Source organism: Rhizobacter sp. P5_C2, from assembly GCF_054049715.1.
In genome coordinates this window covers 1-50667 of the sequence record NZ_JBFULV010000049.1, presented here as the reverse complement: position 1 = coordinate 50667, position 50667 = coordinate 1, and the positions used below count along the sequence as shown (strand labels likewise).

The following is a 50667-nucleotide window of genomic DNA, read 5'->3' as shown; positions in this document are numbered from 1 at the left end:
GGATCCACCCGCGCGGCCATCGGCTCCACGCTCTTGCGCGACAGCGGCAGCATCAGCCCCGTGCAATACCCCTTGAGCCCCGCATGGCGGTCCGAATGCCCCAGACCTTGCGCCAGGTGCTCCATGTACTCGTCAAACCGTTCGCTCGCACCCATCGTTCCTCGTCTGAAGAATGAAGAGTTGCGTATCGTGCCACGATTTTAATGACACAGTAAGACTAGGGAAGCGCTGATCAAAAGCTCGCGTCCCAGCACGCCGCCTACATGCCAGATGGCGTCGAACTCAGAGGCAATGCCGATGGCGCCGACGCGGCGGCGGAGTTCTTCTAAGGTGCCTCGACCCGGGGTCGCAATGTCACCACCGCTCCCGCCACGCACAGAAGAAGAATCAGCGTGTAGAGAGGAACGTTGCTGGCTCGCAGTTCGCCGAACAGGGGATCGCAGCTGAAGAAGACGCAACTGGCCACCAGCGTCACCAAGCCGGCGCCCCACATGACTAGCAGCAGGCGAGCRCCGAGCGCGCGACGGATGCGGCAGCTCCACGCATAGGCGAGGGTCGCCAGCAGGTCGATCGTCAGCGTGGATTCCAGCAGCAGGCGCAGCAGCAACCGGTTCGGGCAGGCGATGCGGCAGAGGTCGAATCCCGTGCTCCGGGAGGGCTCGAAGCTGGCTGCGAGCACGTCCTCCAAGGCCGTGCCCTGGCCCATTCCCTGCACCGGGGTGGGCCACATGCCGGCGCCGCCGAAGTTCCATTGGGCATAGGCGATGTCGTCCGAGGTCTGCTGCATCCGGTCCGGCGAAACAGGCAGAGGTTTGTCCGAACGAGCGCCGAACAACACCGGGATCACGCCCTGCAGGAAAGCCACCCGGCCATAGCCTCGCAGGTACGGCGTGTGGTCGACGCGTCGACGCAACTCGAACTTGCTTGAGGCCGTCGGCGCGCTGAGCATCACCAGGTAGTGCACCGAGATGTCGGTGCGGCCGCGGTAGCGCTGGCGGGTGGCCAGATCGGCGTTGTCATTGCTCGGCTTGGGCTGCGCGCTCTCCATGTAATCGGCCAGTTGCTGGAAGCCGTAGGCACTGTCTTCGTCCCCGAGCCTGGCGCCGGGCACGACGAGGTTGAGGTGGTACCTGCGCCCGACCGCCGCCATCTCTGCAATCAGCTGCAGCGTGAAATTCCGATGGAAGCGCTTGAACGCGCGCTGTCGCGACGGCCCGACCGAGGCATCGTCGAAGAACAGCGTGAGCCCGCCGTACACCTGCTCGCGCTCGCGCCAAGCCGGCATCAGCAAGGGTTCCAGCCAGTTCGAGCGCGCGTCCTCGAAACGAGCTTCGACCATCAGCACCGCATTGCGTGCCGCGGTGCGGACGAACTCCTCCAGCCGCGCCTGCGGCAGGTCCAGCAAGGCAGGCCAGTCGCGCCGGTAGATGACGAGGTCGAGGTCGGAGCCGTGCTGCCGGGCCGCGCGGGCGAATCCGCCGGACCGGCTGCTGTTCCAGCCGGTGGGGGCGCTCAGGCTGCCGTCGTCCTTGAGCATCGCCCCCATGAAGCCGATGCGGCTGAACAGCCCGAAGTCGATCAGTTGTGGTGCCTCGGTGGCCAGCCAGAACGGCATCAGGCCATAGACCGTTTCATAAGGGCGCGCCTCATTGCAGCCGCACGGGACGCTCTGCAGCAGCAGCGGCCTGGCGTCCTCGAGCGGGTGCCGTTTTTCAGCGAGCGTAACGAGCTGGGCCTGGATATCCGCCGGGAGCAGTGCGTCGTAGAACTGGGTCAGGCTTACATGTCCCGGCGGCACCGGGCCCGGCGACGGTGCGGGCGGGCAGCTCAGGTCATGGGCCAGGCCGCGCTTGTGTGACTGCTGCTCGACGTGGGCGCGGTAGTACTCGCAACGCCCGGCCAAGATCGCCTGTTCGAACAGCGGCCGGGTCGGAAACTCCACATCGGCAAGCGGCGCCAGTTGCGCCTTCAACTGCTCGACCGTGGGGCGCAGGGCGGCAGCCTGTGCGATGTCGACGAGGACGGGGGCACTGGCGCCGGCGTCGGCAGGTTCCGCCGCCACGGCCACGGCGGTGGCTTCCGGCGCGGATGTCGCGGGTGGCGCATCGTCCGGCGCCCCCAGCCATGTCTTGAGCTCGTCGCCGGTCAGCAAATAGCTGATGGGCGTTTCGCGGTGCAGGTCGGTGGTGGCTTCAGCCTCGTCGGACCCGAGGCTGCGCAGCACCGGCGAGGCCGCCGGCGCGGGCGCGGAAGCGGCGCGAGCTGCCGGGCGAGCCACCGACACGACCCGCAAGGCATAGGCCTGCTGAGCCAGCCGGCGTGACGCATCGTCGACCACTTCGATGCGGAAGTCGTACAGGCCGGTGCGTTCCGGCGCGCCGCGCAACAAGCCGTCTTCGCCGAGCGCCATGCCGGCGGGCAGCACGCCCTCGAGCCGGACCTGGTGCGGCGAGACGGAAGCGTCCACCAGCCGCAGCGGCTTGTAGGCCTCCCCGCGGCGCGCCGAACGCAAGGCGACGGTTCTCAGCAACAGCAGCGGTGCCGAGGCGGGCGTGGCCGCCGAAGCCGCCGTGTTCTGCGCCGGTGGCGGGTCCGACACGCGCGCCACCCCTTGCGCCTCACCACGCGCTGGATCGCCGTGCCCACCGGCCGCGGCCAGCAGCGCGGCAACCAGCAGCAGGCCGGCCAGCCGGCGCGCATGCCGGCAAGGTTCGCAGCCGGGGCGCCGGGTGCTCGAGGGTCGACGCTTGTCCATCACGGAATCCGTCCTTCCTTGCGAAGTTCCTTGGCGACGCCGCGGCGCAGGTCGTCGATCGACAGGGCGGAGCGCCCCGACTGCAGCGCGCTGAGGGCGCCGAACCTGACGGCGTTGGCGATCGCACCGCCGGCGAGTTCGTGCGCCTGCGCGAGTAGCGCGAGCTCGGCCTCGGCGATCTCGCGCCCGGCCGCGCCCAGCATCCCGGCCCACAGGCGCAGGCGCTGCGCCGCGTCGGGCATCGGAAAATGCACCATCGACTGGAAGCGCCGCGCAAACGCCTCGTCGATGTTGGCGCGCAGGTTGGTGGCGAGGATCACGGTGCCCGGGAAGTCCTCGACCCGCTGCAACAGGTATGACACCTCCTGGTTCGCGTGCCGGTCGTTCGAGCTGGACGTCGCGGTGCGCTTGCCGAAGAGCGCGTCGGCCTCGTCGAAGAACAGGATCCAGCGCCGGTTCTGCGCCAGGTCGAACACCTTCGCGAGGTTCTTCTCGGTCTCGCCGATGTACTTCGAGACGACCATCGACAGGTCGATGCGGTAGACGTCGGCCCCCACGGCCTGGCCGACCAGCGTCGCGGTCAGCGTCTTGCCGGTTCCCGGCGGGCCGTAGAACAGGCTGCGGTAGCCCGGCTTGAGGGCCCCGCCGAGGCCCCAGTCGTCGAGGATGCGCTGGCCGTGACGCATCCAGGCTTCGAGCGTCAGCACCTCGTCGAGCACGTCGTCGTCGAGCACCAGGTCGTCCCAGCCGAGCCGGGTGGTGATCAGCCGGGCGGGGAAGTCGCTGCTGAAGTCGGGTTTGTGGCGCGCGCCGGTGGTGACGCGGTCGAGCGTCTCGCTGCTCACACCCAGGCTCGCGGCGAGCGGCGGATCCCCGGGCATCGCCCGGTCGAGTTGCAGCACATCGCAGCGCCGGAACGGGTGGCTGTCGTCGAACATCGCGCGCAGCCGGAAGCGTTGGGCCAAGTCGGCGCCGGCGACGAGGAAGGCCGCCGTCTCCAGCGTCGGCAGGAAGCCGCCGTGCACACCGCCTTTTCGGCCACCGAACTCGCAGAAGCCGCGGTCGAGGTTCGGGTTGCGCGCCAGCAGCAGGTCGAGCGCCTCGGGCCGCAGCGCCGGCGCGAGCGCGAGCAGCAGCACGAGCCGCTCTTCCAGCCCCAGGCCGCATTCGCGCTGCAGGGCGGCGTAGGGCGAGGGGTCGCCGGAAAGATCCGGCGCCGCCAGCCCGGCGAGATCCAGCGGCTGCTGCACGTCCTCGAGGTGGTGTTCGAGGCGCGCGTTCAGCACGCGCTGGAACCAGTCCAGCTCGCGTTCGAGGGCGCGCGCATTCGCCTCGGCGGCCGCGCCCGGTTCATCTCCAGCTGACATGCAGCATCTCCTCCATCCAGGTGAGCTTCTGCAGGCTGTAGCCCCACGGCAGCGTGTCGAGCAGCATGTCGACCGGCCCCGGCTCGACGGCGAGAGACCAGCCGCCCTCGGCCCCGCGCTCCAGACGCCCGCCGCGTTGAAGGAAGGTCTCGCGCAGCCCGGCCACGCTGGTGCCGCCGAGCGCGCTCCAGTGGCTGAGGGCCGCGCCGAGCAGCTCTTGCACGACCGCACGTTCCTGCGCCGTGGCCGCGAAGCGCCGGTCGATTGCCATGCGGGGCGGGAGGCCGCAGAACAGCTTGTTGAGCACGAGGCGCGACTCCGCTGCCGGCTCGTCCAGCCCGTCGACGGCGAACTGCAGCAGGTGCACGGCCCTGGCGCGCGCCGCGTCGCCGGTGAAGTGGCCGTCGTCCTGCAGCAGGCCGAGGCGGGAGAACAGCGGCGGCATCCAGCGCCCGAGCAGCACCAGGCCGGCGTTGTCGACTTCGATGGAGGGGGCAGCGTCCTGCGCGGACTCTGGGAGCGGCGTCGACCACAGGCGCCCCAGGCGCTTGCCCATCGACGAGGCAAGCGACGCGACCGTGTCGGCGACCTTGCGCGCGAACGAACGCGCGGGTTGCGGTGCCACCTCTGCGTTGACGATGCGCTCGACCCAGGCCGCCTCGGCCGCGGGGGCCTGCATCTCGTCGCTCCAGCGGCGTGCGGCCTCGTCGGGCTCGATGCCGGCGTGCCGGGCTTCCTCGTGGACGAGGTCTTCGACGTAGGCGTCCGGGTCGAAGGCCGTGCCCGCCCGGCCCGAGCACGCCCGCTCCAGCGTGTGCACCCAGCGCCGCGCGCGGGTGGCGGCATCGTGCGTGGGGCTCGCGATGGCCGCGGCGAGCCAGGGGCGGGCGTCGGGCCATTGCAGGCCGGCCGCCTCCAGCAGCAGCGCATCCGGCCACTGCTGCACGATGCGGGCGGCATCGCCTTCGCGGACGGCGCGCCGCAGGGCCTCGCGCATCTCGTCGGGCCGCTGGCGCAGGCGGGCCCAGCGTTCGGCGTCGAGGTCTGCCACCGAAGGCCGCGTGCCGGCCAGCAACGCGTCGTCCCGCACATCCCCCGGCCCCTGCAGGCCCGCGCGTTCGCGCACCTCGCGTGCAAAGCGGTGCCCGTCGAAAGCCGCTTCGCCGCGGTCGGCCCACAGCTGGAGCAGGGTCGCTTCCCACAGCACCCGGTGAACGTCGTCGGCCGCTTGGGCCGGCCGGGCCGGTGCCTTGCCGGCCACCGCGGCGATCCAGCCGGCCAGCGCCTGCGAGCGACGGCCGTCGAGCCACAGACCCGCCACCTGCGCCAGCAGCCCGGTCGGCAGCAGGCGCACGAGGCGGCGCTGCAAGGCGGGCGCGCCACCATGCCGTTGCAGGATCGAACGCAGCCACGCACGGTCTTCGCGCAGCAGCCCGCGCCAGGCCGCCACGGTGCGGCTCAGCGATGCGTCGTCGAGCGCGGCACCGGCGTCCAGCGCGCGCTTCAGCTGCAGGCGCATCACGGCGCGCTCGGGCGGCACTGCCGCGCCGGACGCACGCGCGAAGACGCCTTCGAGTGCCGCCTCCCACAGCTCGGCGTCGGCGTCCACGCCCTCCGCCCGACCCGTCGGCGAGGCCTCGCGCAGCGCCCGCAGCACCCGCCACGCGGCCGCCGGCTCGTCGGGCAGCAGCGCCTGCACGAGGGCCTGCAACCAGTCGGCCTCGAACTGCGTGGCGAGCCGGCGCAGCAGCAACGCGCGGTCGGGCGAGGCGCGCAACGCGGCCGCGAGGCCGCGCGCATCCTGCTGAAGCAAGGCCTGCCCGAGCGCGCGCGGCTCCGCGGCGAACCGCCCACGTGCATACCAGGGCATGTGGCCGTGGCGCAGGAAGAACAGTAGCTGCTCCAGCTGCGCCCGCCGGTGCGCCACCGGCCGCGGGTGGCCCGCCTGCGCGCCGCCCTCCGGCGCCTCGCGCAGTTCGGCCAGGTGGCGGGCCAGGCTGCGCGCGAAGGCATCGGCCACGGCGGCAGACCAGTCGCGGCCTTCCTCCACGACGATGTCGCCGAGGTCGAGCTGCAGCGTGTCGAGCCGCCAGGTCTCGTCGGCCGGCACCGCGTCGTCGAAGGCGCTGTCGACGACGCGCGCCATCGGGCCGCACGCGAAATCGGCGAGCAACTGCTCGGCGGCGGCCTCGTCCGGCAGCGTCTGTGGAAAGCGCGCGAAGTCGACCTCGAGTTCCAGCGCGGCAAGGAAGTGGCGCTCAGCCATGGCGGTCTCCGGTGGGGGTGAGGTCGGCGGGCGGCGCAACGATGTGCGCCTCGACGCGGGCAGCGGCGGCGTCCAGCGCCGCCACGAGATCCGCCGGCACCGCGCCTTGCGCGTCCAGTGCCCGGCAGCTGCTTTGCTTGAGCTCGGCCCACTGCGCGAAGTCGTCTTCGAAGCGGCACATCTCGTCGAACGACAGCCAGCGGCATTCGGCGACGAGGTGGGCCGGGCAGGCGGCTTCCAGGGTCTCGCGGGCGAAGCTGCGGAAGGCCGCGTCGCGGGTGCGCGAGGTCCAGGCCGGGAACACGGCCGTCAGGCGCAGTGCGAGGTGGTGGGCGGGGCGCGCGGTCGCGCTGGCCGGTCGCAGCAGCAGGTGCTCGACCAGGTGCAGGCCGTCGCAGTCGTCTTCGACCCGCAGCAGGAAGCGGCGCAGGCTGTCCGCGGCGCGTGCCGCGCGGGCTGCGTCGGTGTAGTGGCCGAGCGTCCACCACCAGCCGTTCTCGTCGGGGCCGAGCAGCAGGCGCTGCGCCGATCCGCCCACCGAGACGAGCCCGTAGTGCTCGCGCCGCAGCCCGGCGCGCAGCAGCGCTGGCGGCAGCTGGCCGCCGTGCAGCGGCAGCATGCGGCGCATGTCGTGGCGCCACTCGTCCACGCTGGGGGCGCGGGCAGGGGGTGCGACCGGACGCGGGCTCACGGCCGGCGCCTTGGCGTCGGCGCCCGCGCTATCGACGATCACCAGGCGCCGCGGCAGCAGCGCGCGCGCCAGCGGTCGCGCCGCCGTGTTGCGGAAGCCCAGCAGCAGGCTCAGGCGGCGCAGCAGGTTCGGTGTGTTGTCCGCCTCAGCGTCGGCGCTGTTCGCCCACAGCGGCCGGCTGTAGTCGAAGCCGCCGGCGCGGTCGCGGCCGAGCGCCACCACATCGCGCAGCCAGGCCGCCAGGTTCTGCAGCAGCCAGGCGTCCTGCTCGTCGGCGTCCAGGTGCGGCGCGAACTGGCGCATGCCGTCCTGCGAGAGCGTCACGCCGTGCAGCGCCAGCAGGTGCGCAAGCGCCCGGCGCTTGCGGGCCGGTGGGTGCTCGAAGGGCTGGTGCACGTCGTCCAGCACGGCGGCGGTGGGTGCATCGAAGGGCGCTTCGCCGGCACCGCTCACGTCCTGGTGCCAGTAGCTGCGGTTCGAGCCCGTATCGATCGAGAACAGCGCGGCCAGGTGCCCGACCTGCGCCATGCCGTCGGCCAGGGCCTGGTCGAACAGCCGCAGGTAGGCCTTGAACTGCCGCACCCGCGCCCGCGTCTGCATCGAGGCCCCGGCGGGCAGGCCCTCGCGGCCCAGGCCGTAGACGACCGGGAAATCCAGCTGCACCGATCGGTAGCCCGAGGGCTTGCGATGCACGCCCTGCGGCAGCGGCGCCGCGATGCCGGTGCGCGGGCCGAGGCCGGCATCTCCGGCGCGCAGGTCGGCGTAGCGCAGGCGCAGTGCCTGGGGGTCGATGGCGACCGCGCTGCCGGCGCGTACCACGCTCAAGGCGGGGAAATCATGGCCGGCATCGCTGCCGTCAGGCACGCGCAGGGACTGCGCCCAGCCGGGCCCGCGCCACGGCACGCTGGTGGCGCCCACGGTGCCGGGTTGGCGCAAGGCATCCAGCCGAACGCGCGCCACGCCGTCGATCGCCTGCACCAGCGCCGACAGGTCCGACAGAAACAGCACGTCCGACCCCGCCGCGCCATCGTCGTGGATCAAGCGCCCGCGCTGCATGCGCGGCCCGCTGAAGAACTGCTCGAGCGCCATGCCGTCGCGCAGCGCCTGCTCCAGGCCGATGCCCTGCGGCGCGCAGGCGATGAAGCGTGCACAGCGGTCGTAGACCTCGGCCAGCACCTCCACCGCGTCGCGGGGGCCGGCCAGCTCGATCGCACCCAGCAGCTCCAGCGGCTGCTCTCGCACCTGGCTCACCGCGTCGTCGAGGTCTTCGCACAGGTTGCGCTCGCGTCGCCAGGCGGCCCGCGCCGCGGCGATGCGGCGCGCGGGTAGCTCGGCGTGGTCGGCGGTGAGCTTCAGCGTCAGCCGATGCACGCCGGCCAGCGTGCCCGCGGGCGTGAGCGTCGCCTCGTCGAGGCCGGGCACGGCATCGAGGAGCAGCCGGCGGTAATCGGGCGCCGTCGTCGCGCGGCAGGGGAACACCGCCTCGGGCCGGTGCAGCGAGAGCGCCTCGTGGTCGATGCGGCCATCGGGCCCGGTCAGGTGGTCGTGCACCGGAAAACCCGCCCGGTACTCCAGGTCGGCGAGCGCGAAGCACAGGTGTTCGAGCAGCGTGATGCCGGGGTCGTGCAGGTTGTGGTCGGTCCAGCGCTCGCCGGTGCTGCGCTGCAGGCGCTGCAGGCCCTCTGCGCGCAGGCGGGTGTAGGCCGAAGGCGGCGCATCGCGCCGGCGGCGCGGCAGGGTTTCTGGCAAGGGCAATGGCTTCATGTTCCGTTCGCCTTCGGCTCGTCGTCGAACCAGAGCCGCGTCAGGCTGGCCCGGATCGGCACGTCGCCGCCGTAGTCGCAACGCGTGCGCACCTGCAGCCGGTAGCTCGCCTGGCGCCCGCTGCTGCCGGTCCAGCGCAGCTGGATCTGGTCGCAGCGGCGGCCGTACCACATGTGCTGGGCGTGGATGCGCCGGCGCAGGCCGATCAGGTCGAGCCAGCCCGGCCGCGGGTTGTAGGCGTTCAGCGCGGTGGCGTGCATCAGCGCAAAGCGGCCGCCGCCCACGCGCCCCGCGCCGGCCACCACCTCGAAGGCCTGGCAGGCTTCGAGCGGGCCGGTGAGGTCATGCCACTCGCCATCGGCCACCGGCGGCGGCAGCGAAGGCGCGGCATAGCGGCCGATGCGGCCTTCGCTGGCGATCACGCCCGCCACCTCCAGCGCCTGCCGCGGCTCGGTGGTGCCGATGCCCACGCGGCCACGCGGGTCGAGCGAGAGCACCGGCGGCGCGGCGGCCTGGCCGCGCCGGCCGGTCACCGCGCCAGGGCGGAAAGCGAGCTGGTCCTGCTCGCCGCCATAGGCGATCGACCAGAGGGCGGTGCGCTGGTTCTGCTCGCGAAAGAAGCTCACCAGCGCGTCGTAGCCGGCGGGCGTCGACACCTCGACGCCGTTCTCTGCCGACTTGCGAAAGCCCTCGTCGCTCATGTTGAGCATCGAGTCGACGAGGTCGCCGAAATGGTCTTGCGTCGGCAGCATGCCGGCCCCGAAGAAGCTGCGCAGGGTGTCGCGGTTGCGGACGGTCATGGCGCGGTGCCTCCGACGATGAAGGTGCTGCCGATCGCCAGTTCGCGGATGCCGGCGGCCGGCGTGGCCGGAGCCTCGGGATCGCCGTGGACCGAAACGAGGTGCCGCGGCAGCGGCAGCGCGAGGCTCCAGGGTTGCGTGGCCCGCAGCACCGGGCTGTCGCCGTCGGCGCGGCGTGCGGTGTCGGCAAGGGCGTGGCGACGATCGTCGTCGCAGGCCACGCGCAGCAGCGACAGGCGCGACACCGCCGCCACGCCTTCCAGCGCGCGCAACTGCGCCAGCACGTCGTCGCAGCGCAGCAGCCAGTCGAAGCGCAGTTCGCAGCCGCCGTCCATCCACGGCGACAGGTGGTCGACGATCGCGCGCTCGACGCGCCGCAGCAGCACGCCCTCATGCACCCCGCGCAGCGGCTGCACGATGCAGCGCACCTGGATGCGCTCCCAGGCCGGGTTGCGCACGCGCAGCGTGGCCCACGGCGACATGCGTTGCGCCAGGAAGGCGCGGATCTCTTCCAGCTGGTCAGCATCGAGGCGTGGCGCCGCGGTGGCTTCGTCGTGCACGTTGCGCGTGCCGTGCGGTACCACGACGACGGTGGTGCGGCCGGGCTCGCCGCCGAGTTGCCGGGCGCTCAGGCACCGGGCCTTGGCAACCTGCGGAAAGCGGTCGAGCACCAGCCGCTCGAAGTCCCACGCGAGGCTGGCACGCCCCTTGTGGCGGAGGCGTTCCCCGGCGCTCGCTCGGAAGGCAGCAGTGCTTTGCGCGGGTCGGCCGCCGGTGACGGCGTCGCCCGGTGCGACGCCGGCCAGGCCAGGCACCGAGCGGCGCGGCTCGACCGCGGCCACCGACGTGACGGCCTCCATGGTTGCTTCGCTCTCGGCCTGCGGCAGCACGCGCACGGCCCGCAGCGCCTGCGCCTGCACTGACACCAGGCTCGCGAAATTCTCGAAGCCGCCGTCGGCAGACAGCCGCAGCCAGTGCAGGCCGGCGGGCATCACGCGGTGGTCGCGGGTCAGCCCGGCTGGCAGCTCCAGCGTGACGGTGCCGGTCTTCAGGAAGCCGCTGGTGGTGTCTTCCAGCACCCGGCCGGGCGCCAGCGGATGCCAGCTGTCGTGCATCAGGAACGACCAGTGCGTGCGCCGGGGTACCGAAGCGCCGACGGGATCCGCGGCATTCGCCGCATGCAGGTGGAACAGCAGCGTGAGCGGGCCGCGCAGTGAATCGGCGGCGATGCCGAGCAGCAGGCTGCCCTCGTGGTCCAGCTGCGGCAGCAGCCCGGGTGGCGTGCCGGCCGCGGCGGGGTGTAGCGCCTGCAGGCCGAAGGGACGCAGGTGGAACAGCTGCGCGCCGTGCTCGCCGTGGCCGGCCTGTGGCTGGGCCTGGTCCAGCCGCACGCTGTCGAAGGCCTCGTACGAGAGCGACAACTGCTCGAAGCTCGGCGTGTACGGCGGGTTCGGGCGCGGCACCGTCCGCCGCAGCCGGGCCTGCCGGGTCAGCGCATCGGCCAGCACGATCGGGTGGGCGGCGTGGCCGAACGCGCCCTCGGGCTCGCACAACTGCAGGCGGAACAGGCCGCCCTGCACGCGCGGACCGTCCAGCGGCTCGGGCGGGTGGGCGCGGGTGTGCTTGCGCACCGCCGCCGGGTCGAACGCGATCGTGTGGCCGGACAGCAGGCGCGGTGGCACGCCCGAGGCCACGAACAGCGGCACGGCAGCGTCCGCACCCGGCTGCCACTGGCCTTCACGCAGGATGGCCAGCCGCACCGCGGGCCGGCCCGGCACGTAGGCGGGCGCGTAGCCCTCGTACCAGGTGTCGAAGCCGCCGGCGACGGTCGGCAGGCCGTTCCATTCGACGTGCACCGTCAGCGCCCGCAGTTGCTTGCGCGCGAGTTCCGGCGAACCGAAGACCAGGCCCGAGGTCAGCGTGGGCAAGGGGCCGAAGGGCTGGAAGGCGCGCCGCGCGTCGAGCCGCCCGAGCTCGTTCTGCAGCAGCAGGTCGCGCACGCCGCTGGCCTTCACCTGCAGCGTGACCTCTTGCAGCGCCAGCCCGCCCAGCAGCGAGAAGCCGCACATGCGGCCGCGGGTGCCGAGCTCCAGGCGCAGCACCGGCAGCGGCAGCGTCCACTCCGCGCCGTGCACCGCCGGGTCGCAATCGACGATGGCCGGGTCGTCCTGGCGCAGCCGGATGGCGATCTGCAAGCCGCCCTCCGCCGTGGGGCTGATGTCGCAGGCGTCGGGCGTCCACCACCCATCGGCGGCGCTGAGGTGCAGCTCGAGGCCGCCGTTGACGAGCCGGCCGAACAGCAGCTCGCGCTCGGGCTGGCCTTCGCCGAACAGCAGGTGCAGCGGATGAGCGGGGCTCACCGCATCGCCACTGCGGGGGCCGAGCAGCCGCGCGGCGGCGGCGCGCAGCCGGGCCAACGCGTCGTCTGCCAGCGGCTCGCCGGAGATCAGCCAGCGCACGAACAGGCGGCCGAAGGCGGAGCGCAGGCCCTCGGCATCGGCGGCATTGGCGATGTCGTCGACCAGCTCGGCGAGCGGCCGCCCGCCATCGGCCGGCGCGACACGCAGCTGCATGCAGATCTCCCGCTCGCCCTCGGCCAGCGCGAGCGCGGCGGAGGCGACCGCCAGGCCCAGCCGGGCATCCTCTGCGCTCGATGACGCGCTGCCGCCGAACAGCGGCTGGTTGGGCTGACCCGCCGTCACCTGCGCCGCCTTGATGCGCGTCGCGAAACCGAGGTCGCGCTCCGGCGAGATCAGCGGATCGCGCTCCACCCGCAGCGTGTACAGCGCCGCCACCCGGGCCGGCGTGAGCGTGACCGCGCGCAGGCTGCGGAACTCGATGGTCTGCCGGGCGGCGTCCTTGCCGGCCTCGAACAACGTGCCCTCGGGCAACTCGAGCGGTGCTTCGGTGTTGGCATCGCGCCGGCACACCAGGTGCAGCAGCCCGGGCTGCGCCGCGGCGGGGCGCAGCCCGAGGCAATCGCGGTAGTAGAAATCGACGTGGCGCGACGCGAAGCGGTTCACCCGCTGCTGCACCGAGCCGAACAGCTCGAAGAAGGTCATCAGCAGCGCGGCGGCGGGCTCGTGGCGGCCGGTGGCCAGCGATTCGTCCAGCCGCTCAGCGGCGAGCGATTGCAGCCGGCCGATCGCGCCGAGGAACGCGAAGCCGATGCCGCGCAGCGTCTCCTGCTCGGGCAGCGCCTGGTCGAACAACGCCGCGGGCTCGCGCCACATCGGCGACAGGTCTTGCAGGCCCGCGGTGACGGGGCGGCCGTTCCAGCGCCGCGCGCCGAAGCGCCGCTCGAGCCATTCCAGGTCGTCGCTCAGGCGGCGCGCGATGGTGTGCTCGATCTCCTCGCGCACGGCGCGGGCCGCGGCTTCTTCGCTGCCGGCCAGCACCTTCCACCAGTGGTCGATGGCGCGGGCCAGCATCGTCACGCGCAGCGCGGCGCGCTCGGGCGAGGCGTGCAGGTCGCGCACGATCGCGCGCTGCAAGGCATCGAGGTCGAAGGCGGCGATGCGCGCGAGCACCAGCGATTCGTCGCCCTCGAAGAGGCGCTCCCAGCGGCCGCTCTCGCGGCCAGCCAGGTCGACGAAGGGCATGCGGCGGGCGAGGGCGGCTGCCATCGCGATGCGCTGCGCAAGGCCTGCTTCGTCGACGCCGAAGGGCGCGTCGCCGAGCAGGGGCGGCAGGCGCTGGTGCTGGGCGGTGCCGCGGGTGGAGTCGGTGCCGTCACTCATGACCTCGCTCCCGACTCGCCCAGGTAGAACGGGTAGACCCAGTTGCGCCGGTCGTTGCTGCGGCGGATGGTGTAGACGAGCTGCAGGCGCAGCACGCCTTCGACCAGCCCCTCGGTGCCGGTCTGCACCTCGTGCAGCACGATGCGCGGCTCGTGCACCCGCACGGCGCGCTCGACCAGATCGCGGATCTCGGCCAGCGTGCCGGTGTCCATCTGCTCGAAGACCATGCGGCGCAGGTCGCAGCCGTAGGCGGGGTGCATCGCCCGTTCGCCAGGCCGGGTCGACAGCAGGATGTGCAGGCTCTCCTCGATGTCCTGCGCGTGGTCGACCATCAGCGCACCGAGCTGGCGGTCGTCGAAGCCCGGCGGGAAGCCCCAGCCGGTGCCGATGAAGGAAGGGGGTCGGGCCATCGTGGGGTCTCCGTTCTTCGTGGGTTAAGTAGCGAACTCAGCCGCCGATCTGCACGGTGGGCAGGCCGAGCGCGATCTGGCCGCCGTGCGCCGTGGGGTCGCCGACGCGGGCCGCCGGCTTGCCGCCGATCAGCACCGTCATCGAGCCCTTGATCACCGCGTCCGGCGGGCCGACGCAGGTGGCCTGGTCGCCGACGACGGCGGCCGGCAGCTTGCCGATCAGCACCGTGGGCACGCCGGGCCCGATCAGCGGGCCGCCCACGTGCGGGATCGGCGGCAGGGCGGGCGTGACCATCGGGCACACGTGCAGGTCGGTGAGGCGGGCGGCGAAGGGCATGGTGGTGTGCGCTGTGGCGGGTCAATTGATCAGCACCATCGCGCCCTTGACGACGGCGTTGGCCGAGGCGGCGAGTTCGGCCGTCAGGCCCTTGGCGCTGAAGGCGCACTTGGCCTCGCAGGCGAGGTTGATGGCGGCCTCGAGCTTCACGTCGGCCTTGGAGGCGATGCTCGCGGCGCCGGTCGCGTCGAGCACGATGCGGCCCTTGGCGGTGAGCTGGATGTCCTTTGGGCTGTCGAGCGTGATGCCGGCCGGCCCGAGGGTCAGCTTGTTGTCGTTCTGGTCCTGCAGCAGGATGGATTTGTCGGTGTCGCTGATGACGATCTTGTTGGCGCCGGGCGTGGTGACGGTGATCACCTTGTTGGCCTCGTCGAACTCGATCTTCGACTTGCAGCGCGTGACGATGGCCTTGGTGTCGTTGGTGGCGGCCAGCTCGTAGGGCGGCGGCCGGGTGCTGCTGTAGAGGCTGCCCAGCACCACCGGGTGGCTGGGGTCGTTGCCGAAGTAGCCCAGCACGACCTCGTCGCCGATCTCGGGCACGAAGAAGCTGCCGATGCCCTTGGAGCCGTGGAACTGCATCAGGCGCGCCCAGACGCCGGCCTTCTCGGCCTGCAGCACCGGCACCGAGACCTGGATGCGGTGCTCGTTGGCCGGGTCGCCGTCGAGCTTCAGCACGGTGCCGATCTGCAGCCCCTCGATGGCGGGCAGCAGGCCGGCGGCGGCGGGCGCGCGCACGTCGGCGCGTTCGACGAACCACTCGGGCGAGAGGCCGAACTCGACGTCGGTGGTCCAGTCGCCATCGACCAGCTCGTGGCGCACGCCGCTGGCGTAGACCTTGCCGGAGAAGCGCTTGCCCATCTTCTCGAGCTGCACCAGCGCGCCAGGAACCAGCGCGGCGTTGCCTTGCACCCGCATGCGGCCGCGCACGCGGGCGAGGCCCGCCTTGAGCTGCAGGGCCTTGGCCCAGGCGGTGAGGGCCTCCTTGGCGAGCGGTGCGCCGGAGCGCACGAGCATCGGGCCGAGCTTGATCACGTCGGCAAGCGTGGCCGACGTGAGATCGCCCTGGCCGGCCGGCCCCGCCGGTGCGGCTTCTTCGCCGAGCACCGCCTGCTGCGTCTTCGGATCCCAGGCGACGGCCTGGGCGGCGGTGTACTGCGTGCGGGCGTCGATCTCGGCCTCGAACTCGATCAGGTCTTCGCCGTAGCGCACCGTCAACGCGGCCTCGCCTTCGGCCACGGGCGCCTTCACCACCAGCTTGTCGCCGACGATGACCAGCAGGCCGTTGGCCTCGGCACGCGCCAGCATGAAATCCCAGTTGCTGCAGTAGTGCTGCACCAGTTCGTCGTGCGTGACGGTGGTGGTGTCGACCTCGGCGGTGAGGCTGGCGGCGGACACCAGCGCCTGGATGATGGCGTCGTCGGTCTGCGCCAGGTAGTTGGCGTTCTTGCGGCCGATGGTCATGCGCACGGCTTTGTGGCGGCATTCGATCACCAGGCGCGGGTTGCCGGCGCCTTCCATGCGCACCGCGTGCTTGATGACAAGACCCTTGAACAGCGTCCTGGGCTCGGCATCGCCATAGCCGGCCTTGATCTCGATGGTGGCGCCGGGCTTGAAATGCTCCCCATCGCTGGAGGGCAGCGTGCCGGCGTCGATGTCGCCGTCGATGAACTCGAGCACGGCCGACGGGATGGCGTTGACGGCGTGGTGGATGCGCAAGGATTGCAGCGCGTGCCGCTTCCACACATCGCCGCCGCCACTCTTGATCTGGATCTTGAGCGGCAGGCCGGCGTTGTTCTCGCCGTCGTCGCCACTGCCGCTCGCATCGGCATCGTCGCCCTGCGTTTCGCTCTCGTCATCGCCGAACAGGTTCTGAAGGTCGTCGAGGGGCTCGTCTGCCGAGGTGTCGTCCTCGAAGGGATTCTGCAGATTGGCGAAGGGATCCTCCTCCTCTTCCTCGGCCTCGGGGGGCGGCGCAGGCGCAGGGACGGGCTGGCCCCGGCACATCGCGAACGTCAACTGCAGCTTGGCGCGCAGCGGCAGCCCGCTGGGAGCGAACAGCGTGTAGTCGACGGCCATGTTGCTGACCTGGCACGGCCAGGTGCTGGCCGCCCAGGTCACCTGGACCCGCGCGCCGCCGCTGTCGTCCTCGCTACCGGGCGTCAGCCCGAGGATCCGCTTCAGCAGGGCAACGGGTTGGGCGATGCCCTCGTCCGGTCGACCGTCCACGGCGGGCAACGCCCCCGTGTCGTCGAGCACCAGCGAGAAGGTCAGCGTCTCGTTGCCGATGCGGCCGATGCCGACGGGCAGCTTGTCTCCCGGCTTCGACTCGGCATAGCTGATGTCGAGGCTGCTCGACAGCTCGGACGGATTGATCGGCGCGGTGAAGGTGCCTGCGGTACCGCTGATCGTCAGCCGAGCCGGAGGGAGCGTGTTGTCGGTCATGCCAGTTTCCGGTCAGCCGGCGGCGAGGCCGGGCATGAAAAGGTCGGCGTCCATCGGCAGCTCGCGCAACGCAGAGAGGTTGTTCAAGCGCGCGATCTCTTCGCAGTCGACCTCGTCGCCGTAGACCTGCTGGCAGATCTCGGCGAGCGATTGACCGGGTCGGGCGCGAACCTCGCGCGGCATGCCGTCGGCGGCGGCCGGTGGCGATCCGGTCGGCACGACCACAGGGGCGATGAACGACAGATCCACGCGTGCCCGCAGCGGCGTGCTGTCCGGGGCGAACAGGGTGTACGACGTGCGAAGGCTCTTGAGCCGTCCCTCGTACAGGAACTGCCCCCAGAGGATCTGCACGAACGGGATCATGGTGGGCTCGCCCTCCAGCGCGGCAGCCACCCCGACCATGCGTTCGAGGTTGCGCAACTGGGCCAGCACCTCTTGCGCCACGCCGCTGGCCGGGGTCGGCACGGCTCCGGTGCCGTCGAGCACCAGCGAGAACGACAGCTTCTCGTCGTCGGGCGAGTCCGGCCGCTGGGCTTCGCCCTTGGTGCCCGGGGGCTGGACCTTGCTGTAGCGATGCGCGGAGGTGGTCTTGATCTCGGCAGGATTGATCAGGGCGATGAAGGGTCGGCCCTGGGACCGATCCTTGCGCTGGATCTTGAGGGGCAGCAGCATGTCAACGCTCCCGACTGCGGCGCAGCTCGTCGCGCAGCCAGGCCCGGCACTGCGCAAAGATCTGTTCCTTCAGCACGCGCATGTCGTCGGTGCGCTGCGGCCGGGGGGAGGGCGGCGGCGCGACGATGCGGCAGCGCACGGACAGTTGGCGGATCTCGATGGCCATGGGTCATCTCATTTCGTCTTCAGCACTTGCGTGTAGACCAGCTCGATGGTTTCGATCGCCACCTCGTTCTTCTTCGCCTCCAGCGGCTCGAACGACCACTTCACCGGGTAGGCGTTGTCGAAGGCCCAGGCACGCAGCGGCTGGCTGGTGGCACCCAGCAGCTGCACCTGCACGACCTGGGTCTGGATGCGTCTGGCAAGCCCGCCTTCGAGGGTCTTCTTGCACCAGGTCACGAGCCGGGAGTCATTCGCCGCGATGCCGCGCTTGAGCACCAGGCGAGGGTGCTTGACGGCCTTGGGCAGCTGGTGGACGAAGCGGTTCTCGCCGCCTTCGACCACCGACTCCAGCTCCATCTCGGATCCGATCCCGCTGACCTCGCGGAACTGGGCTTCCTGCTCGCTGGTGGTGCTGCCGAACAGCACCGCGAAATGGAACGCGATCGGGGGATCGAAGCGTTCCGGCACGTGATCGGGCTCGGACATGAGGGCCTCACGAGTTGGTGATCTTCAGGCCTTCGTGCGCGACGACCATGGTCTCGATGGCCGCCTCGCTGCCCTGGGATTTCAGGTCGGTGCTGGTGAACTTGAGCGGGAACGCGTTCGTCAGCGCCCAGGTCACGACGACGGCATCCGCCTCGTTGAGCAGCGTGATCGTCACCGGCCTGCGCTTGATGGTGTTCAGCTTGATCTCGGCGAACCAGTTCCACAGCGTGTTGTCGCCCTTGAAGGTGCCCTTCTTCATCGTGATGTCGCTGTACTTCTTCAGTCCCGGCATGCGGATCAGCGAGAAGTTCTTGCTGTTGCCGTGCCGGTAGTCGATGGGCTGCGTCTCGGCCTCCAGCCCCGAGACCTCCTGGAAGCTCATCTGGGCGTCACCCCAGTCCACGTTGAAATAGAACTTGGGCAGCGGCCAGATGTTGGTGGTTTGAGTGGCTCCGTCGGACATGGAATCTCTCCTTGGATCGAGTCAATGGAAGTGGGGGATGTGGGGCAGGCGTGCAGGCGTCGCTCAGGACTTCTGCATCTGCTGCTGGAAGGTGATCTCGATGAACTCGGCCGGGCGGCTGATGGCGACCAGCACGGTCACGCGCAAGATGCCTTCGAGGATGTCTTCGGAGGTCATCGTTTCGCCCAGGCCCACGTGCACGCTGAACGCGTCGTCGGGGGTGGCGCCGGCCAGGCCGCCGCGCTTCCAGATCCCGTTGAGGAAGCTGGAAATCATGCTGCGCATGCTGACCCAGGTGCCGCTGACGTTGGGCTCGAAGACCAGCGCCTTGGCGGCGAGCCGGCACGACTCCTCGAGCATGATCATCGTGCGGCGCACGTTCACGTAACGCCAGTCGAGGCTGTTGCCGTCGAGCGTGCGCGCGCCCCACACCAGCACGCCTTCGCCGATGAAGCTGCGGATGGCGTTGATCGACTTGCCCTGCGTGGTGACGTTCAGGTCTTCCTGGTCTTCGTGCGAGATGTTGACCGTGGGCGAGGTGACGCCCGCAAGGCTCACGTTGGCCGGCGCCTTCCACACACCGCGCGTGTTGTCGACCATCGTGTAGACGCCGGCCATCGCGGCCGAAGGTGGCATCAGGTTGAGCTGCGTGCGCGCGTCGGCGAGGATGGTGTTGAACAGCGGGCTCATCGTGGCGAGGCTCTTGTTCAGCAGCGCCTTGTTCGTCTGTACCGCGCCCTGCAGCGCGGCGGGGTCGAGCAGCTTGCGCTTGTCGGCATCGGACTTGGTCGACGCGTTGATCTCCTGCGTGAGCTCGGCGATCCACTGCTCGTCGGTCCTGGTCAGGTCCTCGACGGCCTGGAAGCGCTGCGTGAGCTTGGGCGGCGCACCGGCTTCGAGCGCATCGGGCAGGCCGAGCTCCTGCTTCAGCAGCTTGACCAGAACCTCGGGGTTGGCGACGTCGCCGTAGGAGAGGTCTTTCTCCTGCACCAGCGTCGTGTTGACCCACGGGTAGTAGGCGACGCCGAAATCGAGGTAGTTGATGCCGAGCGCGCCGCGAAAGGCCTCGATCGGATCGCCCTGCGGGCTTTGGCGATCGCGCTCGCCGCCCCACAGGTCGAGGATGGCCACGCGGTTGCGCATGCGGCCGCCGCAGTGCGCGAGCATGGCCTGCTGCAGCGAGATGCAATCGGCCTCGGCCAGCAGCACGGCCTCGGGGATCACGAGCATGGTGGGCTCCTGCTCCTTGACGAGCGGCTCGATGCCGGCGGCCAGCTTGTCAAAGGCCTGGTCCTGCGTGAAATCGCCGACCGAGACCACGTAGCACGGGCCGCCGCCGTTCTGGAAGAAGTGCAGCATCGCGCGGTAGAGCAGGTAGCGCCCGCCGGCGGCGCCCGGGGCCTGCGCCAGCACGTATTCGGTGTCGCCGGCGGTGAAGGCGGCGGGGGCGATGCCGTCGGCCGGGCGCGGCGCGATGGTGAAGCGCGGCTGCGGCGCGTGGCCGAAGAACTTGTGGAACTCGGCCATCGAGCTGATGCGCCAGGGCTTCATCAGCAGCGACTTGCCGCCGTTGTCGGCGTGCGCGGTGTAGCCGATGAAGGCAGGCACCGCGGTCGCGACTTCGACGACCGAGTTGGGGAAGGCGTTCTTCTCGACGATATAGACACCGGGTGTCTTCATGACGGCCATGGAGGGCTCCTCTCTGGGGTTGTCGCGTCAGCGATGGACGAAGATCTCGGAGACCCAGGTCTGGGCACCGCCGATCTCTTCGCGGGAAAAGTGGTGGGGGGCTGCGGCAGGCAGGCGCTTGACGATCACCTTGTCGGGGCGGGTGCGGGCGGCGTTGGCGGCGCTCGCGTTGTCGGGGGCGCGGCTGCGCAGCTGGAAGCGCTCCGGCGGCTGCTGGTGCAGCGCGATCGGCGACGACGCGCGGAAGGCGAGGGCCGGGCGACCGTCGGCCAGCTGGCGCGGGGGCAGCGGGGTGAAGCTGACCTGCTGCGCGAGGTCGACGATGTGCAGGCCGGGCTCGCGCCAATCGCCGACCAGGCAGTAGGTCCAGACGGTGGCGCGCGGCGCGAAGCGGATCAGGAAACGCTTGCCGGTGCGCAGGCGGGCCGGCGGGATGCGCACCAGGCCGCAGGGGTTGCCGTGCGGGGCCGCGAGGGCGAGCCTGCCGTCGTGGTCGATCTCGGCCAGCGGGCAGAGGTCTTCGTTGGAAGCGGCCTCGTGGCTGTGCAGGCGCTCGAGGCCGGTGGAGGCATCGGCCACCGCATTGGCGGCGTCGAACAACAGCACCTCGCGCTGCGGCCGGCCGCGCACTTCGGTGCATTCGCAGAAAGCGTTGTCGGCGAGGTGCAGCGTCCAGGCCAGCGCGGTGTCGTCCGCGGTGTCCTCACTCGGCAAGTCGGCCAGGCGATCGCGCTCGGCCCACAGCGCGAGGCCATGCGGCGTGGTGCGCGAGAGGCCGCCGACGCGGGCCACCAACCGTTGGCAGGCGGGCGTGGGCACGAAGCGCAGGCTCGGGCAGGCCTCGTCGGCGTAGTAGCCGTGGCGCACCTCGATCTCCAGCAGCAGGCTGTAGGCGCTCATGTCACTGCACCCCGACGCCGACTTGCGGCTGCGCGACGCGGGCCACTTCGGCGTAGGTGGTGCCTGCGTCGATGCTGACCATGCGCATGCGGTACAGCACCGACGGCATGTACTTGCCGCCCAGCAGCCCCCAGAGGTTGGCGAGCTCGGCGAACGAGAGGTTCTGGATGTCGAACGCGAGCTTGTCGATGCGGGTGTCGAGCTCGGGCGTGTTGTGGTGGTCGAGGACCGGGCGGGATTGGAAGAAACCGATCACCGAGGCGATGAGGCGCAGGGCTTCGGCATGGCGGCCGGCATCGAAGCAGGCGGCGAACATCACCTGCAGGTTCAGGCAGATGGGGGGCGGGGCGAGGGCGACGCGGCCGGCCGATGTGTTGCGGTTGGTGGTGGTGGGGAGGGTGTCGCGCTCGATGTTGACGAGGAACATCGAGAGGCGGCCGGTGGCCTGCGACGACAGGCTGCCCTCGGGCTCATGCAGGCTGGCCAGCGACACCAGGTCTTCGACCACGCCGAGCGAGCGGCGCAGCGACTCGTTCAGCGAGGTGGCGATCTGCAGGAGGGCGGTGTCGATCATGGGGCGGCTCGGCTCGGTTTCGTTCATCGGTTGGTGTGGATGAACGATAGGGAGCGGCGGCTTTGCCGCGCATCGGCGGGATGCGGAGATGGGGGTTCGGATTGCGCGTGGGGTAGGCTTGCCGATTCGGCGAGGGGCTGCGGGAATGGCGAGGGATCGCCGATTGCGCGAGGGTGGGATCGCAGATTTGGCGATGCCCTGTTGAATGCCTACCGGCTACGGTCGCGAGGGCGGTCGAGTGGTCGATCGATTCAACAGGGGGTGCGGGAATGAAGGACTTTGTTTTGCAGCGGGAGGCTGAGGCTGAGCAGGGGCGTGCGGCGGCGGATCGAGGGACTGCGCAGCGGAAGACGGCAACAGGTCCGCTTGCGAATGGGGCGAGACTGACGGCGCAACGGCGCGCGATGGATCAGCTGGGAATGACGGAGCTTGTGCAGCGCATGGCTGAAGACGACGAGGAGGAACCGCTGCAAGCCAAGCGCGAGCCGGTGCAGCGGGTCGAGGGGGATGAAGAGGAGGAGCCACCGCTACAAGGGCGGTTCGCTGATGCGGCCGTTCAACGGCAAAGCGCCTCAGAAGACAACAGCGCGACGCAAGCAGAGGCTGACGAAGCGAATGGAGGCTTGCCGGCGCAATTGCGCGCGGGGATCGAGGCTCTATCAGGAATGGATATGGCGGGCGTGCGAGTTCACCGCAATTCCAGCCAGCCGGCGCAACTCAATGCGTTGGCCTATGCGCAAGGCAACGACATCCATCTCGGGCCGGGGCAAGAGCAACATTTGCCGCATGAGGCTTGGCATGTGGTGCAGCAGCGACAAGGCAGGGTACCAGCAACGACACGGTTGGCGCAAACGAACGTCAATGACGATCAGTCGCTGGAACGAGAAGCTGACGCGATGGGAATAAATGCGACACGAGCGAGTGTGCCGAGCCAGACGAATGATGCAAATGAAAGATCGGATGCATTGAGCGGATTTTCATTGTCGGCAATGTCGCCGGGCCGGGGATACATAGGGACGATGCAGCTGAAAAAGCAGGACGCGGAAAATTATATAGTCAATGAAAATCTTGGAATAAAGAGCGACAAGGAATCTGTCGCGAAATATATAAACGACACGACCAAGTCGACCAATATTCGAAAGGGGCTGCTGGATGCATGGAACCACAATACCTCCCCTCGCTGGACTATCCAAGAACCCGTAGACTTCGGCGCGACCAGTTCTTCGTCGGGAATGGAAATCGCCGCCGCGCTCGGGGGATACGATTCCGACGAGGGCACCCCGATGAATAAAAAAACACACAAGACCCTACGCAGGCAAGAGAGTGATTACACAGGTGAATCCATGACAACCTCGATATCGAAGGAAGATTTCCGAGAATCCAGCATTGAGTTAAAATTTACAAATGGTTATAAATTTAGCTCAACCGCATCGGGCAATCTTATTCATGGTAAGGGTTTCAGCACAGGGCAATCAAGCTATATGAATGTTTTCCGCGAGTTGCGGAAAGCGGGCGGAAACACGAATGACCGGGCGATAGCGACACTGCTGCGTGATGGCTTGTTAGACATGCCAAAATTTACTAGCGCCATAAGTGTCTTCAATGAGGATTCACGAAACAAATTCAATTTCGCTCTGTCACTCTTCTTCAACGAAATAGTTGGTCGATCAACATCAAACCTAATCGAAATAGTTGCCATACTAGAAAAGACTATCACGGAGAATGATAACGATCTATTCCGCCGATTTCAGGAGTACGCCCTGTTGCTTCCCTTGGCGAAAGAGCACAAGCAAATCGGCGGGCAGAAGCTGTCGCGGATTGGCCATGGCACCATAGACGAGTCGAAGTTGGATACGGATCTGAAGGATCTTCTGCAAAGGAATCGACGCTTTCATACCGCCATGCAAACTGCTGCAGGCGCGAAAGATACAGATGAATTCATGGGGAGTGTCAAGAAAGTAATAGATACTTTCGTGGAAAATTTTCAAAGCAACGTGACGATGACAGAAAAATAGGGTCGAAAGCTGGGGGTCATGTTTTGCCTTTTGCCTCATCCCCCGTGATGGCGGACAGAAACAACGTTTCCATCGCCTGTTCGGTGATGGTCATACTGTGAGCATCACTTCGCGGAGACGGCTTTGGATGTACTTGGATTCGGAGACCACGGCGAGTGGTTGAATTTCCGGCTACTCCACGAGGGAGGGCTGGCCGTCGACGCCATCAGCAGGGAAGCGCTGGAAGACCACTTCAGCGTTGACCATGCCGAAAATCTGTCCTCGGTCTGCGCATCGCGTCGCGATGAAATCGATGCTCGTGTCCGCCCCAGGCTGGTGCCCGGTATGCAGTACACGCGCGAGTCGCCGCTTTGGGTTCGGACAACTGACCTCTGAGTGGCATGAGCTGGGGTCAAACCAAGGAGCAGGGGGTCAGGTCTTGCCTTTTGCCTCCGCCACCGTCATGGCGGACAGAAACACCGTCTCCATCGCCTGAGCGTCGAACCAATCGATCGCCCGCGGCTCGAGCGTCTGCTGGAGCGGCTCCTACATCACTACAACTGCGCATTCAAGCGTCGCAATACGGTCGGTCACGGGGGTCGGGGCTTGCCTTTTAATCCCCCGCCATAGTATGCCCGCATGTCCCGCCCTCTGCGCATCGAGTTCCCCGTCGCATCTACCACGTCACCTCCCGCGGCGACCGACGCGAGCCGATCTTCGAAGACGACCGAGACCGCGAAGCCTGGCTCATCACACTGGCCCAGGCGCTGCAGCGGTTCGATGTCCAGGTGCTCGCCTATTGCCTGATGGGTAACTACTACCACTTGGTGCTGCACACCCGCCAAGCCAACCTGTCGCTGCTGTTGCGGCACCTGAACGGCGTCTACACGCTGAGCTACAACCGCCGGCACGGCAAGGTCGGCCATCTCTTCCAAGGACGCTTCAATGCGATCCTGGTCGATCGGGATGCCTACCTGATCCAGTTGTGTCCCTACGTGGAGTTGAACCCGGTTCGAGCGGCGATGGTGGACACCTTGGAGGCGTGGCCGTGGTCAAGCTACGCGGCCCACACCGGCAGGGCGCCGGTACCACCCTGGCTCCACACAGTGGGTCTGCATGGCTACCTGTTGGAGCGGCCGGCAGTCACCGCCGCCGACCATCGCCAGGCGGCCCGGCGCTATGCCCAAGTGGTGGCCAACGCCCAAGGCCTCGAGCTGTGGGAAGACGGGTTGCGCCAGCAGATCCACCTTGGCGATGCCGATTTCGTCGACCGCATGCAAGCGCTGATGGATCCGCCGCGCCTGGCCTAGCGAGACATCCCGAAGGTGCAGCGTCTCGCAGAAAAGTCTCTGGCCCACTGGCTGCAATGCACACCCACGAGAGAAGAGGCGCTTTACCGGGCGCACACCGAAGGCGGGTTGTCGATGACGGCGCTGGCTCGCGAGCTCGGGCTCTCGGTCTCGCGCATCAGCCGATTGATTGCCAAGGGGGAACAGGCGGCCTGAGGGTGTCGACCGCCGTCACCGCAACCTCTCCGACAAATCCCTCTCCACAGCCACCCTCGACTGCACGTCCCACCGCGTCATGTTCCGCAGGCTCATCTCGAAAGCCCCCGGCGTCACACTCTCCGTCCCCACGAACGGCCGGTCCATTGCCGCGACGAGGAAGAACACCAACCCCATCGACACCGACAGGATCCCGATCGCGCAGCGGTTGAAGCGCGTGCGCGGCAGCACATAGGTCGGCATCACGGTGAGCAGGGTGCCCAGCACGACCACGGCCCACAACGCGCCGGGCACTTCACCCTGGCTCGACGCCACGCGCACGCGGCGAAACTTCACCAGCTCATTGACGCGCGCCCAGATCTCGGGCATCAGCGCCGAATCGGCAGGCGTCACCGGCTTGACCTCGGCGACCGCGCGGAAGACTACGTCGAACAGGTCCCGCGCCTGCGGGCTCTCTTGGCCGATGCGCATCGTCGGCCACTCCTCGTCGACAACGGTGCGCGCATAGCCCCTCAGCCGTTCGCGCGCCTCGCGCGATGCCGGCGTGTTGTACACAGCGAGGTCGCGCGCCAGTTCGCCAATGGCGTTGGCTTCAGCGCCCACGGCCTTCTCGGCGCTGCCGAAGGACTCCCAGGCCGAGACAGCGCAAAAGGCCAGCAGCAGCGAGTTGATGGTCGCCACCACCGCCAGCAGCGCGATGGCCACCTCCCTCTCGGCGTCCCGGAAAGGCGTGCGCACGAAGCGGTGGAACAGTGCATGGCCGCCCACGCCAAGCGCGGCCCAGGTGGAGACGATGACCAGGCCGAACAGCCAGGCGGGAAGGTCGTAGAGCCACAGCGGCATGGGAAGACTCCTGGTGGATGAGGTACGCCCACCGTAGGAGCCTTCGCCCGCTGCGCCGATCGGCAATTCGCGGAGATGGCGCTTCCGCAATCCCCCGATCGGCACGTCGCTTCACGTCGGCGGGAACGCATCCAGCGTGGTCAGGCCCTCACGCATCGCGTAGCGCGTCAGGCCGGCGACGCCACGCACGCCCAGCTTGCGCGTCACGTTCTCGCGGTGCGTGGCCACGGTGCGGGCGCTGAGGTGCAGGCGGTCGGCGATGTCCTGCGTGCTCAGGTCTTCGGCGTAGAGCTGCACGATCTCGCGTTCGCGCACGGTCAGCAGCTCGGCCGCCGAAGCCGATGTCAGCGCCGCCGGCGCGCGCTGGCGCAGGCGGATCTCGTCGATCACCACGCCAACCAGCGTCGGGCTCAGGTGGATGCGGCCCGCGGCCACCAGCCGCACCGCCTGCACGAGCTCGTCGCACGACGAATCCTTCAGCACGTAGCCCGACGCCCCGGCATCGAGCGCGGCCACCACGTTGCGCTGGTCGCCGTGCATCGTCAGGCAGACGACGCGCAGCGTCTCCTGCTGGGCACAGGCGCGCCGTATGGTCTCGATGCCGTTCAGGCCGGGCATCGCGATGTCGCTCACCAGCACGTCGGGCTGCAGTTGCCGCACCAGCCGCAGCGCCGCCGCGCCATCTTCGGCCAGCCCCACGACGTCGAAGTCGTTCTCTCGCGCCAGCAAGGCCTGCAAGGCTTCGCGGACGAGTCGGTGGTCATCGGCCACCACGATGCGCAGCGTCATTCAAGCCACCTTCAGCGGCAGCATCAGGCGCGCACAGGTGCCGCGGCCGGGTCGCGACCGCAACTGCAGGTCGCCGCCCAGCGCGCGCAACTGGGCCTGGGCACTGGCCAAGCCGAAGCCGCCGTCGGGGCTGGCCCGCCAGGTTCGCAGCGCCGGCACGCCCAGGCCCTGGCCGTCGTCCTGCACGTCGATCCACAGCCAACCCGCACTCACCCGCGAGCCGATCGACACCCGGCGTGCACTCGCGTGCTTCTGGGCGTTGAGGCAGAGCTCGCGCACCGTGCGGCAGGCCACCGAGCGCTGCGGCTCGGGCAGGCAGAACCCCGCGTGGGGCACCTCCAAGGCCACGGCGATCCCCGAGCGGCGCGTCAGCTCCTGCGCAATTCCTTGCAGCGACGGCAGCAAGGCAGCACCCACGAGCGAGGCACCGAGTTCGTGCGTCAGCGAACGGGCGGTCTCGGCCGCCTGCTTCACCAACTGGCTCAGTTCGTCCAGTACGCCGTCCGGCTGCGGCTGGCTCGGGCAGCGCAATTCGCCAAGCTTGAGTCGGATAAGAAATATCAACGGGCCGATGTCGTCGTGCAGCCGGCAGGCAATGCGTTCGCGCTCGCGCATCTCGGCCCGCYGGCATTCCTGCCTCAGCGAACCCAATTGCCGTTCGAGTTGAAGGATGCGGAGCGATTTGTCGCGGCGGAATCTATCGGGGCGGATATTGCGGATCAGGTTGAGCAAGGTGCGGATCATGGCGATTACCTCGTGGGGCGTTGAAGACCACACCGTAGACACAGGCCTCGCCGCGCACCTTCCGGAAACCTTCCGGAGCATTCCGGAGCCTTCGCGCCCCTGGGTTTCCGGACAATTCAGCCACCGATTTGTCGTAATTCGCGGGTGCAATCGATGCCAATGCACATGCATAATTCCCGGCAGCTGTCGCCTCGCAAGAGGCGCATGGGCGACCGAACAGCAGAGCACCGCCGGACGATCCGCCATGGGGTTTTTGATCCTGTGAGTCCTGGAACAAGGTGCAGGCATGCGATTCATGCTGGACGATTGGCTGGTCGACGTGGCGATGAGCCGGCTCACGCGCGGCGGCGAAACGCTCACCCTCGAACCCTTGCCCATTGCCGTGCTCGCCACGCTGAGCCGCACGCCCGGCGAAGTGGTCAGCGCCGAAAGCCTGCTCGACACCTGCTGGCAGGGCGTCGTGTCGGGCGACCACCCGGTGCACCGCGCCATCGCCGCCTTGCGCCGCGCGCTGGGTGACCAGGCCAGCGCCCCCCGCTATATAGAGACGCTGCGCAAACGGGGCTACCGGCTGGTCGCCCCCGTCCAGGTGCTCTCGTCGGAGGGCGAACGCAGCCACCAGGGCGCGTGGCGCGGCAAGTCGCCGTTCTGCGGGCTGGAACCGTTCGGGCGCGCTCACGCGAGCGTGTTCTTCGGCCGCGATGCGGCCTTGGCCACCGTCTTGCGCCAACTCGCCCGGCAGTGCGAGCTGGGCCACCCGTTGTTGCTGCTGCTCGGCCCCAGCGGCTCCGGCAAGACGTCGCTCGTCGAAGCAGGGCTGTTGCCGGCGCTGCTGGAGGGCCGCTCCAGAGTGGCGGGCGAGTCCGCATCCGCATTGCAGCCCTGCGCGGCGGCCACCTGCGATCTCGGCGCCCACGAAGAACTGGGGCTGTGGCGGGCCCTGGCCAGCGCCTTGATGGATTGGGACATCGACCACCGGCCGCTGCTCAGCGGCTACAGCATCGAGACACTCGCCGACGCGCTCCAGCATCGGCCGGCCGGCGTCATCCAGGCGCTGCGTCTTGCGCTGGATGCCCTCGGGATGCCATCGCGCGCGTCTCCGATGCTGGTGCTGGATCGCTTCGAGGCCTTGTTCCGCTCCGCGCCGGCGGGCAGTGCAGACGCGTTCATCGCCGTGCTGGACGACATGGTCCGGTCGCGGGCGTTGATGGCCGTCGTCGTCTGCCGCAACGACTTCTATCCGGAGCTCGCACGCCATGCCGCGCTGATGAAGGGCAAGGCGCATGGCGCGCATGTGGACCTCGAGCCGGCCAGCGCCGAGGCGCTGGCCCAGATGATCCGATTGCCAGCCCGGGCCGCCGACCTGAACTACGGCCGCGATGCGAGCGGGCTGCAGCGCCTCGACGATCGCCTGTGCGCCGATGCCGTGCAGGCGCAAGACGCATTGCCCTTGCTGCAATACGCGCTGCATGCGCTGTACATGGCGCGCGAGCCGGGCAACGAGTTGACCTGGTCGGCTTACGAAGCCATGGGCGGAATCGAAGGCGCGGTGGGCCAGCGTGCAGAGGCAACGCTGTCTTCGTTGCCGGCAGCTCAGCAGCAGGCTTTGCCGACATTGCTGCCGCGGCTGGTGAGCCTGTCGAACGAAGCGGCCGCGCCGACCGGGCGCTGGGTGCGCATGTCGGAGCTCTCCGCGGGGGCTGAAGGCGCGCTGGTCGCCGCGCTGGTCGAGGCGCGCCTGCTCGTTGCCGACAGCGTGGCGGGTGTGCCGGGCGTGCGCCTCGCGCACGAAGCATTGCTGCGGCGCTGGCCGCGCGTGACCCAGTGGATCGGCCAGCACCGCGCGACGCTGGCCTTGCGCGACGAGCTGCTGCCGTGGGTGCGGCGCTGGCTGGAGGGCGGCAAAGCCGCCACGCTGCTGCTGCCCCAGGGCGCGATGCTCTGGAAGGCAGCCGGCGCCGGCGTTGCGGCCCGGTCCCTCTTCACCAACGACGAGCAAGCCTTCGTCACCGGTTCGCAGCAGCGGCTGAAGCGCCAGGCGAGAACACGCGTGGCCGCTTCTGCGCTGGCGGTGCTGCTGGCCTGCCTGGCAGGGCTGTCGGCCATCCGGTATGCCGAACTGGCTCGCGAGGCTTCGCGACGTGAACTGCAGAGCCAGCGCCTTGCCTCGTTCATGCTCGGCGACCTGGCCGAGCAGCTCAGGCCCATCGGCAAGCTGAACCTGCTGGCCAGCATCAGCGACCAGGGCGTCAAGCTGCTGGGCCGCGAGGGCTACGAAGGCGAACCGGCGAACGATGTGCTGCAGCGTGCGAAGGCGCTGGTGATGATCGGCGAGGTGAACAGCAGCAGCGGGCAAGGGCGCGTCAACGTGGCGATGGACGCCTTGCACCAGGCCGAGCGCGTGCTGCATCCGCTGGATCGCAGCCCGGGCCTCGATGCCGACGAGTACTACAAGGTGCTCGGCGCCAATGCCTTCTGGCTGGCGCAGATGGCCTACGATGCCAACGATTTCACGCGCGCCACGGCGTTGATGAACCGCTACCGCGAGGCCTGCGAGCGGTGGCTTGCCGCGGTGCCCGGCAGCCCGTCGGCGCGCCTCGAGCTGAGCTACGCGTTCAGCAGCCTGGGGTCGATCGCGATGCGGCGCGGCGCGTGGGCGGAGGCCACGGCCTCGTTCGAGGCATCGTTGGCGCTGAAGACGGGCCTGCTGGAATCGAAGCGAGACGACCCGGGCCTGGTCGATGCCATTGCCTCCGCCAAGCTCTGGCTTGGCCGGCTGGCGCTGGTCCGCGGCGCGCCCCGGCAAGCCCTGGCACATCTCGATGCGGCCTACGCCGCCAAGGACGCTTTGCGCATCAAGCATCCGCGCGAGCATGCGCGGGGCTACTCCGCGGGCATCGTGGCCATCCATCGCGCGGCCGCCTTGCAGGCCATGCGCCGCAACGATGAAGCACTGAAGGCGATGCAGGAGGGGGTGGCATCGCTGAGAGAGGCGGTGCGCAACGATGGCACGAACCAGCGCTGGATCGCCGAGCAGTTCGCAGCCGAGAGTGCGCTGCTGCAATTGCGTGTCGACCTCGGATTGGCAACGACCGCCGAGTGGCAGGTGCTGCAACGCCAGCTGGCCGAACACCGGTTGGACAGCCTGCGCGACGACTACACCTGGAAGAAGACCCGGGTACGCATGGAGATGATTGCCGCGCAATTGCGGGCCGGCACCGGCGAATGGCAGCGCGTGCTGGATGCCAATGTCGCCGTCGCGTCGGCGCTGGAGGCCTTGCTGGCGGAATTTCCCCACGACGCCCAGGCGAGGGAACTCGAGGCGCGCCGGGCCTTGCTCGGCATCCAGGCGTTCGGCGGGATGGGGGGCGGGTTGCGCTTGCGCGAGTGGTGCGATGCCAGCGAAAAGGCGCTCGCACCTCGGGTGCAATCAGGGCAGGGCGGATTCGTGCTTGAAGCCTGGATCAAGGCGCGCACGTGTCTGCATGGCGACGCGCCGGACGCGGCGTCGATCCAACGACTGACCGAGGGCGGCTATGTGCCGCAAGTTCTGATTTGACCAACGAAAGGGAGATATCGATGTCCGGTCCGGTACCGCAAGAAGGCGACTACTGTGTCGTCCCCACGAAAGGCTTCGTGGAAGCGCACAAGCCCTGCCTCTACTTCAGACGCACCTCGGGCAGATGGATGCTGGTGTCGCCGATGCCTCCGGTCAAGCTGCAGCCCCCCCCGTGTGGCGGGAAGATCAAGATTTCTCTTCCGGATAAAAACCAGATCAGGGACTTCGAGCTGACGGTGGTGCTCGAGGAGGAAATGAAGCAGTTCAAACTCCTCGACTCGGTTTTGAACACGGTGGAGGGGTTTGTGGTCCTCGACATGATGTGGGACCGGCGCGTCAGGCTTCATGGGGCAGCAGTGCGTCTGCTCGGCGAGGACAGGGACGTGAGTGACTGCCACCCCTTCCAGCACTCGAAGGACGGCCTGTCGGTCGAGATTCCCTCTGTGAAGGGGACGCAAGGTGTCGCGCTGATCTTCGCGTTGTACGACTGGGATCCGACCGGCACGCAACCGAATCCGGCCGTGGTCAAGAAGCTGATCTGCTCCTTCGATCCTGAAATACAGAGCGGCGCGTGAAGGTGCTTCTTGCCGGCCCGCCGCCGGCAAGCCGGCAAGGGCGTGGACACGAGGGTTCCGGTTTGAAGCAGCTGCGCACCGAAGGCCAGGTGCGCGTCGCGGTTGCGGTTCGCCGCAGCGATCAAGTTCAGCCCCACTCCACTCGCTCTGTTCACGTGACGCAGCCGCAGACCCGCGGTTTTCGCCGGGAGTTGCGCGTTACCGCCGAAAGAAGGGCTGGGTTTCCATCCGGCAGCCAGCAACAGGGTTTGCACCCATGCCAGCAGCCGGCGGCCAAGGTGCCTCAGTAAGTTTACATAATATACATTGTCGCGCTTATTGAGGTGCAGCCCGGACACCACACCCGGCCGCCCATCACCCCAGCTTCGCATTTGCCATCGCGCATTCGCATGGGTCTGCCGCCGCTTCCGCCCCGAACCAGACACTGCTGCCACGGTCGCGTCCGCGCCGCAAGCACTGAAAGGTAATCGCGTGTTGCCAATGAATCCAGTCAATCCAACCCGGAGGGACCTCGTCCATGACTCGACTGACCCATGACCATCTGGTGGCGATCGAACGCCACGCCGACTTCGCGCCGGTGCAGCAACTGCGGCTGCAAGTGATGCAGATCCGCGATGAACTGCAGCACCTCGTCGCCGACGAGGCCGACTACGCGCATGCGCTGCTGATGAAGCTCGGCCGCATCGTCGACGAGCAGCTCACACCGCGCGTGACCGCCCAGCCGGCACCGATCTGGTTCGGCGACTGGCAGCCACCCACGTGGCTGACGCAGCCGATCCAGGCCACGGCCGCCGCCATCACCGCGCCGATCTCGACGCCGGTGATGCGCGGGCGCATCGGCCGACGACGACCGAAGACCGGTCCGACCCTGCCGCAGCGCGCGGCCGGCGCGGGCACGGCCTGAGCCTTGCCCGGCAGCAGCCGCAGCGTCTCCATGCGCTGCGTGCTCTGCCTGGCATCGTTTGCAGCACCTGAAGTCGTTTCGACAGCAGGGTGAACTGCACAATTTCTCCTCTTGTTGTGGCTAGCGTCGCCGGTGCTCCGCCGATCCGCAATCACATTCAGGAGGACTGATCATGAGCACCGACGTACTCGCCCCCCTCGCCCCGCAGGCCATGGACCCGGAAACCACCGCCCGCTACGCGCGCTGCATCGAGATCTCCAAGCGCGTGCGCTGGGAGATCGACCGCGATGTCATCCGCAGCCGCAACTTCGACTTCGACCGCAAGTTCCTGCCCGACGGGCTGACGCAGCTCGAGCACCTGCGCGACTTCAGCACCGGCGAGAAGTACCTGCTGAGCCAGATCCAGGGCCGCACCTACGTCAACATGTTCTGCATGGTCGAGCGCTTCATCAATGCCAAGCTGCTCGACGTGAGCCGCGAGCACTGGCTCGGCGACCAGGTCGCGCTCGAGGCGCTGATCCGCTTCAGCGACGAGGAACTGAAGCACCAGGCGCTGTTCCGCCGGCTCGAGCACCTGATGGCCGTCGGCATGGAACCCGGCTACCAGTTCGTGCCCGAGGCCGATCCCGTCGCGCAGCTGGTGCTCAGCAAGTCGACCTGGGCCGTGCTGGCGCTGACCTGCCACATCGAGCTCTTCACGCAGACGCACTACCAGCGCAGCATCCACGTCGACGCCGACCTGTCGGAGCTGTTCAAGGACGTGTTCCTGTTCCACTGGAAAGAAGAATCGCAGCACGCGGTGCTCGACGAGCTGGAATGGCTGCGCGAAGACGCCAAGCTGACGCCGGCCCAGCGCGATGCGTCCGTCAACGACCTGATCGAGCTGATGCGGGCCATCGACGGCCTGCTGGTCTTGCAGAGCCAGTCCGACGTGCGGTACTTCGTCCGCCTGCGCGGCCTGCGCTCGCCGGAGCAACTGGCCCAGCTGCATGCGGTGATGCTGAAGGCCTACCGCTGGCAGTACATCGTCTCCGGCATCGAGCAACCCCGCTTCTTCCAGCTGCTCACCGGCATGCTGACCGAGGAGCAATCCAACCGCGTGACCCGCGCGCTGACGCCGATGATCACCTGACGCCCCACCGGGTTCCCCGCGGCCCCGGGCCGGCAAAACGCGGCATCATCCACGCATGAGGATGGGGCATCACGACAGTCCGGCCACCCCGGAAGCAGTAACCGGGTCCGGCGTGGCGTCGGCCGGGGCACCCCTCGCCCCTCGCCGCACCGGCCTACGCCGCAGCCAATCGGTGCTGGTCGCGGGGCTGGCGGTGATGGTGCTGACGCTGTCGGCCGCCGGCTTCGTCAGCTGGCGCAGCCGCCAGGATGCCCTCGACGACTGGCGGCTGTTCCTGTCGAAGCTGTCGACGCTGGCCGTGCGCCATGCCGACCAGACGCTCGCTGCGGCCGATGCCGTGCTCGGTCGCGTCGTCGACGAGATCCAGAAATCCGAACCGATCGACGAGAGCGCGCTGCGCCGCATCGCCGGACGGCAATCGGTGTTCGACATGATGCGCGAGCGCCAGAAAGACCTGCCCCAGATCGACGTGATCTCGATCTCGACCACCGCGGGCGACCTCGTCAACTTCTCGCGCGGCTACCCGCCGCCCGACATCAACCTGTCCGACCGCGACTACCTGAAGACGCACCTGGCCAACCCGACGCTGGAGGTCTTCCTGTCCGAGCCGGTCAAGAACCGCGGCAACGGCCGCTGGACCTTCTACCTCTCGCGCAAGCTGCGCAATCCGCAGGGCCGGATGATCGGCACCGCGCAGGTCGGCATCGAGAGCGAGTATTTCGAGCGCTTCTACCGGTCGATGAATTTCGAGCAGAGCGATGTCTCGCTCGCGCTGCTGCGCGGCGACGCGACGCTGCTGGCGCGCTACCCGCCGCGCGAGGATTTCATGGGCCAGGTCATCAAGGGCAGCGCGTCGTTCCGCGCATTGACCGAGGGACCGCAGGTCGGCGGCACCGCCATCTTCAATGACCCGCGCGCCACCGACCCGAGCGACTCCCGGCTGCGCATCGTGGCCCCGGCGGTGTCGCAGACCTACCCGATGGTGGTCAGCATCATCGCGACCGAAACCGTCGTGCTGGCGCACTGGCGCCGGTCCACCTGGCTGGTCGCCTCGCTGGCCCTGGGGATGAACGCCCTGCTGCTCTGGCTGACGCTGTCGGTCTACCGCCTGCTGGAGCGGCGCGACCACATGCTGAGCGAGCTGGAGCGCGCGCGCTCTGCCGCCGAAAGCGCGAGCCGCGCGAAATCCGCCTTCCTGGCCAACATGAGCCACGAGATCCGCACGCCGATGAACGGCGTGCTCGGCATGACCGAGCTGCTGCTGCAGACCGAGCTGACGGCCCGCCAGCGCGACCTCGCGACCGCCGCCTACGGTTCCGGCGAAACCATGCTGCACCTGATCAACGACATCCTCGACGTGTCCAAGATCGAGGCCGGCAAGGTCGAACTCGAGAGCATCGATTTCGACCTGTCCGCGCTGGTGCACGACGAACTCGGCATGTATGCCGCGGCAACCCGGCGCAAGGACGTCGCCCTCACGGTGGAGATCGGCCCCGGCGTGCCGCAAGTGGTGCGCGGCGACCCGATGCGGCTGCGCCAGGTGCTCGCCAACCTGCTGAGCAACGCGGTCAAGTTCACCGAGCGCGGCGAGATCGAGCTGAAGCTCGCGGCGCTGGGCGAGCTGAGCGCCGGGGCTACCGGACCGCGCATCGAGTTCAGCGTGCGCGACACCGGCATCGGCATCGACGAGGCGGCGCGCGCGCAGCTGTTCCAGCCCTTCATGCAGGCCGACGGCTCGATGACCCGGCGCTACGGCGGCACCGGGCTGGGCCTGGCGATCACCCGCCAGCTGGTGACGCTGATGGGCGGCACGATCGCGGTCGACAGCGCGAAGGGGCGCGGCTCCACCTTCTGCGTGCGCATCCCGTTCGCCGCGGCGCAAGGCGCCCCCGCCCCGCGCGAGCGGCCGGCCGCATCGGGCGCCCAGGGCGCGCCGCTGGCCGGCCGGCGCGTGCTGCTGGCCGAAGACAACCCGGTGAACATGGAGGTGGCCGCGGCGATGCTCGAATCGCTGAACCTGCAGGTCGATCGCGCGAGCGACGGGCTGCAGGCCATCGCTCGCTGCCGCGAACGCGTCTACGACGCGGTGCTGATGGACTGCCAGATGCCGGGCATCGACGGGCTGGAGGCGACGCGGCGCATCCGTGCCCACGGCGAACGCGATCTGCCGATCATCGCGCTGACCGCCAACGCGATGGCGGGCGACCGCGACGATTGCCTGGCCGCCGGCATGACCGACTACATCGCGAAGCCCTTCACCCGCGACGTGATCGAGCATGTGCTGCAGCGCTGGCTCAGCGCGCCGCCGCGCCTGGCGCCGCAGGCGCTGGCCGAGCTGCGGGCCCGCCAGCGGCCGGGCATGCACGACCTGCTGCATTCGGTCACGTCGACCTTTCTGGGCGAGGCGCCGCGGCTGCTGCAGCAGATGCGCGCGGCGGCCGGCGAACCGGTGCAATGGGCCGAGCTGAAGCGCGCCGCCCATGCGCTGGCCACCTCGGGCCAACAGCTCGGCGCCGAACGGCTGGCCACGCTCTCGATGGCCTTGGCCGACAGCGTGCACACTGGCACGGTCAGCAACCTCGGCGCGGCGCTCGACGAGATCGGCGCAGAACTCGCTCGCGTCGAATCCGACGTGCGCGGCTTGTGATCAACCAGGAGACTCTGATTCATGGCAACCCGCGGATTCTTCGGCCGCCGCCCCGCCACCGACGTGGCGAAGCGGCTGCCACCGGGCCAGCACCTCACCGATGACTTCCCGGTGCTGTCGTACGGCCCGACGCCCGACGTGCCGTTGGCCGACTGGCGCTTCACGCTGCACCACGGCCCACGGCCGCTGGCCAGTTGGTCCTGGGACGAATTCAACGCCCTGCCCCAGACCACCTGGCGCGGTGACATCCACTGCGTGACCACCTGGTCGAAGTTCGACACCGAATGGCAGGGCGTGACCATCGACGACCTGCTGCGCGCCGCCGGCCTCGAGGCGCCGACGCCTTGGGTGCTGGCGCGCTCGTTCGACGACTACGACACCAACGTGCCGCTGGCCGACCTGGTCAACGGCCAGGCGATGGTCGCGACCCGCTTCGGTGGCGCCCCGCTCGCCCCCGAGCACGGCGGCCCGGCGCGGCTGCTGGTGCCGCACCTGTATTTCTGGAAGAGCGCGAAGTGGCTGAAGGGCCTGCGCTTCACCGCGCGCGACGAGGCCGGTTTCTGGGAGCTGCGCGGCTACCACCTGCGTGGCGATCCGTGGCGCGAACAGCGCTACACGAACGATCCGTGATGGCCACCGGCACCTGGCAAGAGGTCGCGATCGACGAGATCGTGCGGCACACGCCGCGCGTCGTCAGCGTGTTCCTGCGCCTGCTGCTGCCCGCGTCGCTGGCCGGCCAGCACCTGGATGTGCGGCTGTCCGCGCCTGACGGCTACCAAGCGCAGCGCAGCTACTCGATCGCGTCGGCACCGGGCGCGGCGCGGATCGAGCTGATGGTCGAGCGGCTCGACGACGGCGAGGTCTCGCCGTGGTTCCACGACGTGGCGCAGGCCGGCGACACGCTGGAAGCGCGCGGCCCGATCGGCGGTCATTTCGTGTGGCAGCCGGCGGATGGTGGGCCGCTGCTGCTGGTGGGGGGCGGCTCGGGTGTCGTGCCACTGCTCGCGATGCTGCGGTTGCGGCACGCGGCGGGCCACGGGGTGCCGACGCTGCTGCTGTACTCGGCGCGCCGCCACGACGAGCTGATCTGCACCGATGAGCTGGCCGCGATGGCGCAGGCCGATCCGTCGTTGAGGCTGGTCTTCGTCACGACCCGCGAGCCGCGCCACCGGCCCGATGACCTCGACCGTCGCCTCGACGACGTGCTGCTGCGCCAGACGCTGGCCGACTGGGGCCAGGTGCCCGCGGCAAGTTTCGTCTGCGGCGCAACGCCCTTCGTCGAGGCCATCGCCTCCGGCCTGCGCGCGGCCGGCATCGATGCCGCGACGATCCGCACCGAGCGCTACGGTGGCGCCTGAATCGCCGCCCACGGTCACGACGGGGGCAGGTCGCGCACGAAGTTCCTCTTGGCCTTGTACTCGAGCCGAAGCTGAAGAAGCCATTGCACCCGTCGCGTCGCGTCGAGCAGCGCGGCAATTTCCTTGACCAGTTCCAGCTCGTTCCGGTACGGGCTCTTCGAGTTGCTCATCTCGCTGGCGAACACGCGCATCAGGAGCTCGATGCGTTGCGCCGACTGCTGCGGTCCCAGCCGCCTGGCCAGGCGGGTCAGCACGCTGTTGCGGCACCACGCCGGCGGTTGCACCAGGGCCAGCGCCTCGTCCCACCGACCCTCCGAACACAGCACCTCGGCCCGCAGCGAGACATTCCGCTGATCGGCGGGCGCGCCGATGCGGCCTGGAAAGAATCTCCCTCCGTGCGCAGCAGAACGCCCCATCTCACGTTCCTCGTCGGCGACCAGCACCTGCTGCAACTCGGCGCGCAGCGCCTCGGCATCGCGTGCGGCGGCGGCCCCGGCCTTCAACGTCTCGTGGTAACGGTCAACGCCCGGACTCCTGCCGAACCGATGCCGCCGCAACACGAAGGCCTCCTCGACCCAGCCATCGCGCTCGTAGCAGCGCAGCAGATCGTCCTCCAGCCAGGACTCGCCCGGGTGCAGCTTGCATCCCAGTTCTGCATTCGCGAAGGCGTCTCGCAGCCGTCCATGCCGCTCCAGGAACACGGTGACCCGGTGGTAGTCGCCGGGGGCGGTCATGCCTTCCCGCGTCATGCCTTCCCGCATCACCGCGAGGGCACCGTCGATGTCGCCATCGGCCTCAAGCCGGTCCAGGTGCATGTGTTCCAGCGCCCACAACCGCAAGTCGCTTTCGCGCTGCGGGTCGAAAGGCGGCGGTCGCTTCTTGTTCGCGGTGGCCTGTGCCACCTGGGCCGCGTGCTCTGCACGGACCGCAAGCACGGCGTCCTTGGTTTCGCGCCAGCGCGTGGCGAGTGCCTTGCGGTAGCGCGCGAGTGCTGGCGTGCCCATCGCAGCTTCAGCCGCGGCCGTGTCGAAGCATCCGAACGGATCGTCGAGCCGCAGTTGCAGGTACGCCTCCCCGAACGCTGCCGGCTGAGGGCCGGCTCCTGACAGCGCCCGAACCCATTCGGCACCGATGTCTTGAATCAAGCCACCGACGTCTCCGTTGGAATCATCGGCCTGCATCAGCACCGCCCAACCCCGGCGCATGGCGTGCAGGCACAGCGCAGCGGCCCCGGAAGGATCCCGTTCGCGAGTCTGTGCCAGCAGAGGCAGGACGGCCTCCGCCCTGCGGGCATAGGCGTGGCTCTCGTCCCAGCTGATGAAGTCACGGCCCGGCGCCATGATCTCGGTCACCAGCGCCTTGAGGTTGGAGGCTTTGTCAGGCGCGTCGCTCAGCTTGCGCCACTGCTGCAGCTCGCGGCCGATCTCGTGATCGCGATCGGCCAGGCCCAGCAGGCGATCGGCCAGCACGGCGACAGCTTGCGAATGCAGGAAGTCCGCCAACGCCTGCCGGCGGTCCTGCACGGTCTGCGCCCGCTTCACGCTGGCCTGGACCTTCTTGCGGGATTCCTCGTCGAGGGTCGGCGCCTGGCCGCTCAGGCGCTCGCGCCAGACCAGCGCGAGGGCCACCTGGTGCTTGCAGAACCAGCCGTCTTCCGCGTTCGGACAGTCGCAGTCGCCACCGACCTCGCCATCCTCGATCCACACCTCGGTGGCGTAAGGGCTGGTCCCGGTGATGGTGGCGCGGATCGACGGACTGTCGCCCCGCTCCTCTTCCGTCACGTCCACGGCGCCGGAGCCGGCGTAGGTCTTGCCGCGCTGGAAGATCGCCGAACTGCTGGCGCGGCGCAATGCACTGTCGTCGAGGGCGGCCGCCCATGTCGCAGTGTCGAAAGGCTGAGCGGCGAGGTTGTCGGGGCTGCTGGCGTCGTTCATGGAAGGGGAGGCAGTGGCATCGGCACTGTAGCGCCCGGGTGCGGCGTGCCGATGCAGCGACAATCGCCCGATGCCCCGCCCCACCCTGCGCACCGTCTGCGCCCACCGCTACGTCACGCCGCTGCGCGAAGGCGGTTCCTTGCCCGCGATCATCGAGGCCGATGACCAGGGCCTCTACGTGCTGAAGTTCCGCGGTGCCGGCCAGGGCCCGAAGGCGCTGATCGCCGAGCTGGTGTGCGGCGAGCTGGCGCGCGTGGCCGGCCTCGCGGTGCCCGAGATCGTGCTGGTCGAGCTCGAGGCCGAACTCGCCCGCACTGAGCCTGACCCCGAGATCCAGGACCTGATCCGCGCCAGCGCCGGCCTGAACCTCGCGCTCGACTACCTGCCCGGCTCGGTCACCTTCGACCCGCTGGCCGACCAGCCGGCGGCCGACATCGCGTCGGCCATCGTCTGGCACGACGCCTTCGTCACCAACGTCGACCGCACGCCGCGCAACAGCAACCTGCTGATGTGGCACCGCCGGCTGTGGCTGATCGACCACGGCGCGGCGCTGTATTTCCATCATTCGTGGGATGGCCACCTCGACCGCGCCGCCAGCCCGTTCGCGCTGGTGCGCGACCATGTGCTGCTGCCGTTCGCCGCCGCGCTGCCCGAGGCCGACAAGCGCATGCGCGAGGCGATCACGCCGCAGGCCATCGCCGACATCGTCGCGCTGATTCCCGATGCCTGGCTCGACGAGCCCGAGGTGTTCGCCGACCATGCCGCGCACCGCCAGGCCTATGCCGACTACCTGACGCGCCGGCTGGCGGCGTCGCATGTCTTTGTCGAGGAGGCGATCCGTGCCCGCTCCCAGCTCCGCTGACCTCTGCACCTACGACTACGCGATCGTGCGCGTGGTACCGCGGGTCGAGCGCGGCGAGTTCATCAACGTCGGGGCGATCGTCTCGTGCGCCCCCTCGGGTTTCCTGCAGGCCGGCATCGAGGTCGACGAGGCGCGGCTGCTCGCGCTCGACCCGGGGCTCGACCTGGCCGCGATCCGTGCCTCGCTGGCCGCGATCCCGGCGATCTGCCGCGGCGGCATCGAGGCGGGTGCGCTCGGCCGGCTGCTGCCGCGCGAGCGGTTCGACTGGCTGGTGGCACCACGCAGCACCGCGATCCAGACCTCGCCGGTGCACACCGGGCGCTGCAGCGACCTGCCCGGCGCGCTCGAGCGGCTGCTCGACGCGATGGTGCGGCCGCGCCGCGGCGCCCTCCCCGATCGGCCGACGGATCAGCCCAGGTAGCGGCTCTCGAGGTGCCGGCGGAAGTGCAGCGGGTTCAGCGGCTCGCCGCTCGCGCGCACCGCGAGTTCGGCCGTCGTCCAGCGGCTCGCCTGCTGCCACACGTTCTCGCGCAGCCAGTCGAACACCGGTGACAGGTCGCCGGCGGCGATGCGCGAATCGAGGTCGGGGTGCAGGCGGCGCACGGTCGCGAACCACTGTGCGGCATACATCGCACCCAACGTGTAGCACGGGAAATAGCCGAACAGCGCTTCGGGCCAGTGCACGTCCTGCAACGGGCCGTTGGTGAAATTGTCGCGGGTGTCGACGCCCAGCAGTTCCATCATGCCGGCGTCCCACAGGCCGGGGATGTCCTCCGGCTCGATCTCGCCTTCGATCAGCGCCCGCTCGATCCGGTAGCGCAGGATCACGTGGGCCGGGTAGGTCACCTCGTCGGCGTCGACGCGGATGAAGCCCGGGTTCACGCGCGTGACCAGGCGGTAGAGGTTGTCGGGCGCAAAGGCCGGCTGCGCACCGAAATGCGTGGCCAGCATCGGCGCCAGCAGTTGCGTGAAGCCGCGGCTGCAGCCGAGCTGCATCTCGAAGCTCAGGCTCTGGCTTTCATGGAGGGCCATCGAGCGCGCATTGGACACCGGCTGGCCGAGCCAGCTGCGCGGGCGGTTCTGCTCGTAGCGGCCGTGGCCGGTCTCGTGGATGGTGCCCATCAGGCTTTGCAGGAAGCCGTCTTCGCGGTAACGGGTGGTCAGGCGCACGTCTTCGGGCACGCCGCCGGAGAACGGATGGGCGCTGGTGTCGAGCCGTCCGGCGTCGAAATCGAAGTTCAACACATGCATCACCGCCTCGCACAGCCGGCGCTGCTGCTCGACCGGGAACGGCCCCACCGGCTCGATGCAGGCCTCGCGGGCCTGGCGCTCGCGTACCTGGGCGATCAACCCGGGCAGCCATTGCTGCAGGTCGCCGAAGACGCGGTCGACCTCGGCGCTGGTCATGCCGGGTTCATAGCGGTCCATCAGTGCGTCGTACTTCGACAGGCCGGTCTGCTCCGACAGCAACCGGGCCTCTTCGCGGCCGACGCGCAGCACCTCGCGGAAATTGACGACGAAGCCGGCCCAGTCGTTGGCCGGCCGTTGCGTGCGCCACGCGTGTTCGCAGCGTGCGGTGGCCAGCGAGCGGGCCTGCACGAGCGATTCGGGGAGTGCGTTCGCGAGCCGCCATTCGCGGTGGATCTCGCGCAGGTTCGCGCGCTGGAAGTCGTCGAGCGGCTCCTGCCCGGCGCGTTCGAGTTCGCCGGCGGTCGACGGATCGGTGCGCAACCGGTGCATCAGCGCCGAGAGCTCGGCCACCGCGGCGGCCCGGGCGTCGTTGCCCTTGGGCGGCATCATCGCGGCCTGGTCCCAGCCGGCGATGGCGCGAAGGTGATCGAAGTGGTGAAGGCGTTGGCTCAGGGCGGCCAGCGCGTCGTAAGCGGGTGTCTTGGCGGTCATGTCATCGATGCGTTGTGCATCGATGCTACGTCAGGCCGGCTTGGCCGGACGAGACAGACCCCGAGGAAATCAGTCGGCTGAATCGGCTTCCGATTCCGGCTCGGCGTCGATCAGGTGATCGTAGGCGTTGATGTCGGATTCGACGCGCGGGATCAGCGGCTTGTCCAGCGGCCGGCAGATGCGGCGCTGAAGGCGCTCGAGTCGCCCGGAGCGCTCCATCGCCTGGAACACCTCCGCCGGGTTCATCATCAGAACGAAGGGGTTGCCAACGATCTCGGTGCTGTCGGTGCTCTGCATGGTGACGCTCCAGTGAACGGGGTGTATCGATGGAGTCACTGTAGGCGCCGCACCCTCTTCCTCGTAGTCGGTACTGCTCCAAACGAGGGGTCAGAAGAACCCTGACATGTCTGTCGGTGGGGGCCCGCGGAAGCCGGTGATCCAGCTCCGTATGAAATCATATTTATCGTTACAGATCAATGAATTGGATGAGTTACCTCATGCAACTCTTGAGATCCGAATGCTTACATTCCGGCCGGTGCGGGCAAACGGAACAGCGCTTCGAAATTCCGGCTCGTCTGCGCCGCGACCTCTTCCACCGTGCAGCCCTTCAGCTCGGCGAGCTGCTTGGCCACGTAGGGCACGTAAGCCGGCGAGTTGGTCTTGCCGCGGTACGGCACGGGAGCCAGGTACGGGCTGTCGGTCTCGATCAGGCAGCGGTCCAGCGGCACGTAGCGCGCCACCTCTTTCAGCTCGACGGCGCTCTTGAAGGTCAGGATGCCGGAGAACGAGATCAGGAAGCCCAGGTCGAGCGCATCGCGCGCGACGGCCATGGTCTCGGTGAAGCAATGGAACACGCCGCGCGAGCGGCCGGCGCCCTGCTCCTTCAGCAACGCGACGGTGTCGTCCGACGCACTGCGGGTGTGGATCACCAGCGGCAGGTCGCGTTCGAGCCCGGCGCGGATGTGCACCCGGAAGCGTTCGCGCTGCCATTCCATGTCGGCAATGCTGCGGCCGTTCAGGCGGTAGTAGTCGAGCCCGGTCTCGCCGATCGCGACCACCTTGTCGCGCCGGCTCAGCGCCACCAGAGTCTCGACGCTCGGCTCCAGCACGTCCTCGTTGTCGGGATGCACGCCGACCGAGGCCCAGAAGTTGTCGTGGCCCGCCGCCAGCGCCTGCACGCCGTCGAACTCCTCGAGCGTCGTGCAGATGCACAGCGCGCGGTCGACTTGCGCGGCCGCCATCTCGGCGCGGATCTCGTCCAGGCGAGCGTGCAGCTCGGGAAAGCTCAGGTGGCAGTGGGAGTCGACGAACATCGCAGGGGTTGGCGCGCTCGGCGCGGCAAACGATTCAGATCGTCTGCGTCGGCTTCGCGGATTGGATGGAGGTGCCGAGGATCTCTTCGATCTTCAGCTTCAGCACGCGGGTCTTTTCGTCGCTCGGGAACCGCACGCCGACGCCCTGGGTGCGGCCGCCCGACGCATTGGGCGGCGTGATCCACGACACCTTGCCGGCGACCGGGTAGCGCTGCGGGTCGTCCGGCAGCGACAGCAGCAGGTAGATGTCTTCGCCGAGCTTGTACTCGCGGGTGGTCGGCACGAACAGGCCGCCTTCGCTGAACAGCGGGATGAAGGCGGCGTACAGCGCGCCTTTTTCGCGAAAGACCAGCTGGATGACGCTCGGCCGCGAGGCCGCGGCCGGTGCGACTGCGCGGGAGGGAGTGGCGGAGGAATCGCTCATCGGGCCGAGTGTACCGAAGGACCCTTGACATGGCGCGCCGGTGCCAGCGCCTCGCGGGCCTGTTGCACCAAGGATTCCACCATCACCGGTTGATTCCACGGGTGCTCGCCATGCCGGCTCGCGGTGGACAGCGCCGATGCCCAGCGCGTCAGGCCGTACAGCGGCATCGCCGCGGGCAACGAGGCCGGCGGAAAGTAGCGCGGCGGTGCGCCGCACGACAGGCACAGCGCGTCATGGCAGAGCTTGTGCATCGCCTCCAGCAGCCGCGGCAGCGGCCACGCGGCGAGCTGGCCGGCGTCGCCGGCGGCGAGCTGCTTCGGCAGACGCAGCCAGGCCACCGCGTCGACGCCGTCCTGCGCCCAGTCGAGCGCCTGCAACGGCTGGCCGCCGGCCGCGGCGAGCAGCACCTCGGGTTGCGCGATTTTGTGCTCKGCGAGCCAGCGCGTGGCCAGGTCGGTCGGCGGCAGCGCGAGCGGCAGCGCCTGGCAGCGGCTGCGGATCGTCGGCAGCAGCGCATCGGGCGAGCCGCTGCTGAGGATGAAGCGGGCCTGGCCGGGCGGCTCTTCCAGTGTCTTCAGCAGCGTGTTGGCCGAGATGCCGTTCATGCGCTCCGCCGGGTGCAGCAGCACGACCTTGGCACGCCCGCGCGCCGAGGTGGTCTGCGCGAAATTGACCGCGCCGCGGATCGCCTCGACCTTCAGTTCCTTGCTCGGCTTGGCCTTCGAGGCCTTGGCTTCGCTGTCGCCCTCGTCGGCGCTGTCCCAGCCCAGCGATTCGCGCAGCGCCTCGGGCAGCAGCACCAGCAGGTCGGGATGCGAGCGCGCCTGCACCAGGTGGCAGCTCGCGCAACGCCCGCACGCGGGCTTGAAGGGGCCGCCTGCCGGCATGGCCTCGCACAGCCACGACTGCGCCAGCGTCAGCCCCAGCTCGAACTGGCCGATGCCCTGCGGTCCGTGGATCAGCAGCGCATGGCCGCGCTGTGTGCGCAGCGCCTCGTCGAGCGCCGCTGCCAGCCAGGGCAACGGCAGCTTTCCTTCGGGATCTACCACGGGTGCTGCTCCAGGGACGCGAGAACTTGCTGCCAGACCTGCTCGCGCGGCGCGGCGGCATCGATGCGGACGATGCGATCCGGCGCCGACTGCCGGCGCGATTCATAACCCGAGCGCACGCGCTCGAAGAACGCCAGGTCCTGCTGCTCGAAGCGGTCCGGCGCGCGCACCGCGGCGCGGCGCTCGGCAGCCAGCGCGGCCGGCAGGTCGAACCAGAAGGTCAGGTCGGGCTGCAGGTGGCGGTGCACCCAGCCTTCCAACGTCGACAGCACGCCGGCATCGAAGCCGCGGCCGCCGCCCTGGTAGGCGAAGCTCGCATCGGTGAAGCGATCGCACAGCACGGTGCGGCCGGCGGCCAGCGCCGGCTCGATGACTTGCGTGAGGTGGTCGCGGCGCGCGCCGAACACCAGCAGCGCCTCGGTCAATGGATCCATCGGCGAATGCAGCAGCAGCTCGCGCAACTGCTCGGCCAATGGCGTGCCGCCGGGTTCGCGGGTCAGCACGACCGGCTGGCCGGCGTGGCGCAGGTGCTCGGCCAGCGCGTCGATGTGCGTGGACTTGCCGGCGCCGTCGATGCCTTCGAAGGTGATGAATCGTCCGCGCACGGGCACTGGTGGGCTACTTCTGGTACTGGTTGACCGCGCGATTATGCTCGGCCAGCGTCTCGCTGAACTGGCTGCTGCCGTCGCCGCGGGCCACGAAGTACAAGGCCTTGGCGGTGTCGGGCCGCACCGCGGCCAGCAGCGAGGCCCGCCCCGGCATCGCGATCGGCGTCGGCGGCAGCCCGGTGCGCAGGTAGGTGTTGTACGGGCCGTCGGTGGTCAGGTCGCGCTTGCGCAGGTTGCCGTCGAACTGCTCGCCCAGCCCGTAGATCACGGTCGGGTCGGTCTGCAGGGGCATGCCGATGCGCAGCCGGTTCGTGAACACGCCGGCCACCCGGCTGCGGTCGGCCGGCGTGCCGGTTTCCTTCTCGACGATCGAGGCCAGCGTCAGCGCATCGTCGGCGTTGCGCAGCGGCGAGCTGGCGGCCCGCTCGGCCCAAGCCAGCTCCAGCTGGCGCTGCATCGCGCGGTGCGCCCGCTTCAGCACCGCGACATCGCTCGCGCCCTTGCTGAAAGCGTAGGTGTCGGGATAGAAGCGGCCTTCGGGCGCGAGGCCGGCCGCGCCGATCGCGGCCATCAGCTGCGCATCGTTCATGCCGGTGACGGTTTGCTTCAGGTTCTCGGCCTTCGCGAGTTCGGCACGGAACTGGCGGAAGGTCCAGCCCTCGATCAGGCGCACGGTGGACAGCACCTCGTCGCCGCGCACCATCTTGTCGAGCAGGCCGCGCGGCGTGATGCCGCGCGTGACGGCATAGCTGCCCGCGCGGATCTTGCGCGCCTGCCCCGACCAGCGGAACCATTCGTAAAGCAGCACCGGCGGCGCCTGCACGCCGGCCTGGGTCCACGCGAACGCGACCTCGCGCGGCGAGGTGCCGGGTTCGATCGACACCTCGACCGCATCGGCATTCAGCGGCAGCGGCTGCTGCAGCCACCACACCGTGCCACCGACGGCCGCACCGGCGACAAGGAGGGCCAGCATGAACACCAGCAGGACGAGACGGCGCAGGAATTTCACGGCGGGAAGCTCGAAAGAAGGCCTGGAGACCCCGGTCGGGACCCGATGACGGGCGCTGATGATAATCGGCACTTCTGCACGGCTTGTATCCAATGCGCACAACCCTCTCCCTCGACGGCATCGCGACTCTTTCCCACTGGGGCGTGATCCGCGCGCGCGGCGCCGATGCCGCGTCGTTCCTGCACGGCCAGCTGACCAGCGACGTCGCGCAGCTCGGTGCCGATCGGGCGCGGCTGGCCGGCTACTGCTCGGCCAAGGGCCGCCTGCTCGCGAGCTTCGTCGTGTGGGCGCCGGCGCCCGACGAGCTGCTGCTCGCCTGCAGCGCCGACCTGCTGGCGCCGACGCTGAAGCGGCTGTCGATGTTCGTGCTGCGCGCGCAGTGCAAACTGAGCGACGCGTCGGCCGAGTTCGTGCTGCACGGCCTCGCCGGTGCCTCGGCCCGCGCCTGGCTCGGCAACGCCGCGCTGCCCGCGCCGTGGCAGCGCATCGAGCACGCCGGCGGCAGCCTGGTGCGCCTGCCGGATGCCGATGGTCACGAACGTTACCTGTGGGCCGCGCCGACCGGCAGCGCCGCCCCTGCCCTGCCCGCGCTGTCGCTCGACGCCTGGCGCGAGGGCGAGGTCGCGAGCGCGGTGCCGCGCGTCGAGGCGGCCACCGTCGACCAGTTCGTGCCGCAGATGCTGAACTTCGAACTGGTCGGCGGCGTCGACTTCAAGAAGGGCTGCTACCCCGGGCAGGAGATCGTCGCGCGCAGCCAGTACCGCGGCACCATCAAGCGCCGCAGCTTCCTGTTCGACTCCGCGGTGCCGGCGAGCGCCGGGCAGGAGATCTTCCACAGTGGCGATCCCGGCCAGCCGGCGGGCCTCGTCGTCAATGCGGCCGGGCAGCGCGTGCTGGCCGAGGTCAAGCTCGCGGCGCTCGACGCCGGCAGCCTGCACCTGGGTGCCGCCGACGGGCCGGTGCTGCTGCGCCAGCCGATGCCCTACGACGTCGATGTCGACGTGACGGCCTGACCGGCCGCCTCACCTCAGCCATCCCAGCCATTCCAGGCACGACTTCACGGACCCGCAACGGCGGCGGCAGCGTGCACGAATTGTTCATCTACTATCGGGCGAAGGCCGGCGACGCCGAGGCGCTGTCGGCCGCGATTCTCGCGGCACAGGCGCAGTTGCAGTCGGCCTGGCCCGGGCTCCAAGCCCGGCTGCTGCGCCGACCCGACTCCCGCGACGAACACCACACCTGGATGGAAACCTACGCCTTCGCGCCCCACGGCATCGACGACACGCTGGCGCGCCAGATCGAAGCACGGCTCGGCGCCGTGCTCGCGCCGTGGATCGTCGGCCCCCGCCACTGCGAGCGTTTCGTGCCATGTGCCTCGTAGCGCTGGCGATCGACCAGTCGCGCCGCTTCCCGCTGGTGATCGCGGCGAACCGCGACGAGTTCTTCAAGCGCCCGACCGCCCGCCTGGCTTGGTGGTCGCCCGGCGCAGGCCGCCCCGACATCCTCGGCGGGCGCGACCTCGAGGCCGGCGGCACCTGGCTCGGCCTGACCGCCGCCGGGCGCCTCGCCTTCATCACCAACGTGCGCGATCCGTCGCGCCAGGATCCGCAGGCGCCGTCGCGCGGCGAGATCGTGCCGCGCTGGCTGTCGGGCGACCTGCAGACCGACCGCTTCTGGATGCGCACCGCGCTGGCCGGCCACAACGGCTTCAACCTGGTGGCCGCCGATTTCCAGCGCGGCGAATGCTTCTGGGCGTCGAGCCACGAGGTGCACCCGGTGCGGCTCGAGCGCGGGCTGTTCGGCCTGTCGAACGGCCGGCTCGATGCACCGTGGCCCAAGGTCGACCTGCTGAAGGCACGCGTCGATGCGGCGCTGTCGGCGAGCGACAGCGTCGACACCCTCAGTTCCCGGCTGTTCGAAGCGCTCGGCGACCGCACGCTGGCCGACGACGCGCTGCTGCCGTCGACCGGCGTGTCGCCGGAGTGGGAAAAGCTGCTGTCGGCCGCGTTCATCCGCACGCCGGACGGCAGCTACGGCACCCGCTGCTCGACGCTGGTGATCACCGAGCGCGTCAACAAGCGGCTGGTCACGCACGTGCTCGAACGCACCTACGCCGCCAGCGGCGGCATGGCGCTGCTGCGCCGCTCGACGCTGAAAGACTGGCCGCCCCGCTACAGCGAGGAACCGCCGGCCGAGGCACCGGCCCAGGGCAGCGTCGACGACGCGGACGACCCGCCGAACCGTGGCGCGACCGTGCCGCGCAAGACGCGGGTGCGCAGCCTGTTGAAGCCGGAGCGGCCACGCCGCACCCGGCCGGCCGACTGATCACACCGCGCTGAACCCGAGCGCCTTGACGATGGCGCCCCACCGCGCGCTGTCGCGGCGCTGCAGCGCCGCGAGTTCGGCCGCCGAAGAACCCGCGGGATCGAAGCCCAGCCGGGCCAGCTCCGCGACCACCTGCGCGTCGTCGAGGGCGGCGCGCAGCGCGGCATTCGCACGCTGCACGACCTGCGCGCCGGCGCCGCCCGGCAGGTAGAAGGCGTACCAGCCGTCGGCGACGATGTCCTTGAAGCCCTGCTCCACGAAGGTCGGCACCTGCGGCGCGAAGCGGCTGCGCCGTATGCCGCACACGGCCAGCAGGCGGATCGGTCCGGCCTGCAGCAGCGGCAGCATGTCGCCCAGCGGGGCGCAGACCGCGGCGATCTGCCCGCCCATCAGGTCGACGATGGCGGGCCGGCTGCCGCGGTACGGCACATGGCGCAGCGGCACGTTGCCGGCGCGGGCGAGCATCTCGCCGACGAAGTGGGTCGACGAGCCGGTGGCCGGGCTGCCGAAGTTGGCGGCGTCCGGATGCTCGCGCGACCACGTGAGGAAATCCGCCAGCGTCTGCACCGAGGCATCGACCAGCGGCCCGACCGCGAACGCCAGGTCGAAGGTGCAGGCCAGCGACACCGGGGCCACGTCGCGCAGCGGGTCGTAGGGCAGCTGCTTGTAGGTGTGCGGAAAGAGCGTCAGCATCGACGACGGCGTCAGCAGCAGCGTGCTGCCGTCGGCCGGCGCGTTCTTCAGCGACAGCAGCGCGAGCTGGCCGCCGGCGCCGATCTTGTTGTCGACCAGCGTCGTGCGCGCATGCGTGCCGCGCAGCGATTCGGCCACGCTGCGGGCCAGCAGGTCGCCGGAGCCGCCGGCCGCGAAGCCGATGAGGATGCGCAGCGTGTCGATCGGTGCATCGACGGGTGGCTCCGCCCGCGCCACGTGGCTGAGCAAGGCCGCGGCGCCGAGGGCGGCGCTGGCATGGCCGATGAACTGCCGGCGTGTCGTGGTGCTCATGGAAAGTGCTCCTGTCCCGGGCGGGCTCCGTTCAGCAAGGACTGGATCCGCTTGAACTCGAACCGCGCGGCCATCGCCGCGAGCGCATCGGCGGTGTCGGCATCGCCGGGCCGGATCTGCTGCAGCGCCTGCTCGATGGACTGCGGGTCGCCGTGATCGAGCGCGCTGCGCAGCCCGGCGAGCAGCGGCGGCGGGATCCGCGCCAGCCGCTGCGGGTCGAGCACCGCCTCGGCGGGCACGGCCGGCAGCTGCTCATGCTCATAGCGCAGCCCGAGGTGCTGGCCGATCATCTCCAGCAGCGCCTCTTCCTTGAACGGCTTGCCGAGAAAGTCGTCGCAGCCGAGCCCGAGGAACTCCTCGCGCTGCTCGTCGAAGCTGCTGGCGGTCAGTGCGATCACGACCGTGCCGCCTTTCGCTGCCCCCGTCTTCACCTGCCGCGTCGCTTCGCGCCCGTCCATCACCGGCATGCGCATGTCCATCAGGATCAGCTGCGGCGCCCACTGCCGCCAGACGTCCACCGCTTCGCGCCCGTTGGCCGCCTCCCGGACGGCGAAGCCCAGCGGCTGCAGCAGCCGCACCAGCAGCGCCCGGCCGTCGGCCAGGTCGTCGACGACGAGGATGCGCTGCTGCGGCGTGCCGGCGGCGAGCGCGACGGCCCGGCCCGGTGC

The 50667-nt window shown here is 69.4% G+C and carries 44 protein-coding genes; 14 read left to right on the top strand and 30 right to left on the bottom strand.

The genetic code is table 11. The features are described from left to right. From ACXJLU_RS18815 to ACXJLU_RS18735, 17 genes are all read right to left on the bottom strand, one after another. On the bottom strand, positions 1-155 hold a 155-nt coding region (locus ACXJLU_RS18815), incomplete at its 3' end, for a transposase (protein ID WP_457332459.1). Positions 156-325: 170 nt separating this feature from the next. Beyond that, a complete protein-coding gene (locus ACXJLU_RS18810; protein ID WP_457333542.1) occupies positions 326-2755 on the bottom strand; it encodes a hypothetical protein in 2430 nt (809 codons plus the stop codon). Beyond that, positions 2755-4122 (bottom strand): ATP-binding protein, encoded by a 1368-nt coding sequence (locus ACXJLU_RS18805; protein ID WP_457333540.1) that lies wholly within the window; start codon positions 4120-4122, stop codon positions 2755-2757. Before ACXJLU_RS18805 ends, ACXJLU_RS18810 begins: the two co-directional genes overlap by 1 nt. Continuing rightward, positions 4106-6388: a contractile injection system tape measure protein gene (locus tag ACXJLU_RS18800; RefSeq protein ID WP_457333538.1), complete on the bottom strand. Its 2283-nt coding sequence runs from the start codon at positions 6386-6388 to the stop codon at positions 4106-4108. Before ACXJLU_RS18800 ends, ACXJLU_RS18805 begins: the two co-directional genes overlap by 17 nt. Then, positions 6381-8843 (bottom strand): hypothetical protein, encoded by a 2463-nt coding sequence (locus ACXJLU_RS18795; RefSeq protein ID WP_457333536.1) that lies wholly within the window; start codon positions 8841-8843, stop codon positions 6381-6383. Before ACXJLU_RS18795 ends, ACXJLU_RS18800 begins: the two co-directional genes overlap by 8 nt. After that, positions 8840-9643, bottom strand: coding sequence for a hypothetical protein (locus ACXJLU_RS18790; protein WP_457333534.1), 804 nt, complete (start codon positions 9641-9643; stop codon positions 8840-8842). The genes ACXJLU_RS18795 and ACXJLU_RS18790 overlap by 4 nt, the downstream gene beginning before the upstream one ends. Further along, positions 9640-13383, bottom strand: coding sequence for a hypothetical protein (locus ACXJLU_RS18785; protein ID WP_457333532.1), 3744 nt, complete (start codon positions 13381-13383; stop codon positions 9640-9642). The genes ACXJLU_RS18790 and ACXJLU_RS18785 overlap by 4 nt, the downstream gene beginning before the upstream one ends. Continuing rightward, complete coding sequence (locus ACXJLU_RS18780) at positions 13380-13793, bottom strand: GPW/gp25 family protein (protein WP_457333530.1); 414 nt, start codon at positions 13791-13793, stop codon at positions 13380-13382. The genes ACXJLU_RS18785 and ACXJLU_RS18780 overlap by 4 nt, the downstream gene beginning before the upstream one ends. 37 nt (positions 13794-13830) lie before the next feature. Continuing rightward, on the bottom strand, positions 13831-14130 hold the full coding sequence (locus ACXJLU_RS18775; protein WP_457333528.1) for a PAAR domain-containing protein: 300 nt from the start codon (positions 14128-14130) through the stop codon (positions 13831-13833). A 21-nt stretch (positions 14131-14151) separates the two neighbouring features. Then, a complete protein-coding gene (vgrG, locus tag ACXJLU_RS18770) occupies positions 14152-16572 on the bottom strand; it encodes a type VI secretion system tip protein VgrG (protein ID WP_457333526.1) in 2421 nt (806 codons plus the stop codon). 12 nt (positions 16573-16584) lie between these two features. Then, on the bottom strand, positions 16585-17244 hold the full coding sequence (locus ACXJLU_RS18765; RefSeq protein WP_457333524.1) for a CIS tube protein: 660 nt from the start codon (positions 17242-17244) through the stop codon (positions 16585-16587). Between the two features lies 1 nt (position 17245). Beyond that, positions 17246-17410, bottom strand: a complete 165-nt coding sequence (locus ACXJLU_RS18760; protein WP_457333522.1) for a DUF5908 family protein — start codon at positions 17408-17410, stop codon at positions 17246-17248. Positions 17411-17418: 8 nt separating this feature from the next. Then, a complete protein-coding gene (locus ACXJLU_RS18755; RefSeq protein ID WP_457333520.1) occupies positions 17419-17892 on the bottom strand; it encodes a phage tail protein in 474 nt (157 codons plus the stop codon). Positions 17893-17899: 7 nt separating this feature from the next. Beyond that, positions 17900-18355, bottom strand: coding sequence for a phage tail protein (locus tag ACXJLU_RS18750; RefSeq protein ID WP_457333518.1), 456 nt, complete (start codon positions 18353-18355; stop codon positions 17900-17902). Between the two features lie 63 nt (positions 18356-18418). Beyond that, the gene (locus tag ACXJLU_RS18745) at positions 18419-20044 is read right to left on the bottom strand and encodes a phage tail sheath family protein (protein WP_457333516.1); all 1626 of its coding nucleotides are present in this window, start codon (positions 20042-20044) and stop codon (positions 18419-18421) included. 27 nt (positions 20045-20071) lie between these two features. Then, entirely contained in the window at positions 20072-20944 is an 873-nt protein-coding gene (locus ACXJLU_RS18740; protein ID WP_457333514.1) for a hypothetical protein, read from the bottom strand. A gap of 1 nt (position 20945) precedes the next feature. Then, complete coding sequence (locus ACXJLU_RS18735) at positions 20946-21518, bottom strand: Pvc16 family protein (protein ID WP_457333512.1); 573 nt, start codon at positions 21516-21518, stop codon at positions 20946-20948. Positions 21519-21787: 269 nt separating this feature from the next. Here ACXJLU_RS18735 and ACXJLU_RS18730 point away from each other — a divergent pair, with 269 nt between their 5' ends. Together ACXJLU_RS18730 and ACXJLU_RS18725 are read left to right on the top strand one after the other, a co-directional pair. Beyond that, a complete protein-coding gene (locus ACXJLU_RS18730; protein ID WP_457333510.1) occupies positions 21788-23533 on the top strand; it encodes an eCIS core domain-containing protein in 1746 nt (581 codons plus the stop codon). Between the two features lie 605 nt (positions 23534-24138). Then, positions 24139-24822 (top strand): transposase, encoded by a 684-nt coding sequence (locus tag ACXJLU_RS18725; RefSeq protein ID WP_457333544.1) that lies wholly within the window; start codon positions 24139-24141, stop codon positions 24820-24822. Positions 24823-25032: 210 nt separating this feature from the next. Here the strand turns inward: ACXJLU_RS18725 and ACXJLU_RS18720 are convergent, their stop codons facing one another. The 3 genes from ACXJLU_RS18720 to ACXJLU_RS18710 all read right to left on the bottom strand — a co-directional run bounded on the left by ACXJLU_RS18720 (position 25033) and on the right by ACXJLU_RS18710 (position 27393). Continuing rightward, positions 25033-25860, bottom strand: a complete 828-nt coding sequence (locus tag ACXJLU_RS18720) for a bestrophin-like domain (protein ID WP_457333508.1) — start codon at positions 25858-25860, stop codon at positions 25033-25035. Positions 25861-25971: 111 nt separating this feature from the next. Beyond that, the gene (locus ACXJLU_RS18715) at positions 25972-26649 is read right to left on the bottom strand and encodes a response regulator (protein ID WP_457333506.1); all 678 of its coding nucleotides are present in this window, start codon (positions 26647-26649) and stop codon (positions 25972-25974) included. Further along, positions 26650-27393 (bottom strand): sensor histidine kinase, encoded by a 744-nt coding sequence (locus ACXJLU_RS18710; protein ID WP_457333504.1) that lies wholly within the window; start codon positions 27391-27393, stop codon positions 26650-26652. 286 nt (positions 27394-27679) lie between these two features. On the opposite strand from ACXJLU_RS18710, the gene ACXJLU_RS18705 reads away from it, so the two are divergent. The 7 genes from ACXJLU_RS18705 to ACXJLU_RS18675 all read left to right on the top strand — a co-directional run bounded on the left by ACXJLU_RS18705 (position 27680) and on the right by ACXJLU_RS18675 (position 37568). Next, complete coding sequence (locus ACXJLU_RS18705; protein WP_457333502.1) at positions 27680-30952, top strand: nSTAND1 domain-containing NTPase; 3273 nt, start codon at positions 27680-27682, stop codon at positions 30950-30952. A 20-nt stretch (positions 30953-30972) separates the two neighbouring features. Continuing rightward, positions 30973-31527, top strand: a complete 555-nt coding sequence (locus tag ACXJLU_RS18700) for a hypothetical protein (protein WP_457333500.1) — start codon at positions 30973-30975, stop codon at positions 31525-31527. A gap of 517 nt (positions 31528-32044) precedes the next feature. After that, entirely contained in the window at positions 32045-32431 is a 387-nt protein-coding gene (locus ACXJLU_RS18695) for a hypothetical protein (protein ID WP_457333498.1), read from the top strand. A 172-nt stretch (positions 32432-32603) separates the two neighbouring features. Next, entirely contained in the window at positions 32604-33563 is a 960-nt protein-coding gene (locus ACXJLU_RS18690) for a hypothetical protein (RefSeq protein WP_457333496.1), read from the top strand. A gap of 172 nt (positions 33564-33735) precedes the next feature. Continuing rightward, entirely contained in the window at positions 33736-36210 is a 2475-nt protein-coding gene (locus ACXJLU_RS18685; protein WP_457333494.1) for an ATP-binding protein, read from the top strand. 21 nt (positions 36211-36231) lie between these two features. Continuing rightward, complete coding sequence (locus tag ACXJLU_RS18680; RefSeq protein ID WP_457333492.1) at positions 36232-36840, top strand: sulfite oxidase-like oxidoreductase; 609 nt, start codon at positions 36232-36234, stop codon at positions 36838-36840. Then, positions 36840-37568 (top strand): FAD-binding oxidoreductase, encoded by a 729-nt coding sequence (locus ACXJLU_RS18675; RefSeq protein WP_457333490.1) that lies wholly within the window; start codon positions 36840-36842, stop codon positions 37566-37568. The genes ACXJLU_RS18680 and ACXJLU_RS18675 overlap by 1 nt, the downstream gene beginning before the upstream one ends. A 14-nt stretch (positions 37569-37582) precedes the next feature. Here ACXJLU_RS18675 and ACXJLU_RS18670 read toward each other — a convergent pair whose 3' ends face one another. Beyond that, positions 37583-39502: an SWIM zinc finger family protein gene (locus ACXJLU_RS18670; protein WP_457333488.1), complete on the bottom strand. Its 1920-nt coding sequence runs from the start codon at positions 39500-39502 to the stop codon at positions 37583-37585. A gap of 70 nt (positions 39503-39572) precedes the next feature. Between ACXJLU_RS18670 and ACXJLU_RS18665 the strand changes: the two genes are divergently transcribed. Next, positions 39573-40364, top strand: a complete 792-nt coding sequence (locus tag ACXJLU_RS18665; RefSeq protein WP_457333486.1) for a HipA family kinase — start codon at positions 39573-39575, stop codon at positions 40362-40364. Continuing rightward, entirely contained in the window at positions 40342-40785 is a 444-nt protein-coding gene (locus ACXJLU_RS18660) for a DUF3037 domain-containing protein (protein ID WP_457333484.1), read from the top strand. The genes ACXJLU_RS18665 and ACXJLU_RS18660 overlap by 23 nt, the downstream gene beginning before the upstream one ends. Here ACXJLU_RS18660 and ACXJLU_RS18655 read toward each other — a convergent pair. The 7 genes from ACXJLU_RS18655 to mltG form a co-directional block, all read right to left on the bottom strand. Continuing rightward, on the bottom strand, positions 40773-42266 hold the full coding sequence (locus tag ACXJLU_RS18655; protein ID WP_457333482.1) for a carboxypeptidase M32: 1494 nt from the start codon (positions 42264-42266) through the stop codon (positions 40773-40775). The two genes, ACXJLU_RS18660 and ACXJLU_RS18655, sit on opposite strands and share 13 nt — an antisense overlap. A gap of 69 nt (positions 42267-42335) precedes the next feature. Continuing rightward, the gene (locus ACXJLU_RS18650) at positions 42336-42563 is read right to left on the bottom strand and encodes a hypothetical protein (RefSeq protein ID WP_457333480.1); all 228 of its coding nucleotides are present in this window, start codon (positions 42561-42563) and stop codon (positions 42336-42338) included. Positions 42564-42787: 224 nt separating this feature from the next. Further along, a complete protein-coding gene (locus ACXJLU_RS18645; protein WP_457333478.1) occupies positions 42788-43579 on the bottom strand; it encodes a TatD family hydrolase in 792 nt (263 codons plus the stop codon). 34 nt (positions 43580-43613) lie between these two features. Then, positions 43614-44003 (bottom strand): PilZ domain-containing protein, encoded by a 390-nt coding sequence (locus ACXJLU_RS18640; RefSeq protein WP_457333476.1) that lies wholly within the window; start codon positions 44001-44003, stop codon positions 43614-43616. Further along, positions 44000-45052, bottom strand: a complete 1053-nt coding sequence (locus ACXJLU_RS18635) for a DNA polymerase III subunit delta' (protein ID WP_457333474.1) — start codon at positions 45050-45052, stop codon at positions 44000-44002. Before ACXJLU_RS18635 ends, ACXJLU_RS18640 begins: the two co-directional genes overlap by 4 nt. After that, positions 45046-45657, bottom strand: coding sequence for a dTMP kinase (gene tmk / locus ACXJLU_RS18630; RefSeq protein WP_457333472.1), 612 nt, complete (start codon positions 45655-45657; stop codon positions 45046-45048). The genes ACXJLU_RS18635 and tmk overlap by 7 nt, the downstream gene beginning before the upstream one ends. Before the next feature lie 13 nt (positions 45658-45670). Beyond that, positions 45671-46669: an endolytic transglycosylase MltG gene (gene mltG, locus ACXJLU_RS18625; RefSeq protein ID WP_457333470.1), complete on the bottom strand. Its 999-nt coding sequence runs from the start codon at positions 46667-46669 to the stop codon at positions 45671-45673. Between the two features lie 92 nt (positions 46670-46761). Between mltG and ygfZ the strand changes: the two genes are divergently transcribed. The 3 genes from ygfZ (at position 46762) to ACXJLU_RS18610 (ending at position 48994) form a co-directional block, all read left to right on the top strand. Then, positions 46762-47682, top strand: coding sequence for a CAF17-like 4Fe-4S cluster assembly/insertion protein YgfZ (ygfZ, locus tag ACXJLU_RS18620; RefSeq protein WP_457333468.1), 921 nt, complete (start codon positions 46762-46764; stop codon positions 47680-47682). 71 nt (positions 47683-47753) lie between these two features. Beyond that, entirely contained in the window at positions 47754-48050 is a 297-nt protein-coding gene (locus ACXJLU_RS18615) for a DUF4936 family protein (RefSeq protein ID WP_083614494.1), read from the top strand. After that, the gene (locus tag ACXJLU_RS18610) at positions 48038-48994 is read left to right on the top strand and encodes an NRDE family protein (RefSeq protein ID WP_457333466.1); all 957 of its coding nucleotides are present in this window, start codon (positions 48038-48040) and stop codon (positions 48992-48994) included. The genes ACXJLU_RS18615 and ACXJLU_RS18610 overlap by 13 nt, the downstream gene beginning before the upstream one ends. Here the strand turns inward: ACXJLU_RS18610 and ACXJLU_RS18605 are convergent, their stop codons facing one another. Together ACXJLU_RS18605 and ACXJLU_RS18600 are read right to left on the bottom strand one after the other, a co-directional pair. After that, positions 48995-49999, bottom strand: a complete 1005-nt coding sequence (locus ACXJLU_RS18605; protein ID WP_457333464.1) for a Bug family tripartite tricarboxylate transporter substrate binding protein — start codon at positions 49997-49999, stop codon at positions 48995-48997. It lies immediately after the preceding gene. Beyond that, positions 49996-50667: response regulator (locus tag ACXJLU_RS18600; RefSeq protein ID WP_457333462.1), on the bottom strand; the 672-nt coding region annotated here is incomplete at its 5' end. The genes ACXJLU_RS18605 and ACXJLU_RS18600, both read right to left, overlap by 4 nt.

Excerpts from the sequence above, each read along its gene's own strand:
- ACXJLU_RS18805 (WP_457333540.1), bottom strand. The coding sequence starts at position 4,122 with ATGTCAGCTGGAGATGAACCGGGCGCGGCCGCCGAGGCGAATGCGCGC.
- ACXJLU_RS18800 (WP_457333538.1), bottom strand. The coding sequence starts at position 6,388 with ATGGCTGAGCGCCACTTCCTTGCCGCGCTGGAACTCGAGGTCGACTTC.
- ACXJLU_RS18795 (WP_457333536.1), bottom strand. The coding sequence starts at position 8,843 with ATGAAGCCATTGCCCTTGCCAGAAACCCTGCCGCGCCGCCGGCGCGAT.
- ACXJLU_RS18790 (WP_457333534.1), bottom strand. The coding sequence starts at position 9,643 with ATGACCGTCCGCAACCGCGACACCCTGCGCAGCTTCTTCGGGGCCGGC.
- ACXJLU_RS18785 (WP_457333532.1), bottom strand. The coding sequence starts at position 13,383 with ATGAGTGACGGCACCGACTCCACCCGCGGCACCGCCCAGCACCAGCGC.
- ACXJLU_RS18780 (WP_457333530.1), bottom strand. The coding sequence starts at position 13,793 with ATGGCCCGACCCCCTTCCTTCATCGGCACCGGCTGGGGCTTCCCGCCG.
- ACXJLU_RS18775 (WP_457333528.1), bottom strand. The coding sequence starts at position 14,130 with ATGCCCTTCGCCGCCCGCCTCACCGACCTGCACGTGTGCCCGATGGTC.
- vgrG (WP_457333526.1), bottom strand. The coding sequence starts at position 16,572 with ATGACCGACAACACGCTCCCTCCGGCTCGGCTGACGATCAGCGGTACC.
- ACXJLU_RS18765 (WP_457333524.1), bottom strand. The coding sequence starts at position 17,244 with ATGCTGCTGCCCCTCAAGATCCAGCGCAAGGATCGGTCCCAGGGCCGA.
- ACXJLU_RS18760 (WP_457333522.1), bottom strand. The coding sequence starts at position 17,410 with ATGGCCATCGAGATCCGCCAACTGTCCGTGCGCTGCCGCATCGTCGCG.
- ACXJLU_RS18755 (WP_457333520.1), bottom strand. The coding sequence starts at position 17,892 with ATGTCCGAGCCCGATCACGTGCCGGAACGCTTCGATCCCCCGATCGCG.
- ACXJLU_RS18750 (WP_457333518.1), bottom strand. The coding sequence starts at position 18,355 with ATGTCCGACGGAGCCACTCAAACCACCAACATCTGGCCGCTGCCCAAG.
- ACXJLU_RS18745 (WP_457333516.1), bottom strand. The coding sequence starts at position 20,044 with ATGGCCGTCATGAAGACACCCGGTGTCTATATCGTCGAGAAGAACGCC.
- ACXJLU_RS18740 (WP_457333514.1), bottom strand. The coding sequence starts at position 20,944 with ATGAGCGCCTACAGCCTGCTGCTGGAGATCGAGGTGCGCCACGGCTAC.
- ACXJLU_RS18735 (WP_457333512.1), bottom strand. The coding sequence starts at position 21,518 with ATGATCGACACCGCCCTCCTGCAGATCGCCACCTCGCTGAACGAGTCG.
- ACXJLU_RS18730 (WP_457333510.1), top strand. The coding sequence starts at position 21,788 with ATGAAGGACTTTGTTTTGCAGCGGGAGGCTGAGGCTGAGCAGGGGCGT.
- ACXJLU_RS18720 (WP_457333508.1), bottom strand. The coding sequence starts at position 25,860 with ATGCCGCTGTGGCTCTACGACCTTCCCGCCTGGCTGTTCGGCCTGGTC.
- ACXJLU_RS18715 (WP_457333506.1), bottom strand. The coding sequence starts at position 26,649 with ATGACGCTGCGCATCGTGGTGGCCGATGACCACCGACTCGTCCGCGAA.
- ACXJLU_RS18705 (WP_457333502.1), top strand. The coding sequence starts at position 27,680 with ATGCGATTCATGCTGGACGATTGGCTGGTCGACGTGGCGATGAGCCGG.
- ACXJLU_RS18700 (WP_457333500.1), top strand. The coding sequence starts at position 30,973 with ATGTCCGGTCCGGTACCGCAAGAAGGCGACTACTGTGTCGTCCCCACG.
- ACXJLU_RS18695 (WP_457333498.1), top strand. The coding sequence starts at position 32,045 with ATGACTCGACTGACCCATGACCATCTGGTGGCGATCGAACGCCACGCC.
- ACXJLU_RS18690 (WP_457333496.1), top strand. The coding sequence starts at position 32,604 with ATGAGCACCGACGTACTCGCCCCCCTCGCCCCGCAGGCCATGGACCCG.
- ACXJLU_RS18680 (WP_457333492.1), top strand. The coding sequence starts at position 36,232 with ATGGCAACCCGCGGATTCTTCGGCCGCCGCCCCGCCACCGACGTGGCG.
- ACXJLU_RS18675 (WP_457333490.1), top strand. The coding sequence starts at position 36,840 with ATGGCCACCGGCACCTGGCAAGAGGTCGCGATCGACGAGATCGTGCGG.
- ACXJLU_RS18670 (WP_457333488.1), bottom strand. The coding sequence starts at position 39,502 with ATGAACGACGCCAGCAGCCCCGACAACCTCGCCGCTCAGCCTTTCGAC.
- ACXJLU_RS18665 (WP_457333486.1), top strand. The coding sequence starts at position 39,573 with ATGCCCCGCCCCACCCTGCGCACCGTCTGCGCCCACCGCTACGTCACG.
- ACXJLU_RS18655 (WP_457333482.1), bottom strand. The coding sequence starts at position 42,266 with ATGACCGCCAAGACACCCGCTTACGACGCGCTGGCCGCCCTGAGCCAA.
- ACXJLU_RS18650 (WP_457333480.1), bottom strand. The coding sequence starts at position 42,563 with ATGCAGAGCACCGACAGCACCGAGATCGTTGGCAACCCCTTCGTTCTG.
- ACXJLU_RS18645 (WP_457333478.1), bottom strand. The coding sequence starts at position 43,579 with ATGTTCGTCGACTCCCACTGCCACCTGAGCTTTCCCGAGCTGCACGCT.
- ACXJLU_RS18640 (WP_457333476.1), bottom strand. The coding sequence starts at position 44,003 with ATGAGCGATTCCTCCGCCACTCCCTCCCGCGCAGTCGCACCGGCCGCG.
- ygfZ (WP_457333468.1), top strand. The coding sequence starts at position 46,762 with ATGCGCACAACCCTCTCCCTCGACGGCATCGCGACTCTTTCCCACTGG.
- ACXJLU_RS18610 (WP_457333466.1), top strand. The coding sequence starts at position 48,038 with ATGTGCCTCGTAGCGCTGGCGATCGACCAGTCGCGCCGCTTCCCGCTG.
- ACXJLU_RS18605 (WP_457333464.1), bottom strand. The coding sequence starts at position 49,999 with ATGAGCACCACGACACGCCGGCAGTTCATCGGCCATGCCAGCGCCGCC.